This is a genomic window from Spirosoma harenae (assembly GCF_054776975.1).
Genome location: NZ_BAAHBD010000024.1, coordinates 337,492 through 392,065, shown reverse-complemented (window position 1 = coordinate 392,065; position 54,574 = coordinate 337,492). Strand labels below are relative to the sequence as shown.

Annotated in this window: 69 protein-coding genes (2 of these 69 running past the window's edge); 26 read left to right on the top strand and 43 right to left on the bottom strand. The window is 46.8% G+C overall.

All coding sequences use genetic code 11. From position 1 onward, the window contains the following. From ACYVE4_RS24280 to ACYVE4_RS24185, 20 genes are all read right to left on the bottom strand, one after another. A protein-coding gene (locus ACYVE4_RS24280; RefSeq protein ID WP_461042853.1) for a hypothetical protein crosses the window boundary here: on the bottom strand, positions 1-1,273 show its 5' portion. Its footprint begins 161 nt before the window's first position; the window shows 1,273 of its 1,434 coding nt (coding positions 1-1,273); the start codon lies at positions 1,271-1,273; its stop codon lies beyond the left edge, outside the window. Next, positions 1,273-1,533 (bottom strand): hypothetical protein, encoded by a 261-nt coding sequence (locus ACYVE4_RS24275; protein WP_461042852.1) that lies wholly within the window; start codon positions 1,531-1,533, stop codon positions 1,273-1,275. The genes ACYVE4_RS24280 and ACYVE4_RS24275 overlap by 1 nt, the downstream gene beginning before the upstream one ends. Before the next feature lie 68 nt (positions 1,534-1,601). Continuing rightward, positions 1,602-1,811 carry a hypothetical protein gene (locus ACYVE4_RS24270; protein ID WP_461042851.1) on the bottom strand — a complete coding sequence of 70 codons (210 nt, stop codon included), beginning with the start codon at positions 1,809-1,811 and terminating at the stop codon, positions 1,602-1,604. 488 nt (positions 1,812-2,299) lie between these two features. Then, a complete protein-coding gene (locus ACYVE4_RS24265; protein WP_461042850.1) occupies positions 2,300-4,078 on the bottom strand; it encodes a hypothetical protein in 1,779 nt (592 codons plus the stop codon). After that, a complete protein-coding gene (locus tag ACYVE4_RS24260; RefSeq protein WP_461042848.1) occupies positions 4,062-4,691 on the bottom strand; it encodes a hypothetical protein in 630 nt (209 codons plus the stop codon). Before ACYVE4_RS24260 ends, ACYVE4_RS24265 begins: the two co-directional genes overlap by 17 nt. Continuing rightward, a complete protein-coding gene (locus ACYVE4_RS24255; RefSeq protein WP_461042847.1) occupies positions 4,688-5,314 on the bottom strand; it encodes a hypothetical protein in 627 nt (208 codons plus the stop codon). Before ACYVE4_RS24255 ends, ACYVE4_RS24260 begins: the two co-directional genes overlap by 4 nt. Positions 5,315-5,405: 91 nt before the next feature. Beyond that, positions 5,406-5,636 carry a hypothetical protein gene (locus ACYVE4_RS24250; protein WP_461042846.1) on the bottom strand — a complete coding sequence of 77 codons (231 nt, stop codon included), beginning with the start codon at positions 5,634-5,636 and terminating at the stop codon, positions 5,406-5,408. A 1-nt stretch (position 5,637) separates the two neighbouring features. Next, positions 5,638-6,174, bottom strand: coding sequence for a hypothetical protein (locus ACYVE4_RS24245; protein WP_461042845.1), 537 nt, complete (start codon positions 6,172-6,174; stop codon positions 5,638-5,640). Between the two features lie 110 nt (positions 6,175-6,284). Continuing rightward, positions 6,285-6,746, bottom strand: a complete 462-nt coding sequence (locus ACYVE4_RS24240; RefSeq protein ID WP_461042844.1) for a hypothetical protein — start codon at positions 6,744-6,746, stop codon at positions 6,285-6,287. A gap of 106 nt (positions 6,747-6,852) precedes the next feature. Further along, positions 6,853-7,941, bottom strand: a complete 1,089-nt coding sequence (locus ACYVE4_RS24235; protein ID WP_461042843.1) for a hypothetical protein — start codon at positions 7,939-7,941, stop codon at positions 6,853-6,855. A gap of 79 nt (positions 7,942-8,020) precedes the next feature. Beyond that, a complete protein-coding gene (locus ACYVE4_RS24230) occupies positions 8,021-9,643 on the bottom strand; it encodes a S49 family peptidase (protein ID WP_461042842.1) in 1,623 nt (540 codons plus the stop codon). Between the two features lie 115 nt (positions 9,644-9,758). Next, positions 9,759-10,052, bottom strand: coding sequence for a hypothetical protein (locus tag ACYVE4_RS24225; protein ID WP_461042841.1), 294 nt, complete (start codon positions 10,050-10,052; stop codon positions 9,759-9,761). 151 nt (positions 10,053-10,203) lie between these two features. Next, positions 10,204-10,383: a hypothetical protein gene (locus ACYVE4_RS24220; protein WP_461042840.1), complete on the bottom strand. Its 180-nt coding sequence runs from the start codon at positions 10,381-10,383 to the stop codon at positions 10,204-10,206. 46 nt (positions 10,384-10,429) lie between these two features. Then, complete coding sequence (locus tag ACYVE4_RS24215) at positions 10,430-10,909, bottom strand: hypothetical protein (protein WP_461042839.1); 480 nt, start codon at positions 10,907-10,909, stop codon at positions 10,430-10,432. An 84-nt stretch (positions 10,910-10,993) separates the two neighbouring features. Further along, positions 10,994-11,422: a hypothetical protein gene (locus tag ACYVE4_RS24210; protein WP_461042838.1), complete on the bottom strand. Its 429-nt coding sequence runs from the start codon at positions 11,420-11,422 to the stop codon at positions 10,994-10,996. Between the two features lie 5 nt (positions 11,423-11,427). Further along, positions 11,428-12,012 carry a hypothetical protein gene (locus ACYVE4_RS24205; RefSeq protein WP_461042837.1) on the bottom strand — a complete coding sequence of 195 codons (585 nt, stop codon included), beginning with the start codon at positions 12,010-12,012 and terminating at the stop codon, positions 11,428-11,430. 308 nt (positions 12,013-12,320) lie between these two features. Then, positions 12,321-12,509: a hypothetical protein gene (locus ACYVE4_RS24200; protein ID WP_461042836.1), complete on the bottom strand. Its 189-nt coding sequence runs from the start codon at positions 12,507-12,509 to the stop codon at positions 12,321-12,323. Beyond that, positions 12,499-12,831, bottom strand: a complete 333-nt coding sequence (locus ACYVE4_RS24195; protein WP_461042835.1) for a hypothetical protein — start codon at positions 12,829-12,831, stop codon at positions 12,499-12,501. Before ACYVE4_RS24195 ends, ACYVE4_RS24200 begins: the two co-directional genes overlap by 11 nt. A gap of 15 nt (positions 12,832-12,846) precedes the next feature. Next, positions 12,847-13,038 (bottom strand): hypothetical protein, encoded by a 192-nt coding sequence (locus ACYVE4_RS24190; protein ID WP_461042834.1) that lies wholly within the window; start codon positions 13,036-13,038, stop codon positions 12,847-12,849. Between the two features lie 2 nt (positions 13,039-13,040). After that, positions 13,041-13,391: a LytR/AlgR family response regulator transcription factor gene (locus ACYVE4_RS24185; protein ID WP_461042833.1), complete on the bottom strand. Its 351-nt coding sequence runs from the start codon at positions 13,389-13,391 to the stop codon at positions 13,041-13,043. 73 nt (positions 13,392-13,464) lie between these two features. On the opposite strand from ACYVE4_RS24185, the gene ACYVE4_RS24180 reads away from it, so the two are divergent. Then, positions 13,465-14,406 carry a hypothetical protein gene (locus ACYVE4_RS24180; protein ID WP_461042832.1) on the top strand — a complete coding sequence of 314 codons (942 nt, stop codon included), beginning with the start codon at positions 13,465-13,467 and terminating at the stop codon, positions 14,404-14,406. A 20-nt stretch (positions 14,407-14,426) separates the two neighbouring features. On the opposite strand, the gene ACYVE4_RS24175 is transcribed toward ACYVE4_RS24180, so the two are convergent. The 12 genes from ACYVE4_RS24175 to ACYVE4_RS24120 form a co-directional block, all read right to left on the bottom strand. After that, positions 14,427-14,756, bottom strand: a complete 330-nt coding sequence (locus ACYVE4_RS24175) for a hypothetical protein (protein WP_461042831.1) — start codon at positions 14,754-14,756, stop codon at positions 14,427-14,429. Positions 14,757-14,824: 68 nt separating this feature from the next. Further along, positions 14,825-15,268 (bottom strand): hypothetical protein, encoded by a 444-nt coding sequence (locus ACYVE4_RS24170; RefSeq protein ID WP_461042829.1) that lies wholly within the window; start codon positions 15,266-15,268, stop codon positions 14,825-14,827. Between the two features lie 8 nt (positions 15,269-15,276). After that, complete coding sequence (locus ACYVE4_RS24165) at positions 15,277-15,747, bottom strand: pyrophosphohydrolase domain-containing protein (RefSeq protein WP_461042828.1); 471 nt, start codon at positions 15,745-15,747, stop codon at positions 15,277-15,279. 134 nt (positions 15,748-15,881) lie between these two features. Further along, the gene (locus tag ACYVE4_RS24160; RefSeq protein ID WP_461042827.1) at positions 15,882-16,250 is read right to left on the bottom strand and encodes a hypothetical protein; all 369 of its coding nucleotides are present in this window, start codon (positions 16,248-16,250) and stop codon (positions 15,882-15,884) included. A gap of 203 nt (positions 16,251-16,453) precedes the next feature. After that, the gene (locus ACYVE4_RS24155; RefSeq protein WP_461042826.1) at positions 16,454-17,200 is read right to left on the bottom strand and encodes a hypothetical protein; all 747 of its coding nucleotides are present in this window, start codon (positions 17,198-17,200) and stop codon (positions 16,454-16,456) included. Between the two features lie 91 nt (positions 17,201-17,291). Further along, a complete protein-coding gene (locus ACYVE4_RS24150) occupies positions 17,292-17,735 on the bottom strand; it encodes a DUF3127 domain-containing protein (RefSeq protein ID WP_461042825.1) in 444 nt (147 codons plus the stop codon). 15 nt (positions 17,736-17,750) lie between these two features. Then, positions 17,751-17,918 carry a hypothetical protein gene (locus tag ACYVE4_RS24145; protein WP_461042824.1) on the bottom strand — a complete coding sequence of 56 codons (168 nt, stop codon included), beginning with the start codon at positions 17,916-17,918 and terminating at the stop codon, positions 17,751-17,753. A gap of 29 nt (positions 17,919-17,947) precedes the next feature. Further along, positions 17,948-18,220 carry a hypothetical protein gene (locus ACYVE4_RS24140; RefSeq protein WP_461042823.1) on the bottom strand — a complete coding sequence of 91 codons (273 nt, stop codon included), beginning with the start codon at positions 18,218-18,220 and terminating at the stop codon, positions 17,948-17,950. A gap of 279 nt (positions 18,221-18,499) precedes the next feature. Beyond that, positions 18,500-21,355: a toprim domain-containing protein gene (locus ACYVE4_RS24135; protein ID WP_461042822.1), complete on the bottom strand. Its 2,856-nt coding sequence runs from the start codon at positions 21,353-21,355 to the stop codon at positions 18,500-18,502. Further along, positions 21,303-21,641: a CHC2 zinc finger domain-containing protein gene (locus ACYVE4_RS24130; RefSeq protein ID WP_461042821.1), complete on the bottom strand. Its 339-nt coding sequence runs from the start codon at positions 21,639-21,641 to the stop codon at positions 21,303-21,305. The genes ACYVE4_RS24135 and ACYVE4_RS24130 overlap by 53 nt, the downstream gene beginning before the upstream one ends. 124 nt (positions 21,642-21,765) lie before the next feature. Further along, the gene (locus tag ACYVE4_RS24125; protein ID WP_461042820.1) at positions 21,766-22,008 is read right to left on the bottom strand and encodes a hypothetical protein; all 243 of its coding nucleotides are present in this window, start codon (positions 22,006-22,008) and stop codon (positions 21,766-21,768) included. Beyond that, positions 21,953-22,162 carry a hypothetical protein gene (locus ACYVE4_RS24120; protein ID WP_461042819.1) on the bottom strand — a complete coding sequence of 70 codons (210 nt, stop codon included), beginning with the start codon at positions 22,160-22,162 and terminating at the stop codon, positions 21,953-21,955. Before ACYVE4_RS24120 ends, ACYVE4_RS24125 begins: the two co-directional genes overlap by 56 nt. Positions 22,163-22,192: 30 nt before the next feature. On the opposite strand from ACYVE4_RS24120, the gene ACYVE4_RS24115 reads away from it, so the two are divergent. Further along, on the top strand, positions 22,193-22,624 hold the full coding sequence (locus ACYVE4_RS24115; RefSeq protein ID WP_461042818.1) for a hypothetical protein: 432 nt from the start codon (positions 22,193-22,195) through the stop codon (positions 22,622-22,624). On the opposite strand, the gene ACYVE4_RS24110 is transcribed toward ACYVE4_RS24115, so the two are convergent. Then, a complete protein-coding gene (locus tag ACYVE4_RS24110; RefSeq protein ID WP_461042817.1) occupies positions 22,583-22,930 on the bottom strand; it encodes a hypothetical protein in 348 nt (115 codons plus the stop codon). The genes ACYVE4_RS24115 and ACYVE4_RS24110 overlap by 42 nt on opposite strands. A gap of 70 nt (positions 22,931-23,000) precedes the next feature. Continuing rightward, on the bottom strand, positions 23,001-23,303 hold the full coding sequence (locus ACYVE4_RS24105) for a hypothetical protein (protein ID WP_461042816.1): 303 nt from the start codon (positions 23,301-23,303) through the stop codon (positions 23,001-23,003). 167 nt (positions 23,304-23,470) lie between these two features. Between ACYVE4_RS24105 and ACYVE4_RS24100 the strand changes: the two genes are divergently transcribed. Both ACYVE4_RS24100 and ACYVE4_RS24095 read left to right on the top strand, forming a co-directional pair. After that, positions 23,471-24,190, top strand: a complete 720-nt coding sequence (locus tag ACYVE4_RS24100) for an XRE family transcriptional regulator (protein WP_461042815.1) — start codon at positions 23,471-23,473, stop codon at positions 24,188-24,190. A 60-nt stretch (positions 24,191-24,250) separates the two neighbouring features. After that, positions 24,251-26,344, top strand: a complete 2,094-nt coding sequence (locus ACYVE4_RS24095; protein WP_461042814.1) for a leucine-rich repeat domain-containing protein — start codon at positions 24,251-24,253, stop codon at positions 26,342-26,344. Positions 26,345-26,689: 345 nt separating this feature from the next. Here the strand turns inward: ACYVE4_RS24095 and ACYVE4_RS24090 are convergent, their stop codons facing one another. The 4 genes from ACYVE4_RS24090 to ACYVE4_RS24075 form a co-directional block, all read right to left on the bottom strand. Further along, the gene (locus tag ACYVE4_RS24090; RefSeq protein ID WP_461042813.1) at positions 26,690-28,264 is read right to left on the bottom strand and encodes a sensor histidine kinase; all 1,575 of its coding nucleotides are present in this window, start codon (positions 28,262-28,264) and stop codon (positions 26,690-26,692) included. A 22-nt stretch (positions 28,265-28,286) separates the two neighbouring features. Then, the gene (locus ACYVE4_RS24085) at positions 28,287-29,084 is read right to left on the bottom strand and encodes an alpha/beta fold hydrolase (protein ID WP_461042812.1); all 798 of its coding nucleotides are present in this window, start codon (positions 29,082-29,084) and stop codon (positions 28,287-28,289) included. 597 nt (positions 29,085-29,681) lie between these two features. After that, positions 29,682-29,864: a hypothetical protein gene (locus ACYVE4_RS24080; RefSeq protein ID WP_461042811.1), complete on the bottom strand. Its 183-nt coding sequence runs from the start codon at positions 29,862-29,864 to the stop codon at positions 29,682-29,684. 155 nt (positions 29,865-30,019) lie between these two features. Beyond that, on the bottom strand, positions 30,020-30,925 hold the full coding sequence (locus ACYVE4_RS24075) for a LysR family transcriptional regulator (protein ID WP_461042810.1): 906 nt from the start codon (positions 30,923-30,925) through the stop codon (positions 30,020-30,022). Between the two features lie 104 nt (positions 30,926-31,029). Between ACYVE4_RS24075 and ACYVE4_RS24070 the strand changes: the two genes are divergently transcribed. The 9 genes from ACYVE4_RS24070 to ACYVE4_RS24030 all read left to right on the top strand — a co-directional run bounded on the left by ACYVE4_RS24070 (position 31,030) and on the right by ACYVE4_RS24030 (position 38,454). Further along, positions 31,030-31,452, top strand: a complete 423-nt coding sequence (locus ACYVE4_RS24070) for a hypothetical protein (RefSeq protein WP_461042809.1) — start codon at positions 31,030-31,032, stop codon at positions 31,450-31,452. A 22-nt stretch (positions 31,453-31,474) separates the two neighbouring features. Further along, positions 31,475-32,494, top strand: coding sequence for an EamA family transporter (locus ACYVE4_RS24065; RefSeq protein ID WP_461042807.1), 1,020 nt, complete (start codon positions 31,475-31,477; stop codon positions 32,492-32,494). 142 nt (positions 32,495-32,636) lie between these two features. Further along, positions 32,637-34,211 (top strand): FG-GAP repeat domain-containing protein, encoded by a 1,575-nt coding sequence (locus ACYVE4_RS24060; RefSeq protein WP_461042806.1) that lies wholly within the window; start codon positions 32,637-32,639, stop codon positions 34,209-34,211. A 167-nt stretch (positions 34,212-34,378) separates the two neighbouring features. Then, positions 34,379-34,627, top strand: a complete 249-nt coding sequence (locus tag ACYVE4_RS24055) for a hypothetical protein (RefSeq protein ID WP_461042805.1) — start codon at positions 34,379-34,381, stop codon at positions 34,625-34,627. Positions 34,628-35,147: 520 nt separating this feature from the next. After that, complete coding sequence (locus ACYVE4_RS24050) at positions 35,148-35,630, top strand: hypothetical protein (protein WP_461042804.1); 483 nt, start codon at positions 35,148-35,150, stop codon at positions 35,628-35,630. A 116-nt stretch (positions 35,631-35,746) separates the two neighbouring features. Beyond that, complete coding sequence (locus ACYVE4_RS24045; RefSeq protein WP_461042803.1) at positions 35,747-36,373, top strand: AlbA family DNA-binding domain-containing protein; 627 nt, start codon at positions 35,747-35,749, stop codon at positions 36,371-36,373. Positions 36,374-36,421: 48 nt separating this feature from the next. Further along, positions 36,422-37,333, top strand: a complete 912-nt coding sequence (gene hemF / locus ACYVE4_RS24040) for an oxygen-dependent coproporphyrinogen oxidase (RefSeq protein WP_461042802.1) — start codon at positions 36,422-36,424, stop codon at positions 37,331-37,333. A gap of 260 nt (positions 37,334-37,593) precedes the next feature. After that, complete coding sequence (locus tag ACYVE4_RS24035) at positions 37,594-37,878, top strand: osmoprotectant transporter permease (RefSeq protein WP_461042801.1); 285 nt, start codon at positions 37,594-37,596, stop codon at positions 37,876-37,878. Between the two features lie 150 nt (positions 37,879-38,028). Further along, the gene (locus ACYVE4_RS24030) at positions 38,029-38,454 is read left to right on the top strand and encodes a hypothetical protein (RefSeq protein ID WP_461042800.1); all 426 of its coding nucleotides are present in this window, start codon (positions 38,029-38,031) and stop codon (positions 38,452-38,454) included. Positions 38,455-38,480: 26 nt separating this feature from the next. On the opposite strand, the gene pucL is transcribed toward ACYVE4_RS24030, so the two are convergent. Further along, a complete protein-coding gene (pucL, locus tag ACYVE4_RS24025) occupies positions 38,481-39,326 on the bottom strand; it encodes a factor-independent urate hydroxylase (protein ID WP_461042799.1) in 846 nt (281 codons plus the stop codon). Between the two features lie 65 nt (positions 39,327-39,391). Here pucL and allB point away from each other — a divergent pair, with 65 nt between their 5' ends. The 6 genes from allB to ACYVE4_RS23995 all read left to right on the top strand — a co-directional run bounded on the left by allB (position 39,392) and on the right by ACYVE4_RS23995 (position 44,871). After that, positions 39,392-40,777, top strand: a complete 1,386-nt coding sequence (gene allB, locus ACYVE4_RS24020) for an allantoinase AllB (protein ID WP_461042798.1) — start codon at positions 39,392-39,394, stop codon at positions 40,775-40,777. After that, entirely contained in the window at positions 40,728-41,969 is a 1,242-nt protein-coding gene (locus ACYVE4_RS24015) for an allantoate amidohydrolase (RefSeq protein ID WP_461042797.1), read from the top strand. The genes allB and ACYVE4_RS24015 overlap by 50 nt, the downstream gene beginning before the upstream one ends. A 3-nt stretch (positions 41,970-41,972) precedes the next feature. Further along, positions 41,973-42,719 carry a (S)-ureidoglycine aminohydrolase gene (gene allE, locus ACYVE4_RS24010; protein ID WP_461042796.1) on the top strand — a complete coding sequence of 249 codons (747 nt, stop codon included), beginning with the start codon at positions 41,973-41,975 and terminating at the stop codon, positions 42,717-42,719. Then, the gene (gene uraD, locus ACYVE4_RS24005) at positions 42,716-43,222 is read left to right on the top strand and encodes a 2-oxo-4-hydroxy-4-carboxy-5-ureidoimidazoline decarboxylase (RefSeq protein WP_461042795.1); all 507 of its coding nucleotides are present in this window, start codon (positions 42,716-42,718) and stop codon (positions 43,220-43,222) included. The genes allE and uraD overlap by 4 nt, the downstream gene beginning before the upstream one ends. Continuing rightward, the gene (uraH, locus tag ACYVE4_RS24000) at positions 43,219-43,554 is read left to right on the top strand and encodes a hydroxyisourate hydrolase (RefSeq protein WP_461042794.1); all 336 of its coding nucleotides are present in this window, start codon (positions 43,219-43,221) and stop codon (positions 43,552-43,554) included. Before uraD ends, uraH begins: the two co-directional genes overlap by 4 nt. Before the next feature lie 84 nt (positions 43,555-43,638). After that, positions 43,639-44,871 (top strand): M20 family metallo-hydrolase, encoded by a 1,233-nt coding sequence (locus tag ACYVE4_RS23995; RefSeq protein ID WP_461042793.1) that lies wholly within the window; start codon positions 43,639-43,641, stop codon positions 44,869-44,871. Positions 44,872-44,887: 16 nt separating this feature from the next. Here ACYVE4_RS23995 and ACYVE4_RS23990 read toward each other — a convergent pair whose 3' ends face one another. Beyond that, positions 44,888-45,181 carry a hypothetical protein gene (locus tag ACYVE4_RS23990; protein ID WP_461042792.1) on the bottom strand — a complete coding sequence of 98 codons (294 nt, stop codon included), beginning with the start codon at positions 45,179-45,181 and terminating at the stop codon, positions 44,888-44,890. Between the two features lie 546 nt (positions 45,182-45,727). Between ACYVE4_RS23990 and ACYVE4_RS23985 the strand changes: the two genes are divergently transcribed. Together ACYVE4_RS23985 and ACYVE4_RS23980 are read left to right on the top strand one after the other, a co-directional pair. Next, positions 45,728-45,991 (top strand): hypothetical protein, encoded by a 264-nt coding sequence (locus tag ACYVE4_RS23985; RefSeq protein WP_461042791.1) that lies wholly within the window; start codon positions 45,728-45,730, stop codon positions 45,989-45,991. A 50-nt stretch (positions 45,992-46,041) separates the two neighbouring features. After that, positions 46,042-46,518 carry an Hsp20/alpha crystallin family protein gene (locus ACYVE4_RS23980; protein ID WP_461042790.1) on the top strand — a complete coding sequence of 159 codons (477 nt, stop codon included), beginning with the start codon at positions 46,042-46,044 and terminating at the stop codon, positions 46,516-46,518. Positions 46,519-46,599: 81 nt separating this feature from the next. Here the strand turns inward: ACYVE4_RS23980 and ACYVE4_RS23975 are convergent, their stop codons facing one another. Further along, the gene (locus ACYVE4_RS23975; protein ID WP_461042789.1) at positions 46,600-47,067 is read right to left on the bottom strand and encodes a CHRD domain-containing protein; all 468 of its coding nucleotides are present in this window, start codon (positions 47,065-47,067) and stop codon (positions 46,600-46,602) included. A gap of 317 nt (positions 47,068-47,384) precedes the next feature. Between ACYVE4_RS23975 and ACYVE4_RS23970 the strand changes: the two genes are divergently transcribed. Further along, on the top strand, positions 47,385-49,667 hold the full coding sequence (locus ACYVE4_RS23970; RefSeq protein ID WP_461042788.1) for an aconitate hydratase: 2,283 nt from the start codon (positions 47,385-47,387) through the stop codon (positions 49,665-49,667). A 180-nt stretch (positions 49,668-49,847) separates the two neighbouring features. On the opposite strand, the gene ACYVE4_RS23965 is transcribed toward ACYVE4_RS23970, so the two are convergent. Then, positions 49,848-50,687 (bottom strand): FkbM family methyltransferase, encoded by an 840-nt coding sequence (locus ACYVE4_RS23965; protein ID WP_461042787.1) that lies wholly within the window; start codon positions 50,685-50,687, stop codon positions 49,848-49,850. A 157-nt stretch (positions 50,688-50,844) separates the two neighbouring features. Between ACYVE4_RS23965 and ACYVE4_RS23960 the strand changes: the two genes are divergently transcribed. Further along, on the top strand, positions 50,845-51,972 hold the full coding sequence (locus ACYVE4_RS23960) for an alpha-hydroxy acid oxidase (protein ID WP_461042786.1): 1,128 nt from the start codon (positions 50,845-50,847) through the stop codon (positions 51,970-51,972). Here ACYVE4_RS23960 and ACYVE4_RS23955 read toward each other — a convergent pair. Continuing rightward, on the bottom strand, positions 51,957-52,493 hold the full coding sequence (locus ACYVE4_RS23955; RefSeq protein WP_461042785.1) for a GNAT family N-acetyltransferase: 537 nt from the start codon (positions 52,491-52,493) through the stop codon (positions 51,957-51,959). The two genes, ACYVE4_RS23960 and ACYVE4_RS23955, sit on opposite strands and share 16 nt — an antisense overlap. Positions 52,494-52,626: 133 nt before the next feature. Here ACYVE4_RS23955 and ACYVE4_RS23950 point away from each other — a divergent pair, with 133 nt between their 5' ends. From ACYVE4_RS23950 to ACYVE4_RS23940, 3 genes are all read left to right on the top strand, one after another. Further along, positions 52,627-53,028, top strand: coding sequence for a hypothetical protein (locus ACYVE4_RS23950; RefSeq protein ID WP_461042784.1), 402 nt, complete (start codon positions 52,627-52,629; stop codon positions 53,026-53,028). A gap of 165 nt (positions 53,029-53,193) precedes the next feature. Next, entirely contained in the window at positions 53,194-54,333 is a 1,140-nt protein-coding gene (locus ACYVE4_RS23945) for an efflux RND transporter periplasmic adaptor subunit (RefSeq protein WP_461042783.1), read from the top strand. A 72-nt stretch (positions 54,334-54,405) separates the two neighbouring features. After that, positions 54,406-54,574, top strand: partial view of an efflux RND transporter permease subunit gene (locus ACYVE4_RS23940; protein WP_461042782.1) — the beginning only. The gene runs 3,026 nt beyond the window's last position; 169 of the gene's 3,195 nt are visible here — the first part of the coding sequence; its start codon is at positions 54,406-54,408; its stop codon lies beyond the right edge, outside the window.

Genomic DNA, 54,574 nt, shown 5'->3' with positions numbered 1-54,574 from the left:
GCTGCTTGATCAGGTGGGCTTCGCGTTTATCCGAGCCGCCCGATTTCGCCCCCATTTTATCGCCACCGGCAAAACCCGAGGAGGTCGGGTCGACGTTGAAGGCGTACAGAATATTGACGGCCGCTTCCATGTTGTCCTGGATGTACTTGCCATCGGTAATCGCATCGGTAATGGGGGTGACGGTAATGTGATCTTTCCAGACCCTATTGACCTGGTCCCAGCTAACATCGGTGACAATGGAATTGCCGGTTTTGGTGACGTCGGTCAGACTCTTGTTCATCTGCTCGAGCCACTTTCGCTTGATGTCCCGTTTCTGGGCCGGCGAGCCTTTGCTATAGGCATCCCCATACATATCTTTCCAGTACTCCTTATCGACCTTCCAGTGATACTTCAGCGTCATCTGATTTTGCATCAGAAACTTTTTGAATTTTGGGATCGCGCGGTGGACGTCCAGCCAGCCACTTTCCACAATTGAGTAATGGTGGGGCAGAGAGTAGTACCGTTTGCCTGGCGTTGGGTAGCTGATTGGATAGACGACTTTATAAAAATCACCCTCCCGCATCCATTCAATCAGGTCGGGCCGGTAGGGATCAAGCGTGGTGAGCGTCTCGGTGAGCGTGGGTTGGTAGCGCGGCCAGTTGGCATTGAGGTGAATGAACGGCTTATCACCATTGGCCCGCATTCGGCACCAGCGACACTCTTCGGCATTGAGCGGCTCCAGGCTGGTAATGATACTGCGATCCTTACTGATGATCAGCTCGACCCAGCCGTTGAAGAATTCGGTCACATCGGCTGCCATTTCCCGCAGATAGAGGCTAAACTTTGGGTGGGAAAGAAAATCCCGGATCTCGGCAATGATGGCGGGATCGCCCGTTAAGGGCTTATAGATCTTCTGGCCTTTTTCGTTGACGTCGACCAGCACAGCCATGACACCACCGCCCACTACGGTATTGGCCAGATCACCCAATGTGGCTGGAATTAAGGAATCCTGGTTGTAGAGTTCAGCCAGGCGCTGCGGAAAATCGTTGCCTTCGCCCCAGGGCATGATGTCCTCCAGGGCAGGACCGTACTGAGTTGTATCCGGAACGGCTACACTGGGCGTGGCACCAGGCTCTTTTCCCGATCGGGGCGCTGCTTTGGGATTGGCCTGACCCGCTCGCCGTTGCGAAGGCCGATCGGCTTCCATCGTCACGCTGACACCGGCCTGGGCCAGAATGGCCAGGGTGCTGTGATCGCCCTCAAAGACGGCTATATCCGAATTGCGTTTCGCCATTAGACCACTTCCAGATTGTTGAAAAACAGGATGAGGTCAAGGTGCAGGCGGATGGCGTCTTTACTGCCCAGGTGCTGAACCAGCAGGTAACGCTCGGATTGGCGTTTTTTGGTGAGCAGAATGACTTTTCGCAGGTCGAGCAGCTTGCCGCCGGTGTTGCGCTGACGGTCGGCCGTACAGACCACCAGGTCAAACGCGATGGGCTTGCCCCTAGCGTCGAGCAGCCGCATCTGCTGAAGCATCTCCTGCACCTTGATCATAGGCGCGAAGGTGCAGGCTCCTATTGCCTAGGGCCGCGACACCGGGTGAGACACGGAATACTCGATAACTACTTGTTGAACCGGCGAACGGGACCTAGTTTGGATCTGTAGGGGGTGCCGACGATATCATCCGGAATCGCTTTCCAGTAATCATCAGCGGGGCAGTACACCGCATCTTTGGCCTGCAGAAGATCTCCTTTCTGGAGCAGCCGGTAAATGGCTTTTTTAGTCGACACAATGGGTACCATGGGCCGATTTTGGGCAAAAACGGTGGTCATTTTAGGTTTGTTGTTTATGGGTTACGGTGATCTGAATTGCAAAATTTACACTTAAAACGCTGAGGCCCAAAACACCTTGAGAAAACGGTACCATTACTACTTTTTCGTTTTTAGGGTGATTTTGACATTCAGTTTTGAGTCATTTGGCTTAGAATCAGAAGTTTAAACCAAAAAAAACGTCAAAATCATCGACACGGGTCTAAATCGCCCCCCATGCCACGCACTGAGCCGAAATGCAATTGCAAATCGTGGGTCAGCACCATATATGAAACGGCCTGCCCAGAGCGCTCTGGGCAGGCCGTTTAGACAAAGGAAGCAGCAGATGACCGTAGGCTAACACGGCCGTGGTGAAGAGCATTCAAGTCAGTACCTTAGTAGCATGAAGCTCAGAAACCTGGTTAGTAAACTCAATCCTGTTCGCGTGTTCATGTGGGTTGTCGTTGAGCTACACTGCCTATTGTACACCAAGAAACCGTAAGCGGTATAGCTTAGCTTCCTGAGAACACGGCATCGAAGGCCTCGCGGCTCTCGAACTGATAGAACTGGTGAGCGCCCACAATCAGCGTGTCGACGCCATCGCTGAGGTGAGGAGTCGTGCGCTGATCGATCTCCCCAATCTTTTTCTCATCAGCCTTATCTTTCTCAAAGCCACGCCCCCGCTTTCGGATATCAACGCCCTGCATCGACTGGCGGGTGTAGTCGCAGTTCTGGCGGTTGAAGCTGACGTCGAAGAACTTCTCATCGCCACCGGTGAGACAATAACCCCATAGCTCATAGCGCATCATGGGGGAGAGCGTCGGCCCTAAGTAGATCATGTCGACCTCCCAGCCGTTCTTTCTGAGCACATCAGCAAACTCATCGGCATAGCTCATCTCCATCGATGCGTTGGTCCAGATGGTGGTGTGATCATAGAAGTAACGCACCGTCTTGGTGGGGTGATGCTTGTAGTAATCACAAAACGCTTGTGCGGCATGGCGTACCTTCTTGGGATACATCGTACAAAACTCCTTCAGGACCCGGTACTGGCGGCCCTTGGGCTGCCCGACCAGAATGCTGGTGATGCTGGAGTTGTAGTCACCCCCAACGTCCAGAGGGCTCCAGGGATCGACGTCGGCGTCCTTTCGAGAGTCTTCAAGCTGCCCTTTCCCAAGCTCAAATGGCCCTTTTCCAAAGTCAAATTTGTCGACATGCCCATACTCGATGGCATCGGTAAAATGACGATCATCCAGGTCCGAATAAAACGCTTTTTCGGAGAGGTAGGGCTTTTCATTCAGGATGGCCGTGCGGAAGATGAACGGCGGCAGCTGCTGGCGCATCTTGGCGATCATCTTGATCCCATAGCCGTGGACATTTTCCAGCGTCGATGCGGACGAAAAATAGATGGTATTGGCCCGAATGGCATCCCATTGCTTCTGCTTTTTGGCGATTTCAGCCAGAATGGCTACGCGTTTGGCGGGCTTTTTAATCAGCAGGTCGTACAGTTCATAAATCTGAGCCCGTATGCTCATCAGCAGTTGAATCCGGTCGATTCCCAGGGCTTTGGTCTGCTCCATCATTCGCTTCTCCTGATCCAGAATCCACATGCCCGATTTGGTGGTCGGCATGTCCGTACAGAACAGTAGCGAGTGAAACTCGGGAATACCGCCGAAATAGCGCTCGTCGCCCCGGTTGGTCATCAGTAGCTCATTGTCGAGCTTTTGCTTGTCAAGGAATTTGGCCTCGTCGCCTATAATCCAGTGCACGGTTTTCCCGTTGGCAGAACCCGGCCGATCCTGAGAGACCATGCTGGCCACCGTGCCGTTTTTAAAGAAAATGCAGTGTTCCGCCGTGGTAGGTCCGACGATGGGTTGGGGGATGTGTTTGGGCGGCTTTTCCCTGATCCAGAAATCCCGGCGTTCCACCCAGCCCAAATTTTCTTTCCACCCCTTAATCACCGGTGGCAAGGTGCGCTCCAATAGCTGCAGATAGGTTGCACCCACAAAACAGCCATGAGAACGGGGCATCACGTCGACATTGCGGGCCGATCGGGGCGAAATGCGACCTTCTGATTTTCCGGTGCCACGTCCCCACACGTCGTATTCTTCGTTAGCTTCGACGAGCATCGAGCGGATTTGGGGCTTATTGTAATGGCGGTGAACGATTTTTACGTCATCCGACAGCCGGGTGGCGTCCAGATCCACCTGGGCCAGTTTGACGGCCATGGACAGGTCTTCGCTGACTAGTCCAGCCAGATCGAGATGAGCGGGGAGCTTACTTGCCTGTGACATCGATAAAATCAGCAAAAGGGTTTTCGGCGGCTTTCCGGTCAGCGTTTAGTACGTCATTGATCAATGCTTCAATCTGCTCTTCCGGCAAAATCTGCACACCCAGTTGCTCGGGGTGGTAGCCAACGATGTTGATGATGGTCGTATTCTCGACAGCCTGCTGCTGCTTATCGGCACCCATGACGGCAATCAGGTTTTTGTCGGCCGCATTTTTGGCCTTCAAATCACCCTTCTCGACGGCTTCGCGCTGGGTCTGTTTGATGCTGGCAATGAGCATGACCTTTTCGAAGGCTAGTTCCGGCTGGGAGACCACGCCAAAAAACCGGCGCATGTCCTGGAGCGTGCGCCGGGCTGTTCGTTCGGAGAGGTCTGGATACTGCTTTTTGACCAGCTTGATCAGCTGAATGTCCGTTTTGTAGCGGTTTTTAGGCAGACAGATCTTGTTATAGAGCCAATCCCAGCGCTTCAGCTGTTCTTCGAGGTCTTTATGCAGTTTGATCTTTTTAGGATCATCATCTTCGCGTTCATCGTTGTACCATTTGATGATGCGGTCGAACTTATCGTCCCATTTAGACGGATCGTTCTCCGAGGTCGTGGTGGCAAGGGCTTTGCTCATAAGGAGAGGTGCTGGAGCTGGTTGTCCAGGTCGTGGAGTTCACTTTTGAATTGGGTCAGTTTGCGCCCAAGCTTTCTGCGACGACCCGGATCGAGCGGCCCTTCGAGTTCAGCCGAATACTTGGTAACGTAGGTGCGCAGGTTGTTGCGCCGGCGTAGGAGCAGCGTCGGACTGTCGGCCTCGGGAACACTGGCCGCTTCAGGCAGGAAGTGATGCGTATCGAAAAAGGTACGACGGCCGTAAATCTGGTCCAGCAGATCCTTGATGGTTAATACCCGAAAAGCCATCACCTTCAGCTCAGCACTTTCCCGAATACCTGACAGATACAAATCGCGCATCTTCTGCTTGAGAATGATGCGTTCATCCATGAGCTTACCGGCCTGAGCCAGTTCCCCTACTAATGAGTCTGGATACGAAGCCTTCCGCTCCAGTTCGGCCTGCTGCAGTTCAGCGAGTTTTTTCTCCAGGGCAGACCTAAGCCATTCCCGGTTGTGATCATCGATGCCGGTTTTAAACAGCGTCAGGTAGAAGTCAGCGCCGATCAGCTGCTCATAGAGCCGCACCCCATCCGTATAAATTGGGCGGTCTAACCAGGCAGTAAGGGCTTCAATGGGAGTTTTCATGGGTGGTGGGTAAAAACAATAAGAGCCCGGCAAAACCAGGCTCCTTTGCCAGCAATCATTCACATACAGGCCAGAACGCCTGGGTTAAAAATTATTCAGTTACAATAGCGGGGGCCGAGGTCGAATCTGTGGCTTTCAGGAACGGAATCTTATCCGGATACTGCAGCAGGAATGCGGCTTGCTCGTCGCTTAAATTGGCCAGATCATACTGATTACCTTCAAATTCAATCGGCATGTGATCCTGACGCTGAAGCCCAATAATTTCGTAGGCTGGTTTCTTGACCGCTTCGGCCGGGGAAACCTTCGTGTCTTGCTTGGCCATTTTAAGCAGCAGGCGTTAAAGGCACAGCGGCCGTGTAGTAGAGCAAATCTGGCTGATACGACATCACTTCAAACTCCCAGCCTTTACCCCGGCCGGTGGTTTTACCCGATTTGAAGTTGCCGGTGATATAGGCACAGAAGTACTGGCCACCTAGTTGCACCAGCGTGCCATCGGCTAAAACCGGAATGACCACGAACTTGTCGTTTTTGCACTGGTTGGAAAAGCGGAGTGCGTCTTTCTTCGAACCGGGGTAGAAGAAGGTAAACTTCGGATTGTAGCTCTTGCCGTCAATTTCCCCGATGCTGCCCGATTCCAGTTCACTGGTATCGATCGTGCAATACATCGTAAAAAACTGCTTGCCCGACTTCATGGTATGCGCGGTGGTGATGTTATACAGATCATCCGCATCCGATGGGTTGGCCGCTGGCGCACCAAACGTTAAAATATCGCCCCAGGGCGCGAAATGGAAAAACTGGCGGGTACCGCCCATGTTGTTTTCCGTTCCATCGGGGCCTAGTAAGCTTTTGTAGGTTGGCATTGTCCTAGAGAGGAGTTAACTGCGTGGGTTTAGAAAGGGCCAATCAGCTACCGACATGGATGTCGGTGGCTGATTGGCTTTTGAGTGCGTGCTTGGGAAGCCTGGGATAGTTAGGCTTTTTTCGAGTCGACCAGGCGCAGATCGGCCATGCCTTCTTTCACCAGTTCAGCGGCCAGGGCGGCATCTTCCTGCAGGAGTTCCAGCGTCACCAGCTTTTCTTTGTAGAAGAATTCGCTGAGGAATTCGTAGGTCTTGCTGCCGACTTTAATGACGGGGATCTTCTTGCTGCCAGCCGCCTGGTCAGACAATTGATTTTTCAAGTCACCAACGACCGATAATGCCTGCTCGGCCTGTTTTTCAGCCGCTTCCTTAGCTTGTTTCAGCGTGCTATTTTCCGTAAGCAATTCTTTGTTTTTATCCAGAGCCGTAGCCAGTTGCTGCTTAAATCCAGTACTGTCGGTTTTAACTTTCTCAAGGAGTTCCTTGAGTGTATCCCGCTCTTTAGTGAGCGTTGCCACTTGGGTCTCTAGCCCAGTGATTTTCTGTTCGTCGGTTTGTGCTTGGTCCGCCATGGTGGTCGGGATGGGGTTTGGCCTACTGGAAGAGATGCTAACGGTATGGTCAGAATCTCTTCCAGTCAGCGGGTTGGTTGAGAATTGTCAGGGGATGCCTTTTTGCTTACGCCTGGTCGTTGACGAACAGCACGTCCAGATCCTTGATCTGATAGCAGAGGATCATTTGCAGTTTGGCGTAGTAGCCGTGCACGTGCTCGACGACTTTGGTCACGCTGGTGAAGTCGGCCGTCACGTCGGTACCCATTTTCAGGTTCTTGTCGATATCGGCGATCAGCCGGCGCGAGCCGCTCATCCAGGAGGCTGGCTGCAGGGTGAACTTACCGTCCGAATTGAGGATATCCTTACCGATGATCTTGCCACCCGCATTGCGCACGTCCAGGAACGACGTGCCGGCCGTGAATTTGCTCAGCGCGTGCTGGTTGTAATCATCGTACAGCCCCTGCGAGCAGCGAATGATACCGCCTTTCTTGCGAATCGCTTCGGGTAGACCCAAATAGAAGCTGCCCACTTTATCAAACGCATTCGACGAAGTGATCGACCCCGTAGCAATTTTGTTGCGCGATGGCAAGGCTGAGTATTCTTCGGCAATGATCACCCCCGGCCCTTTGCAGATGCTGGAGTTGTTCACCTTCAGCCATTTGGCGGCATGCGTCAGGGGCGTTTGACCCGCCGACGTCGCTACGATACAGCTGTAGTACGAATTGTCAGTGAAGACCATCCGGTCACCCACGTTGTAGGCGGTACCGGCATTGTAAGCCAGAATATCTTCTGAATCCACGCCCAGGTAGGCGTTGTCGTTGATTTCGGCTTTGATTTTTTTGATCTGCTCTTCCCAGAAATACTGCGCAAATCCACCCGGATAGTCCCGGGCACCCGCTTTCAGCTGCTCCGAGATAAACGTCTTACGGAGTTCTTCCGGAATGACGTTGAGGATCTTCATCGCCGTTTTGGGCGTGATCGTCCGCTGGGTGAGTTTACCAGCCTGACCGTCGGGCGTGGTCACGTCGACGTTGAAGGGACGCAGGCCATCGTTGGCTGCGTATTTGCCCAGCTTGCGCGGGGCGGTAAGGTTAGTGATCAGATCCAGATCATTGGCGATATCCAGGTCGTTGAAAACCGACGTGATGATATCGTTGGCATACTGACCCGCGTAATTATTGATCGCGGTGATGTCGTTTTGAGGAGTAGCCACGGTAGGAAATTGTTAAGGGTTTAGTTACAGGAGTGGCCCCAAAACCGGAGGCTTTGGGGCTGGGTAGGCGTCAGTAGGCTTAGCCTCGTTTCATTTTGGCTTTTGTCTCAGCCAGGATCTGATCGGTTTCGCTCAGGGTTTCAGCGCCCGCACCGGTTTCGGGAGCGACGGCTTCTTCCTCTTTTGGCACTTTGGTGCCCATCGCACCCGGCTGTTTGCCCAGGCGAGCGATTTCCTTGTCTTTGGCCGCGATATCGTTCTGCGCAGTCGTCAGCTGACCCTGCAGCGTTTGGATCTGGACGAACTGAGCCGCACTAATGGCATGCACGTTGAAGTTCCCAGCCTGGAAGGCCGCATTGATGGCATCGATCTGCTCTTCCGTTACGTCAGCAGCTGCCACACCAGCAATGGCCGCTAATGCGGGCAAATGGGTGTAACCGAAAATGTTCATGGGTACAATTGGATTTGGGGTTGAAGAATTGGAATTGGAATCGCCTTCGACCACCACAGGGGTTTCGGTAGGCTCGCTATCGCTCAGTTCGGGAGCAGCCGTTGATGCTTCTGGAGCATCGGTTATCGTAGAGGGCTCCTCGGAAGTGAGGGGAGCCGCTTGTTCTCCAGTAGATTTAATGGAGGCAATCAGGTTCTCAGATTTGCCGGAGGTTGATGGAAAATTGACCGTTTCAACAGTCGTTACCTGCTCGACGGCATAACTTCCACCCGATGATCGGGGCGCAGCGGATTGTTTACTGGATTTTCGAGCGTTGTGGAGTTCAACCACCCGGGCCACAGCGGTATTCAGGTTGCCGAATCCATCGATGAGGCCCAGGTCAATGGCCTGACTGGCGTAGAATAGGCCACCTTTGAAGACATCCGCGCCACCTTTTTTAACTGGTTTCAGCCGGTCACCACGACCTTGTTCAACAGCTTCCCGGAATAGGTCTGCAGCCTTGTTCAAATCTTCCCGAAGCAGGGCTGGATTGCCGGCCAGGGCTTCCCGGAAGGGCAAATTCTTTTCGGAGCTTCGATCGGAGTAAATCGAATGGGTCGTAATGCCCATTTGCTTTTTCCGTTCGGTGTAATCGTCGAATTGGACATACACACCAATGGAGCCGACCTGGTCGGATTTCTGGGTCGCGTAGATATCATCCGAGCCACACGCTAACCAGTAGGCCGCACTGGCCATCATGCCTTCGTTAATCACCGAAACCGTGGGTTTGGCTGGATTGCGAAGGGCATCGTAAAGGGATGGTGTACCGGAAAGTTGACCACCCGGCGAGTCGACCAGGCAAACAATCCCAATGATTTTCTCATGGGCATAAGCCTGATCTAACAGTTTGCAGTAATCCTCGGTACCAATCGAGCAGCAGTCACTTTCTTTGAAAATGGCTCCACGGATATCGAGTACGAAAATGGAATCGTCGGGAAGTTCCGGATCGTCTAAAGCGTAGCGCCGGTCCGCCGTTGCGGTTTGGTTGGCACTCCCGTTGTCGCTGGTAGCGGCAGTAACTGCGTAGCTAATGCGGCTAAGCCGATCAGGGCCGTCTTCTTCTTGGTCGTCTTCATCGTCTTGCAGAAGTTTAGGATTGAATTCACCGGCCAGGAAGGATTGAATGAGAGGGAGGTGCGCTTCCGCGAACGTTGGCTCGATGAGCCAGACGCCCCGTCTAAAGGCCGAGATTTTCCGAAATTGCCGATTCATGGGGCGAATCAGCCCCCATTTTTTCTCGTCAGCCGCGACACCGGGTGAGACACGGAAATAAAAAAACGGCCTGAAAGCAGGCCGTTTTGATGATCATCCGAAGCACTAGAAAACACTAGCTGTGCAGTAGGCCACGCCCGAAGTGCATCGTGGAAAGCGCCTGGCGGATATGGAGTAAACAGATCTGTGACCGCACCTGGATATCACTCGTCAACCGGCCAAAGAGAAGGAGCAGTGAACGGACAAAGGCAGACAGAAAGCGTTTGGTCAGACCGACAATTCCATAGGCGTAGGTTGCGGGATAGTCAAAAGGTCGGGCTTCGTAGTTAAAATCAGGGCTGGGTTCAGCGGGCAATTGAAACGCTAATAGCGTAATCAGCCCGATTAGTAAGATGGCAAGTGTTAACATGGTTGTAAAGCGGGGGTTCAAAATTTGCTGATCAAATCAGGATAAAATCGAGGCAGATAACCGCGACACCGGGTGAGACATAAAAAAACAGCCCCGTATGACAGAGCTGGTTTCCAAACCGTAAAAAGTAAAGTATTCTAACCCAAAGTCATCACTTCGGCCGGTGATGAAACCGCTGGCCATACAAGTTTATGCCGTACTGCCGGTTCATGATGTGCAGATGTTTATAATATAGTTTTTGGGAAATCCGCCAGCCCAGATCGCAGAGGATTTTATGGTACCACCAGCCGATCGGACGACGGTAGCCTTTGACAACAGTATTCCAGGCCATACAAAAGACTAGTTAAAATCTACTAATCACTAACTGAATTAGTAGGTTAGACAACAAAAGGAGAAGGACTGGTCAGCTGCCCTGAAAACGTGAGTACAGTACCCCGACGTCCCCCAGCTGCGGCCGAAATGCCAAACTGATAGGTGAGTTCCAGATTCTGCTCGGGCGTGCCGATCCGTCGCCAGAGGCCCAGGTTATCCTGTACTTCGATGATGAACCGGTGGCGAACCATTTCATCCAACGAGGATCGGTTGAGGGGAGAATCACCAGGTAAATACAAACTCAGTTTAACGGCCCAGACGGGACCGTTTTCGGTCATTTGCTGCTCTTCCTGATAGTCTTTCGTGCCTTCGGTACCGTAAATGGAAAACCAGGCAAAGCCTTCAGAAAAGGTAGGCTGTTCACTTGTTTGAATCGGACCGGAGGGGGCCGGTAGGGGAAAGGTGAGGATGCCCACTACCGGCGCGCAGCGGACTTGGAACAGTCCGGCGATGTTGTTGCCCCCTTGGAAGTTTAGGTCCGTCATGAGGCAAACTAAAAGCCGATGGCGTTTTTTAGCCGCGACACCGGGTGAGACACGGAATAAAGAAAGAGAGAGTTTCTTGGTTGATCAATAGGTTGAGGAAGCAACTTGACGGGACTTACTGGATAGCCATTTTACCCAGGGGTAGCTCGTCCAACGGCCGCACCGTTCACTCACTAGGATCGCAGCGCCATCTCGGTACCGTAAATAATTCAGCGCGGATACGTCCAGGTTGACAGCATGCTCAGGTGAAGGCACATATACCAGCAGATGGTATTCCGGTTGATGATACGTGTGATCTTTGCCACTGCCACTCCAGTAGCCAGGTTGATACTCATGCTGGCGAACAACACCCTGGCACTGCCGGGTCTTACCCATCGAGCAGTCGGTGACAATGAGCGCAACGATGATCAGTACAATTGCGCCGATCCAGGCATTTTTATCCATTTTGGGAAATGATTGATAAGGGGGAACAATTCGACCTTTTGGTGGCGATGGAGGTGGGGGAATGGGCATAGTCTTTAGGCAGCAACAGGAATAAACTGGTATTGGGCGTGGACGATAGCGGAAAACGAGGAGGCTGCTTTGCCTTTTCGATAGCGGAGATACATCTGCTTAATGGCGTCTTCGCTGATATCGGTAGGACTAAAATCGTACTGATCGCAGAAGGCTTTGATGCGGGTCATGGGGGGCATGTCGGTACGCGCCTGACAAAACTGAACAGCCTCGTTGTAGATGAGGTAGTCCATCACGTTGGAGAAGATTTCCAATTCGATGTAATTCAGCAGGTACTGATGCCGCCGGTAGTGATATTCCCGAATGCCAACACCAATTTCAGCCGTCAGTTTTTTTTCGAAGTGAAGTCGTTTGCAGGGTCCCCGATCGCCAGCGGCCCCCGTATCGCTGGCTTTGCGTTCGTAGCCAGTGATGAGCTGCTTTTTATCGGCCTGAGCCATTGCCCAAATGAGCTGGCCAGGGCCAATGGCTTCGGGACTGGCTAGGAGGGGATGCGCCTGACCAGATGCATCGGTTAATTTATGCCGGATGAACTTCTGTACCCGGGGGAGTACAGGGAGCTCAAAGAGCACGGGGTCCAGGAAGATCATACAAATTACGGTAGAGAGCTTTGAGCAAAAGCCGAAACGAAAATACGACCGAGTCTTGCGTATTTTTACCTACCAATCCTCACTTTGCGCAAATACTTTACCGTAAAAAAAGGATACGAAAACAAAAACGGTAGGCCGTTTAGGTGACCTACCGTTTACGAAAGAAAATTTGCGGTAACAACGAAGAATCGAATACGTCGATTTTAGTTAAGCCTGGGTTTCAGACTGGTTTGAATCAGCGCCCGCCTGAAATGATCCGTCGTTTCATCGTCCATCTCAAACTCATACAGCGTTCGGCCGTCCTGGGTCTACTCAATCCGGCCAGAGAGGTAATCCACCTGGTTAATCGGGAAAACGTAGGTTTGAAAGTAATACGCCATCCAGTCGGTGAGCGTGATCGTCCACCGATTTCCCACTTTTTGGCCGGACTCGTCGAATAATTCCTCCAGATGGAAATGGCTGGTTTCAGCCGAAAATGTAGGCTGATTAGGCTTCATTTTCCAGTTTCTCCAGTTCCGTTTTCACGTACGTGGGCTCCGCCGATGTGCTGGTCTGTTTCCAGTACTTATAGGCCTGATTGCCTGCAATCGCTGTATCGATGTAAAAACCGGTTTCGTCGGGCATCACAAACAGCAGACTGCCCGAGCGTTTATGGGCCAAACATTTGACGGTGCCTTCGTCGTAGTTGAGCGAACCCAGTTCGACATAGTCGGTTCGGCGGCTTTTGCGGTTGGGCATTTGGCTCTTATCCTGGCGAACCGAGGCAACGGGACAGATTTCAGGCGCATGCGCCTGAGTTGGGGCTTGGTCTTGTGACATATACAGAAACGGGGGTTAATTAGTTAATAAAGTAACTTCATTCATCCATTTTTTTGGCACGTAGCAACCCGCATCTTCATACCGCTGGATAGCTTCCTGAACCAGTTTTTTGCGCTCCAGCATTTCCTCGGGCGACGGATCGTCCGGCACTTCTAACAATTCCAGCCATAAAAAGCGAGGCAATACGCCTAGTGGGGGACGATTCATACTCAATTGGTAAGTGAGGTGGAGCGGTAGGTGAGATACCGCCGGTGCACGTCCAGCCAGCGACGCCGGGCCACGGGTAACAGCTCACCCGTCGTGAGTACGAGCGCATTGGGTAGCCGGTTGAGCGATCGTACGTGCGCCAGGTTGATCAGATGCCACCGGTGGGCACGGATCAGCTCCGGCAACCGGCTGGCCATAGAACTGATGGGAATGGCCACTTTTAAAAAGGTGCCGTTTTGAAAGTGGATCAGACTGTACGGCCCCTGGCCTTCTACCCAGACGATATCGGCCAGTGGGACTAGTTTAAGGGGCCGGTGGCAAACCGTCCGTGACAACGGGGACACTATAGACATAAACCTAGGATGGGAAAGGTGTGTATGAATAAATAAAAGTTAGATTTGAGTTTCACACGTAAACCTTTTCTCGATGGAAACTAACAACAAGGATTGGAAATCCTTAATCGAAAAATCTATCTACCAAGATAACGTCATATTGGCGCAAGTATCATCGAAAATTCGCATTAAAGGATATGAAGTTAAAGAGTCGGCACAAGAGAAATCGACTCTAGAAATAACTACAGAGGAAGTTCCTCATCACAGGCTCAAATACGCACTTATCTATTATCTGTTAGGTGATGAGTCCTTTGGCTCAAGATCTGGTTATCCTAACCGACCTTTTCGTGAGGATCAGATTAATAGGTTTCCATCATTTATAATTGAGCAATTTGTTAAAGACTTTATCAGAACTCAATTCAGTATATACTCTCCAAATGCCCTTGAATATATTGTTGATTACTCGGAAAGCCGGGGTTCTTTGGACATTAATGTCGTCGTTCAGGTAATGACTGTGTGTGCCAAATACAAGGAAGTAGCCGAAAGCATTGGTAGGATTTTTGAAGATTTACGGACTATCTTCGAGCAGTTAACGGAACGCTCTAGATCTAAGCCCGAATCAGGTAATGTGAGGTTAGAAGTTAATGAAAACCCGCGGATTGAAGAGAAAATTCTCTTGGCTAATCCCCCTAACACCGTACCCAATGAACCGCTGGCAGTGCCAGGTGACAGCGGTTCACAACCCACAAAGCCTTTACTTCCTGCCTGGATTTCCAGTTTATTCTCCTTTGCTAGTTTTTTGGCGGTAACCTGGTTTTTGGTACTACATGAAACGGATAAAAAAGAAGAAACAATGTCTCCGCAAATGGAGCAAGTCATCCAGAAAAAAATTGAAGACGCCATCTTTAAAGAACGGATGAACCTGTTATACCAAAAATCAATAATTGGTACTGAAATCTCGACACGTCAAGCTTCACCAGCGACAGTAGCAATACCTTCTACCTCTAAACAAACTGAAATTGTTCCTCGTAAGTAAGTGGATAGGTATAATATGAATTAGCTGTCTAAAGCTTCCACTTGTACACCCCACTTGGCGGCCGTGGCCAGCATATCCTCGTTCATCAGCTGCATGGCTTCAGGCGTTAAAATCCGGCCAGCCTGTAACATCAAACTCATTAACGTATCAACGACCTCATACGAATCGGCCATTTGCTGCATCATCACCTCATTGGTTTTGATATCGCCATGCGTGAAAATGCGCTCGGCTTTCTCCAGCTCCGCCATGAATTTCTTGGCGGAATACTTCAAGGCCATTGAAAACACCTGCTGCGAATTGCCTGGAGACAGGAACTCCAGTTGATTGAAGGAGTTCAGGAGGAAACCCACGGCCCCCAGGATTTTATAGACCTCATCGGCACGCTGATCGAAGAGGGGTTAACTAGGTTGAGTAACGTTCATAATTCAATGATTTGTTGGTTGTGAAAGCGCCCTGTGGGGCCATAGCGCCGACGTTTGGCGTTGTCTCGTCTATCGTGATTCAAATGATCGCGTTGACAAAGCGCAGCCAGGTTATCAAGCTCGTTATTATTGATATCATGATCCAGATGGGCAACTGTCAGGACAATTACAACGAGTCGAGGAATGGAGCTATCCTGACTGGCTATGTGCTCATTGTACTCATCCGCATACTTTCTGGCTTCTTTATAGGTACCATACCCAGCGCCCAGGTTGTCAGCCTCCGCATTGCCACACAAGGGTTGCCAAATGCCCTTTTCCCAGTACCCCACCGCATAGTTTTTTACACCGCAATGTTCACAGCGATTCCTGGCTTTCAGCCGCCGAACAAAGCGGCTGATTTTCTTCCAGGCAGGATGATATTTCGAGTAGTCAATCGGCATGGTCCTGGTCAGAAATTATCGACAGGAAAAACGATAGGTGTTAATTCGGCTTTTGAATAGCCTATGGGTTTGAGGATTTTACCATCAGAATTGCGAACAATGACAAAGCAGCTACCCCGATCCTCAATTTTACAATCCGTACCACTTTCCCGGTGATGTTCTGCGCTTTCGTAAGCCTGAACCATTGACACACAGGACTTACTCATATTAGACCGATGAACCTCATCAAATAAGGTTTCTTTGATCTCGGTCATTCCAAATTCCAAGTAGGAACCATCCAATACATATTGCAGGTCTGTCAGTGCATCAGCAACACCGACTAAATCACCTTCTTGTGCAGCCTGTTGGAGTTCATTTAATTCTTCCTGGAGGAGGTTAATTCGCAACGCGATTCGGTCTTCTGGAAGGGCAGGAACCAGCAAGACTGGGCAATTGGTCATTTCATGAAATTCGGCTACTCGTTCTAATGTAGTTTTCATAATTCAATTGATTTCGATATGTCTAGGGTTAACTTATAAGTGAAAACAGGCTTTGAGAAACAGGATAAACAGCGTTCCGGAGATCAGCAGCACCATTGTCCAGGGACCAGGGATCAATCGTTTCAGGAGCCTTTTCATGTGCGAACTGGAATTAGCAAGGTGTCCTGAATCTGCTTCTGATCAACGCCTTCCGCCGTCAAGGATATCGTAGCCGTAGGCACGCCCTGATTACTAGCTGGACAGATCCAAACCTCACTAGCAGAGCCATCTTCCAAATAGCGAATGGCCACGCTACTGACCCGGATACTGCGATTCTGCGAGCAGTAGATATCCCGCTCCAGCTGAAGGGCATTCTGAAAATGCTCCAGATTTTTAATGGGAACCGCGCCCTTTCCATTGAGCACTCCCCATTTGCCTTTGGACATGGCCTGCGCCACCTGGATCAGGTGGGCTTCGAGGTTATTGACGGGCTTGCGCGAACTTACGGTGACTTGAAACTGCATAGTATTTGAGGCTTAACGGGAACAAACAAATGGATTTAAGAACGTTCAGGAAGGCGACCGGCCAGGAGGGTTTGCGGAGCCGCTCGGGTTGGTTTTGGTATTCTGATACCATCAGTAGAAAGATGATCAGACCGAGCAGTAAGACCAGGTACATCGGGCCACCCATCCAGCTGGCAAAGGCGGCAAACGCTGTGCATTTGGGGTTACACACCAGGCACCTCCTTTTTGGCTATTGGCTTGTATTCAATGACCCAGAGATAGGGGTTGATTGCCGAAGCCCCTGTGCCATGTAATTTATCCCACAGCGAAAGGTAGGAGGACTTAGCTGAGCGGCACCATTTATGATTGGGATGATCGAAATCGTTTCGGTCCAAATAATTCTGGTAACGAACGACAACATTATCATCTAGCGTTCTTGCCAGGCAAGATCTAAGCCCTTCAGCACTGGCATCGTCTTCTGTAATATCCTGCAACCGCTCCAGGCGAACATTGGTGATTTGGTGCCAGATCCGGGCGGAAAAGCGAGGCATGTGAATCGACGTGCAATAATCAGTTTCCTTATGGTGTGCCCAGGATACTGCGTCTAACTCATTCGCTGGATCAACCAGAACGGGAGTTTTGTCTGCGAAATAATGCCACTCATTGGTCTGCTCATTGAGGTACAACCGCTCCCGTCCATACAAGATATCACCAGGCTGGCCATAGGGACAGGTGAGCACGATATCATAGATACCAGGGCATTGGAATCGCCAGGCGGGTGTATCAACCAGGTCGAACAGCTTAGGCTGACGAGACTGAACGACATCCTTCGTAATAGTCCAGTTATAGCTCAAATTCTCATTAATCCGTTTGAGCTTTTCGCCGGCAATTCGGCGCGTTTGGCTTTTGATACCAGCCAAATTGGCCAGCACCATTGGCGTCGAATAAATGATGCCTCGTGGTTTTTTCATGACTTTTCTGTTTATGATTTGATTGATGGTGGAGGCACTGGGTAATTCCCCTGGTCACTAGTCCCTCCAGATAGTGACCAGGGGAGAAATTTTAAAACGGCAAGTCATTACTTTCGTCATCCATATGCTCAAAGCCACTGGCGACAGGCTGACTAGCGGGAGCCGGACGACTAGGAGCCTGAACAGCGGGTACTGGGGGAGCCTGGCGCGGGGGGGCTGGTGTCGCAGCTGCGGAGGCCGTCGTGACTACATCGATTTTCCAGGCGATCAGTTCCGTGATCACACCTTCCCGGTTATCCTGCTTCGAGCGGAATTTGCGCCCATCGATGTTGAATTTGACTTTCAGCTCTTGCCCTTTCCGAAGGTTATCCACTAAGGTGACTTTATCACCTTTCAGTTTGAATTCGGGCGTATTGGGCCACTCCGAATTGGTGGTCAGATCCAGATAAAACTTGCGGATCAGGTAATTATTCTGACCTACGGTCTCGGTAGGCATGGCCCCTAAAAACTTGCCGGTGACGACTAACTCGTTCATTGCTATATGTTTGGTTTAAAATGGTAATACAGTTTGAGATGCCTGGTAGGCGGGGGATTGACGGTAGGCGATCTCCTGATTGAGCAGATCCAGCGTCGCTTGCCAGATGGGAATCATGTCGGGCATTCGGGCCTTAGCGATGGCCTGCTCATAGGCGGCTCGATCCCTCTCCAGGGAGGTCATTGATGACCGCTGAATTTGCTGGTAGAGCGTCATGGGATAATCGGAAGGGTTAAGCGTTGCAGAGTTCCCGCCCGAATCCAGGCCTCGACGGTTGTGCGCTCCTCGTCGATGGTCGCTTCAGCATCGACATCCAGGAGTTCGACCATTGGAACAGAGGTAACACCCTTCCGAAATAGACAGGTAATAATCCAGAGCTTATTATCGCCGTCGGTGTATCGTTCCCACCGATAGAGATCGATTCGGGCTTCAGAAGCCGCTTTTTTTAATCGGTCAAGGTTGGCGGAGGTTGCTGTGGTGTTCATCGATTTTCGCGGTTTTACGGTGTTTTTATCCTTGAAAATGAGGGTCTGTAGTGCACTACATTACTACAGTTTTATAAATACCTGATAATTAAGTAGTTATGTTGTTTTTGGTGTAGTATTGATGTAGTCGGGAAAATACATTACTTCAGTACTACACGATTACTACACAAATACTACAGCATTACTACATTTATATATATTGATTATCAGATAGTTATAGTGAAATGTAGTATTGTAGTTGCTTTTTTGACATTTCGCTTTTCAAATCGGGAAAACAGGCTAATTTTTCTGTTTTCGCTGCTCCAAATTGAGTCCGTAGCGCTCCATGAGCTTTCCATAGTCCATTACGCAGCATCCAGGCCGGGGGAGAGTGGGAGCATCGGAGCGGGATTCGCCATCGTTGCGCATCCGGATTTGCTGTTTCATTGATTCCCAGTCAGGCATCCCTTCAAAGGCCGCAATCTCACTTTGAATCGTATCCTTATCAGCCGGTGCCTTCATGTATATACGTCGGTACTGCTGGGCGTACAGCTGATAGAGCTGCGGGAACCAGAGTCGCACACTGCACCGCTCGCCCAGCATCTTAAAATCGAAGTGTATTTCTTCGTGGATCTGGTACTGATCGTAGAGTTGCTGCACGATATCGAAGAATTCCGACAGCGCCGTTTTTTCGGACATGATCCGGTGTTGCCGTCGGATGTTTGCCGCACCCACCCGAACAAACTCAGCCAGAATATCGAGCGTGCTGGTAAACTCCGTGAGTTGCAATTTGCCGGTGGTGCAGAGAACGAAGGCCACCGCCAGCGTTTGCGCCATATTGCCGAAAAACCGCTCGGGTATCTTTTCCCCCTTAAACTCAGTCATCAAATGCTTATGGAGTAGATCAAACGCGGCTGGATACTGCTGCTCCACAATAGATCGGTGCTGGAGCAGCTCCACCGTCAAACAGCCCAGTCCCTGCTCCTGAAGTTCCTCGAGTCGGTAAAACGCCAGTCGTTGATCGTCGCTTTTCTCCTGGCTGGTAATGGGCACAAACACGCAACGGGAAAAGAAAATGGGATTTTCGGGCAGGTAGTTACTGGTTAGCGCCAGGGCCGAATGAATCTCGATGGCATCCGTTTCTGAACTCGAGTTGTCTTTGGATCGGTGATAGCCGTCGTTATCGTAAGCCGCCTGAAACAGTCCTTCACAGGTGATTTCGTTGTGATACTCGTCGAACCAGATCGGACAGTTGGATGCCTGGCTCATCAGCTTCACCAGGGCGGCTTCCGTGTTTTTGGATTTGAGGTTAACCCCTTCCTGCTTTTTACCATAAGCGCTGGTCAGCACCCGGATCATGCTGGATTTTCCCGTTCCAGCGCCACCTTTTAAAAACAAGATGGGCGAAAAGTTCTTGGTTTTTAGGGCCACATCCCGAAACAGAGCCATCAGGTTCCAGGCGTAGGGAATCAGCGCATTTTCATAGCCATGCGCCTGAGCGTAAATCTGAAAAAATTCGTTGTTGGTCATTTGGGTATCGGTTAATGTGAAGCGGTGCGCTTTGTGCTTATTCTGAACGGGCATTGAAAGCACCATTGGTTTATCGTCTTTCTTGGTGCTGACCATGCCAAACTCGTCGGGCGTAAGGAGCTGGCCATTGACGGCCACATTGGCAAAAAAGAAAACGCCCGATGGAATGTGATAGCCGTAGCGAACGATCTTGATGGCGGGGGTGAATTTGGTTTTGCTGAACAGGTAGCTTTGCAGTTCGGAGAGTTCGCCATCGCTGATTTTCAGGGCGTATTGCTTGGCCGTAATCACCCGTTTGAGCCGGGACGCAGAGCAAAAATCATCGTGGGTAACTTCGATGTAAATCGGTTCGCCTTCCATTGGCCGGATCTCCAGCAGCCAGCTGATATTTTCCTCCTCGTCTTCGTTTTTGTATTTGATGTAGAGGTGAAAATTATCAGCGATGGTGTTCCAGCCACCCTTGCCGGATTTGACCATCATTTTGCCTTCCCGTTTGGAGTACCAGACCGAGCCTTCCATCAGCTCATCGTCCTCGTCCTGCTCCAGCAATTTGACGGTCAGCTTCCTAGCTTTTTCGACCTGTTGAGCGAGTCCCTTCGCTTCGCAGTCAAACAGGGTGGCTAATTTTTTGACGTATTTTTTGCGCCAATTCTCATCCTCGACGTGGGAAAGTAGCTGAATGGCTTTTGATTCAGCGGCTACCTGATCGGCCAAATCGTCGGTTTTGTGCCAGGTTTCCGTGAGCCAGAGATAGCCATCTACGGAACCCTTTTGAATATGTTTAGCCAGTTCAAACTTTGGGGGCAATTCACTAGCCATAAACAGCCTGGCCCAGCTGTCGGCATCCGGTTTTAAGCGCTCATTGTTAGCCAGAACAATCTCATCAGGTAGTAAAAACACCTGAACCCGAAGGCCGGAGGAGATTAGTCGTTCGCAGTCGGCCAGTAACGCTTTCTGACCAGCACCCGATTGATCCACATCGTAAATCAAAGTCACCTGATCGCAGATCCGTTTGAGTGTGGCCACCTGCGCATCCGTCAGGGCTGTTCCACCCTTGCCGATGGCCGTATCGACGCCGAAGCGGTGCAACGTAATCACATCGAAATTGCCTTCCGTTAAAACAGCGCTTCGATTTCGAGAGATGGCTCTTAACGCCTGGGGCAGTCCAAAGAGCAGCTCACTTTTTTTGAAAATTGGCGTCTCTTTGGTATTCAGGTACTTAGGTTCTTTGCCATCCAACGTTCGCCCGGTAAAACCAGCGATTTGCCGATTTTCACCAACGAGCGGAATCATCAGCCGGTTGTGAAAGAAATCGTACTTTTTGTCTCCATTTTCCACGCAGACACCTGCCTGCACACCGGGCACAAACGCGGCCCGTTCCAGTAGGGGAGCCGTGACAAATTTCCAGTCGTTTGGCGCGTAACCCAGCTGCCAGGCTTTCACCGTTTCCTCATCGACCTGGCGGCTGGTCAGGTATTTTGACACCGGATGATCCGGGTCAGAAATCGTTTTCAAAAGATGCTCATGATACTTTCGGGCAACGGCCTTATTGATATCGTAAAGTTCCTGATGCTCAGATGCGAAGGTCATGGAATCGGCTTTTAGGTCGGTCAGGACGGGATTCATACAGTACGGTTTCGTTACAGCGGCCAGCCACGTAGTGCACAGCCTCGGAAAAATTCATTCGTTTAAAAGCCATCACAAACTTGTACACGTCGCCAGCTTGACCGCATCCGTAGCATTTGTAAATCTGCTTTTTGGGGCTTACCGTGAAGGAGGGGGTATTTTCGTTGTGAAAGGGGCAGCAACCCTTGTAATTGCTACCCACCTTCTTAAGCGTCATCAGCTCACCGATGAGGGTGACGATATCGGCCTGTTGACGCAGTCTGTCCACAAAATGAGTGTCAATCATAGGGGTAATTGGGTAGGATTAGCAGCTTCTTTGTAGATTGCAGCCGTTCGATCCGTCGAACAATATGATTTGATTGATGACAGCCCGGCCATCGCTGATAGCCAGGCTGTTTTGTTTTACCGGGCTAGGTCTTGCAAACGTGTGTCATGCCATCCGATCCGCGACGGCGATTGGAAAGAATCAGCTCAGCTTCATCGAGTGCCACTTCCGTTTCCCGGATAATGCCAGCCACCAACACCGTGTCTTTCAGATTACTGGTTTTCAGCACTTGAATGCGCTGAGTGGCTTTCTGACAAAATTCTTCCAGTACCTCAGTGGCCTCCTGATCGGAGACGGCCAGGCTGTCGATAATAGTTTGGACGCTCATCGTCTTGGGGTTTTTTATTGAGAAACATATCGAAAAACAGGACGGTCAACAGACCGACAATCAGGGCGATCAGGATGAATTCGGCGCTTCCGGGATGAGCAACCATCCAGGCGATCAGGCGCTGCACGTAGGTTGGTTCGTGGTCAGGATTCATGACTTTGCAGGTTGAATGTTATCTTGCCGCATGGGAAAATATGATTGGGTACGCGAGGTGTCGGTCGATGACCGAATCATCATGCTGGTTGATGAACTGGCTGAAAATGAAAATGCGGGCGTAACGAAAGACCTTGAAAAAATCGAATACAACTGCTCATTGCTAGGGCCAGAAGTCGGCTTAGAGGCTAGTTTTCGGCTACTGCTCACCCAGGCAGAAGGAATCAGTACGGTTTTTGGCTTAGGGCGTTACATCGTTTGGCTTCAACTAGCCAAGGATGAGCGACGCGGCTCGATGCTGTTTACCGATCATTCGATTTCAGGTAGCGATGAGCAGCTTCGGGCGGGTGTGCTGCGTACCGTTTCCGATGAAGTAGCTGAACGATGGTTAACCATTCGGGGGCAAATGCGGATCAGTTATTCACCCATCGAGGACAATATTATTCGACTGGTAAAGGCGTGAACCGTTGGGGCCATAATCCAGCTTGTCGTAAGCGGCTTGGAGGAAATTCTTAACTGGAAAATCAGCGGTGAATTCATCCAGCCACTCGATTTGAATGAGCTTGCCACCAGGTAGTCTAAACGGTTTCGAAGGAATCCCTTCGAACAAGATACGTTTAAGGGTAGGGGGGGCTTGTCGTAGATCATAGTCTTCAATTTGACTTACTTTTTGCCAGTACTCCAGTAAATCAGCCGATTGAAGCGTTGCGTCGAGTTTAGCCTTTGTGGCTGTGTCTAGCTGACAATACACTGCCCAAAGGGTTTTCATTGGTGCCATAGTTGTAAGGGAAATGATAACGGTAGTTATCGTTCGATACTGGTAGTTATAGTTGAGAGGGTTAACGTGGCATTGCCATGTTCTGCCGTCTAATTCGATTTCGTTTTGCTTTCTCCTTGAAGAAGGACACAGCAGCTTCTACAGCCTGGGTAATTTCTGGATCAGAGTTATTGACAAACCAAGCCCTGCGCCATCGGTTAGCAAAAGCCAGACTATCCAGGGAAGGATTTAGCTCAATGACTTTAAGAATCACCTCCTGCTGACCGACCTTGATGGATAGGCCAGTTAATTCAGATTTAGCAGCGAGCATTCTGCCTTTCCAGTCATCGGATGCCGTTACCGCTTGTTTCCGCTTTTTCTCCATTTGTCACGGTTTTTAGAGGACTAAACCTAGGTGGCTTGTGGGCACATATTTTATGCGATACTTTAGCCTATATTAGTGGCACTATTTTTAGTGGCACAACTAATAGTGGCACTAAATAGCACAACTAAAAAGTGTAATGCAACTATTGGTTGCAAAATATTTTCTTCATGTACACCCTGGCAGAAATGATTCGAATCTTAAGAATGCGTAAAGGATTGACTCAGAAAGGTTTAGCAGAGATGGTAGGTCTAAAGTATCAATCTATTCAAAAGTGGGAGAAAGGATCAGGAAAGCCGACCACTACACAACTGTCAGCTGTGGCAGCTGCTTTGGATGTAAGCATTCAGGAGTTGATTGAAGGGAAAATACCCAATGAAGATGATGGACCTGGCATGTTCACGGAAGGGAATATTGCCTCCGTCCGCAAGCATATGTCAGAGTACCTAGTGCCAGTAAAACTTCTATCCGCAAAAGCCCAGGCCTCCATGCCATCAATGAGTTACGACACCTTCAATCTAAACTGGGTCGATGAGACCTATCCGGTATTTCTGCCGAAAGTGGCCATCACGGAGCGCCACTTAGTTATCGAAGTAGTGGGCAGTTCCATGGAGCCCGAAATAAAAGATGGCGCACTGCTGCTCGGAGAGCTGGTTTCCAGAAATGACATACGATATGAATCAGGCGCTGTGTATGCCGTCCTATATGGTGGAAATCATTTTGTGGTGAAGAATATTAGAACCAATGATTTAAATACCAATAGAACATTAAGACTCTGGTCGGAGGATCAGAAATACGGCAATATCGATGTGCATGGTGAGGATATCATTGCCATGTGGAAGATCCTGGGCCAAGTATGGGTGCCGATGGCCAGGCGTAGACTCATTTAATCAGTAATTATAATTTTAAAGAATTAACTAATTGCTTTTATATTATATATATTCAAAATAATGAATCCAGAGGCAAGAGGAATAATACGGGATGTTGTTGAAAATTCATACCCTGTATTAGACTTAAACAATTGTGGTTTACAAGACCTTGAATTACCAGAAGGTGATTTAAGTTTTATAAAAGTGCTAGTAGTTAATAATAATTTTTTGTCAAAATTACCAGATGATATAAGTAGATTAAGTAATCTAAATGTTTTAATTGCTTCTAATAATGAAATTGACATATTGCCTGATGGTATTTGCGAATTAAAATATTTGGAAACATTAGAATTAAATGAAAATGAGTTAGAAATGTTGCCAGAAAATATTGGCAAATTATCGAATCTCAATAAATTAAATATTTCACTTAATTCAATAAGTGCATTGCCTGAGAGTTTTTCAAATCTAACCAATTTAGCTTCAGTCGATATTTCCGAAAACGCTTTAACAAGCTTACCTTCTCGATTTGGTCAGCTTATAAAATTGGCCTTGTTGAATATATCTGAAAATGAAATTAATGCTCTTCCAAATGATTTAGAAAGTTTGAGTAAATTGAGGTTCTTTTATGCCCAAATTAATAATTTAACGGTTTTACCTGAATCGTTTTGTCAATTAGGTAGTTTGTCGGATTTAAATTTGGCAAGTAATCATTTGAAAGAACTGCCTGATAAGTTTTCGAATTTATTACAATTGGCAAAATTAGATTTGAGCTTTAATAAACTAGAATTTTTGCCACCTGATTTTTTTAAGTTAATTAATTTAAGAACTTTAAATCTACAGTCTAATAATCTTATTAAATTGCCAAGTGATATTAGTAAACTAAGATTCCTTAATACACTAGATTTAAGTCTTAATAACTTGATAAATTTGCCAGACGATTTTGATTCTATCAGACGATTAATGTACTTGAATCTTAGTTTTAATGAATTAACAGAATTGCCTAAGGGATTTTGTAACTTAAGAACATTAGGCGAATTAAACATAAGTAATAATAAATTAACGAAGTTGCCAGAAGGATTTGCTAATTTGCGTAGGTTAACTAGTTGTAATCTACGCAATAATTTAATTGATGAATTTCCTAGCGAACTTAGTGATTTGAAAAACGCAAGGCTTATGATCGATTATAGAGGGAATCCCTTTTTGGAACGAGCATTACAGCGCACTCAGCGATTTACTAAGATATGGAAAGATACACCCGTTCATTTTCGGGAATTGTTGAAAATTTATTTCAGTGGCTTTTCGATCTTCTATACAGAAAAGACAGATAAACCAATTGAATTCAATGTCATCAACGAAACTGATGGTCTTGCTTTTGATCTAAAACCTGATGATGAAACCGACCCAGAAGTTGTTGAGAAGCTTCTAAATGAATATTTTGATATACTGAAGACAAAATTGGCCGAAGGTGCTGTAACTGGGCAAGTGTTTCCTGATGGATTAGCAGGAAAAGCTGAATTTTACGCCCAAATGCAGGCGGCTTCATTTGCACAAAATGTCGTTCAAGTCCGAACTGCAATTGATGGTTATGTGACAAAGACCGATATGTATGAAAGTGTAGTTGGGAGTTTACGCGAGATGCAATCTGAGTACCATTCACTCTTAGTTAGATACACAAAACTAGAGCGCCAGTTACAAGGAAACCGCGAGCAATTTATTGCTATAGAAGCTAAATCTATGGTGCAGGATACTGTTATGGAGCAACAGTGGGAGGTAATGAAACTGCAAGCACAGCAGTCAATCAGTCTTCATCTTGAACAGAATCAGACGATACATATCCATAATCAAATTGGCAACGATTTCGAACAGCTTAGACGGCTCCTTGATCCAATTTTGAATTCGTTCGATAAACGGGCAGGGGAACAGTTACAGGATAAGCTAGATGAAGTTGCAAGTAATCCGGGCAAGTTAAAACCAGAAGAAAAAAAATCACTTGTGACCAAGCTTAAACGCTGGGTTGAAAACGCCAAGGAAGCCATGAAAGTTGGCAAGGAAGCAGGGGAGGTAGTAGGGGAGGCTAGCAAGTATTGGGACAAACTAAAAGACTTTGCGGAAAGTGTTTTAAATGATCCAGACTTAGCCGAAACCATCCGTCAGGCTGGGGATGCAATTTTTTGAAAATGGCAGTAATCTAGTGGGGAATGGCAGACAGTTTACCCACAAAAATAGCGTTTACAGTGGCTAGAGGGCCATTTTTGACTAAGTAAAGTTAATGTTCAAATCCCTCCGTCTCCACAAATAATGTTGTGAATCAAGAAGTTACATGATTTGCGCACATTATTACACACAAAGGCGGGATTTACTTATGTATCTCCCGCTTTTTGTTTTTTAAGCTGTTAGCGTACAAATAAGGCTATCAATGTAAAAGCCATCAGTTCCTGAGAACACCACACCTACTCGCCATACAATACTGGTATAGGATTGCATGATGGAGCTTGAACTTCGGCATTTTAGTCTCAAGAGTTACTTAAACAATTTCTGTCCGACTACATCCGACTTCGATAGTCGAATCATTTCTAGAGGGAACAGTAGCCGGAAAGTGGTACCGACATCTATCGTACTATCTACTTCGATAATGGCACCTAGTTTTTCAGTCAAGGCTTTCACGATCGAGAGTCCCAAACCCGAGGAGCCTTCGTTATTGGTTGGCTGGGCTGACAAACGCTGGAATCGCTTAAACAATTTAAGGCGATCTTCTGGAGAAATCCCTGGTCCTTCATCCTTGACGGCAATAATCAGGTGTTGATCTGTCAGGTCGGTTTGTACATATATACTTCGACCAAAGGGGGAAAACTTTAGAGCGTTGCTAATTAAGTTATCCAGAATACGAACCAGGGATTTAGGGTCTGAATGAAGAATTACCGGCGGATGCGTTGGTTCAACGTGGATGGTAATCTCTTTTTGATAGGCTAGTGCCGAAAAGCCATCTACAATTGTATCGATAAAGAGAGTCAGGTCGATATCTTCAGTTTCCAGCGGCTCGGTAGAGCTGGCAAGTTTATTGAAATAAACAATGCTATCGATCAGGCTGAGACCGCGTTTGATCGTTTTCTGACCGTGCTCGATGCTTTCCGTTTGCTCATCATTTAAGGGCCCAATCATCGGTAGGAAGCTGAAAACGAAGCTAATCGTAGATAAGGGAGACTTAAGGTCATGCGCAATAACACTCAGCAGATTTTCAATTTCCTGGTGGGCTTCGGTCAGTTGCTGATGTTTCGAATAGAGTTCAGTAACGTCCGTGAACAACCAAATCCGACCCTTAAAATAAGGGGATACAATAGGTTTTGTAAAAACCGATAACACCTTGTCCGCAAACGTCCAAATCCATTCCTTACTGACGAATGTTGGATTACGAATTAGTTCAGAAGCTGTTTGATTAATAGACTCCTTATTGAGCGCCTGATTGCGTAATTGAAGCATCGCAACAGATAAACTGGCTGATGATGGGCGAAATCCACCGGCTTCCAGCTCCAGTAGGTCAAGGGCGGATTGGTTAATCCAATTGATATCTTCGGTTTCATTAATTAGCACAACGGCTTGTGGAACCACTCCAAATAAGAACTGGTATTGTTGTTCCAGAGCAATTTGCTGATAGGAAAGTGTGCAAATCAATAGTTTATCCCCAAACCGATAAAGAACATTCTCGACATCCTCCATCGCGTGCTCGGGCTCGTGTACCCAACCCACTACAATCCATCCTTTAAACGTATAATTGTTTAATCGAAGACCCGCGATGTAACGATAATCGCCCAATATTCCTTTCAGCGACCGGCGAGGCAGGAAATTAGGCGCCCAGAAAAATGGTGAAGACTGTGTTAAGTTAGTAAGTTGATCAGGGTTAAAATAGGCGAAAGTCTGTTGGGTATTGGTCGAGAAAAGGATCGAGGCCGTCCATTCATCGCGTTCCTGGATCAGGTAGCACCGATCGGCGTTAAGAACAGGAAGTAGTTCAGTAGCATAAGCCTCCAATAACCTGGGGCCTATTTCGGTCTCGTGAATAGCCCGCAGTCGTTTCTCAAGAACAGTAAAATCGATCATGTTAGACGAGGACCAGGCCACGTTAATTAAGAAATGGCTTAATCGCCTTAATCACCTGATCGGCGTTACTGATATGGGGCAAATGTCCTTCTGTATCCAAAAAGGTTAAGCTTGATTGAGGAATCTGTTTTTCCATAAAATAACCCACTTCAAGAGGCACGGCAATATCTTCTTTTGCCTGAATCAGTAGGGTTGGATGAGGTAGTCGGCTAATATCTAGCCGGTGATCAGAATGAAAAATAACTTTTGCGATGGCCAGCGCTACATCAGGTCTCATGCCCGAGATCGTACTAAAAAAACCATTTGCCAGATGGGGACGATCCGAATTAGCCATAATCATGGGCGCAAAACCGCTCGCCCAGGCATGGAAATTTGTTTCCATCTGGGTAAAGAGATCACTTAATACAGCCGAGCTGAACCCCCCGCTATATTCGTTTTGGTTGAGGTAACAAGGAGAAGCATTTAGTAAAATGAGTCGAGAAAACCAGTCGGGTTCTTGGATAGCTGCCAAGGCTCCCGTCATGCCTCCTGCCGAATGGCCAATAAAAGTAATGTTTTGTAGACTAAGCGCTTCTATAATATCTAGGATATCGCTAGCATAGGCATATAGATCTTTGTATTTCCAGGTGGTAAAAAAGGGTGTTGTATGTTCATTGGCCCCTACATAATCAAATAAAACTATTCTGTAGTCCTCAACAAAGGCAGTGGCAACCTCCTGCCAAGCCCGCTGATCGGTACCGAATCCATGTGCCAATACGATTGTCTTATCCGCAAAAGAATTACCGATTATGTGCACATTATTCCGAGCGACAACCGACATACGTGTTATTTATTTTGTTACTACTTATTAAGAATAGGCAATATTAAGTAAAGATATTATATCCATATGTAAGTTTTTAACATGTTCTGCCTGATCACGATTGTAATTATTACCTATCTCTCTTTTAGACTATTTGACCTTGTTTTAATATCATTCGCTTGTGAGTAGCGGTTATTGGCCTGCCCCTACATCCACAAGTGTCTGATCAGTTGCTGCTACACACAGCAGAGCTTACGCTACCCGCATACTTATCGGATTTCCTCACTAAGAGAGAAAAGAAAGCATCTCAGCTTGTAAACTAGGAAGGACGAAAAAGAAGAGGAATCTAAATGCACTTTTTAGCTTGTGCGCAAAAAAATAAGGAATACCAGTAGCCATTATCTACTTGCCTGATCGGCACAAAATGGCTTGAATGTTTAGTAGTGGCAAAGTGGATGAACAGCTTTTTAATTGTAATGCGCTACTTGAAAAGCTGTTTGGTAAGTAAAATATGAAGGCTACTAATACTATTATAAATTATTTCAACTAGTATTATCCTAACCTTCTGAAGGGACTGGACTAAATTGCAAAAAAAGTTTAGTCCAGTCACTCAGGGAGTTAAGACACTTCTATAGGTCTGATACTATACGAGGTACGTTCAATATCTACACCGTCCTTAGCTAATTCCAGCGCTATCATTCGGATATATTGTTCGGATAGGCCATGCGTTAATTTATCAATCATCGCCTGATCAACTTCAATTCTAAATTTCAGCTTTAGTTCGACCTCGTTGGTGTCCATATCAAAACGACAGTTAAAGGGTTTCGGAAATAAATACATGAGATTACTCGTTGCATTCGACTTTTCAAAGCAACAACATCACGCCAACATACTCGTTGAAGTCACTTGAAATCTTTCTCTTTAGGATCTTCATTCCAGAAATCGGCCCAAAACGATCATACTGTACAAGCGTAACCGTCCAGTTCCTTCATGTAACAGGCGAGTTGTTTCACAAAAGCGTGGGTAAATGGAGGGTGTTGCCTGCTCTTTAAGGTGGCAACATACCAGGTTCGAAGAATACGCTCCTCAGTGATACGTACGGTATGCAATTGACCGGATTGTACATACGGCCGAACTACCCAGGTTGGCAAAACCGCAACGCCAAGTCCTGCTTTGACCATCTCGATAATTGCTTCGGTCAGGGTAATTTTATACACTTTGCTGGGTCGACAGTTTTTGAAAATCATCATGAAATTTTCACTCTCCGCGTCAGCAATATTGTACATGATATAATTCTGCCCGGCAAATTCGTCACATTCTACCCAACTGCGGCCAACCCATGGATGATCTGGAGCAACAATCGCCACAAACTCATCCTGAAATAGGGGCGTATAAACGAACTTTGGATTGCCGTTCCCTTCCGTGATGGCAACATCGATGGTATTGCTAAGCAGATGTTTATCTGCGTCCTTGGTTGCTGCCTCCAACTCAATCTTAATATCTACTTTAGGATAAATCGTCTGAAACTCACGCAAAAAGCCAGCCAGCCAGTGATACGATGTGTAACACTGCGTACAAAGCCGGATTTCACCGGCTTCATCGTCAATCAGGGTTCGGACTTTAGCCCGCGTATCAGCCACCTCCTGAAGAATCTTCTCGGCTGCTTGTAAGACAATCACCCCGGCCTGCGATAACCGCATTTGTTTTTTATCGCGGATAAAAAGCTGCGTGTTAAAGTAAGTTTCTACTTCGCGTAGCTGATGGCTCAGGGCAGATTGCGTTAGGAACAACTGATCGGCGGCTCGGGTCAGGTTACCACTGCTGGCTACCTCTTTTATCATTTGGAGGTGTCGGATTTCCATGATGAAAATTATTCATGATTTGGACGAAAATAATTCGCTTTACTAATATATCAAAAGATGCCAACTTTGCCGCTGTCAATCAACTAGTAATGAACAAACACAAGATGAAATCGCTAAAACAACAATTCACGCTACTGTTCAGCCTGTTCCTGCTGGTAATCGGTATAGCAGTCAACGCACAAACTACCGATCAGAAAATCACTCGGGAGGTGGCCAGCAAACCATTTGAAGTAGGCACCTATATGGGGGAGAATCGAACCGTTAACGTGATGGTCATGGTTCGTCAGGTAGCCGGTATTACCCTTAAGATCAAGTCAGCTGACGATGAGCTGCTGCAAGAACTTTATGTCAAAAAATCGCCCAGAGCGTATCATTATAAATTGAACTTTGACGGTACTCAATCTGGTCAATACAAATTGGAAATCAGCGATGGTCAAAAAATCGAGGTTCGTCGTATTGATGTAGTCGATGTGCCAGCCGTGAAAGCTCAACGTTATATCACGTTTACCACATCACCTATTCTGTAAAACCTGAAAATTGAAAAAAGCTATGAATCAGACTAATCTAAAAATGGCCAGTCCGCTGCTGGTAACAGGTGCATTCGCAATCGTTTATATTGTCTGGGGCTCTACGTATTTCTTTATACAAATGGCCGTTCAGGACCTTCCACCATTGCTTTTGGGGGCTATGCGGTTTCTGGCCGCCGGTGCTCTACTACTTTTCTGGTCGTTTCTCCAGGGAGAGCGCATCTTCATAAAAAGCAGCCTGATTACATCCGCCGTGGTAGGAATTTTGCTGCTGGTAGTAGGTAATGGTGTCGTTATTTGGGCCGAACAAACCCTGCCTAGTGCGTTGGTGGCCATACTAGTATCATCGGCACCCATCTGGTTCGTATTACTGGATAAGCCCAATTGGCGCGTTAATTTCAGTAGTAAATCGACATTGGCTGGCTTGGCTGTTGGCTTTATTGGTGTGATCCTGCTATTTGGCGAGCAGCTTAACGATATGCTGGCCGCGAACACAGATCAATCAAAAATCGTAGGGATGTTGTTACTGGTTGTTGGCGCAATTGCCTGGTCGTCGGGATCACTGTATTCAAAGCACAATCCTTCCGAAGGTTCACCAACCGTTAATGTGGCCTGGCAGATGATTATTGCGGGTCTTATATTTCTGCCCGCTAGTTTGGTGAATCACGAAGTGGAGCGGGTGGTTTGGTCGCAAATTTCGGTTGAAGCGTGGCTGGCGCTGGCTTATTTGATTCTGTTCGGCTCAATTATCGCCTATAGCGCTTACGTATGGCTATTACAGGTACGCCCGGCTACTCAAGTTAGTACCTATGCGTATGTGAATCCAGTGATTGCCGTTATTTTGGGAATCGTATTTGCCCACGAAACCATCTCGCTAATACAGATCATTGGCCTGATCATTATTTTAGGCAGTGTTTTACTGATCAACCTGTCTAAATACCGAAATCCGAACCCTGACACGCAAAAAGAAAAAAAGCGAGCAGTTGAAAAAACATCCCGGCTATTTCCGTTCAGCGCCGTCTCATCAGCGATTGAAAAGTAGACGTCGCTGCGAATACCTCATATAGTATTACCATAAACCGTCGGTTTATTGCTGGATAGCGATAAGCCGACGGTTTTTCGATGAATACCAATATTCTATCATTAGTTGTAATTTGCCAATCGCCCGAAGTCCGTTTTCCTGTATGAGACAATTAACCGCATTGTATATTGTATTATATCTACTGAGTTCATGTACAACAAAAAGGGAAACTGACACAACCGAATTTGACGATATACCTGTTTCCGGGCTATCCGGCAAACAACTGGCGATGGCCCACTGCGGTCGATGTCATGCCTTTGTAAGTCCCGATTTAGTAGCGAAATCGAATTGGCGAGATGTACTCCCGGCAATGGGACACCGGATGGGTATATATGGTAACGGGAGCAGGCCCGATAGTTTGTTTGATGCTGGTGAAAGTGGTTCCGTTTTGCGGGAGGCTGCTATCTTTCCCGAAAAACCAAGTCTGGCGAAAGCAGATTGGCAAAAAATAGAGAACTATTACCTTGGAAATGCGCCTGACACTATCTTGCCACCCCTTCGTAAACATCCCATTCAGGTAGGGTTAAAGCATTTCAAATACAAAGAAGCGTCGTTTGCTAATCGACCCGCATTGACCTCGATGGTTAAAATTATGCCTGATAATCAGGGTATTCTATTTGGTGATGGAAAAGCCAGACGTAAAAATCTAACGTTTCTTACTTCAGATCTTCAGGAGAAGTATAGTATACAGGTAGGAGCAACCCCAATTCAGTATGATGGGAATTCGGCTGAAGGATACCTGACAACAATTGGGAGAGGAGTTTTTCCAACGGATGCCTCGAATGGAGCCATGCAGCGCCTGGTAAAAAACAAGTCAGGGTCGGACTATACACTCGAACGTATTGATATTCCAGCCTTACGTCGGCCCGTTTGTATGGCGTATGGCGATTTAAATAAAGATGGGTTAGAAGATGTAGTCGCCTGTGAATTTGGTAACCAGACCGGGCAATTAGCGTGGTATGAAAACAACGGAAAAGGCGGATATACAAAACGAATTCTGCGCGAGAAACCGGGTGCCATTTCAGCCATAATTAAGGATACCAACAAGGATGGATTGCTGGATTTTTATGTATTGATGGCGCAGGGGGATGAGGGCATTTTTCTGTATGAAAATCAAGGCGGGGGTAAATTTCGAGAAAAACGATTGACCTCTTTTCTGCCACTCAATGGGTCTCAATACATCGAGCTGGCTGATTTCAACAAAGATGGTTTTGAGGATATCGTTTATGTATGTGGAGACAATGCGGACAAAACACCAATCTTAAAGAAATATCATGGTATTTATATTTTTCTAAACGACGGTAAATCCAACTTTAAGCAATCGTATTTCTACCAATTAAATGGTGCCTACAAAGCAATGGTACGCGATTATGATTTGGATGGCGACCTTGATATTGCCGCTATATCGTTTTTCCCCGATTATCAGCGTTATCCGGAGGAAAGCTTTATCTATTTGGAAAACAAAGGAAAATTAACATTTACCGATTATTCCTTTCCTGAAGCTACCAAAGGAAGATGGGTCGTGATGGATGCTGGTGATATGGATTCGGATGGCGATATTGATCTTGTTTTGGGTTCGTTTGTGTATTTCATCCCACAGGGCGATACAACCGGGCTCGGTAAAAAATGGCTATCGACCGGGCCGTCGGTTGTTGTATTGGAAAACACAATTCGATAGCGATCCGCTGTAAGCCATGTCTCGTTTATAATCCATTTCACAGCAGCGTTTTACCGACGATTTTCTTGAAATAACAGACAGAGTTCTTGCCTGAAAAGCACGGAAAACATTTTTGCGCCTTTTCTACTTTTATCATAAAGCCATTGGTACTCAAACTATTCGGTGATATGGTAACGATATTATTTGTAGCGAATAGCGCAAAGTATGGATACCAAAGTTTAAGTTTTGACGGGCCAACCATTGAATCTTGTTTTGAAACCCTGACATTTTTAGTCGCGCAGGGATGGGAATTGATTCATGTGGTGTTAGTGGACGATGAAAATTGTACCACCCTACCAGTTGAAGCCTTCGATGGTATTTCCATGACGATGCCTTTAAACGAGCTCAATCTGGAATTAAAAGAAATTTTAGTGTAGTTCACTTTCCTGGGTTGGTAGGGCGATAAAGCTTATAGACTCGCTTTACGTCTATTATCCTTGCTGTTGGCTGGCCATACTTTTTATGGTGTAAAATGTTTCAGAAATCGTTGCCGATAACTGAAAACCTATCAGCCGATAATTCTTTTTCTCTTTAGCTAATTCTGCAAGGAATTTCGGTAGTAAATAAATTAAGTTGGACACATATCTGCCTTCTATTGACGCCTTTATACAATAAATCGATGGGGATATGTCAGTAGAAAAATACAGGATGTTTCGTTGCTTTTAATATAAACTGTTAGTCTGATTTAACTATGAATATCAAGTATTACTACTTACTATCTATCTTAGGTGAATACAAATCGCCGATAAAAAATGCGCCATGTTTTAGCGTATGAATCAGAAAAAAAGGGTTAAAAAAATTAAATACTAATTCTTAAATAAAAAACTTGACTTTATCGTAGATAGTCTCACTATATTTGTGGCCGACGATTCATATAAACAATAAATAAGTCATCGAATGAAAGCTAAGCAAATTCGTTTCTTCTCGACTGCTGATAATAGTGAAGCTAAGAAAGCCAAGAAAAAAACAACGGCAAAAGCAGCACCTATTACGGGATATATATCTTCAGCAGGTAAGGTCGTATTTCCGAATAAATCGGCTGTTCAGCTCGGATTTGATACCGATGGTGGTCAGTTTAAAGTAGGTACCCAGGATGGAAAACGAAAAATTAAATCCCTTTATCTGATCCCTGGAGGAGATGAAAATGAAGAAGGATTTGTGTTGGAGAAAGCGGCTAAAAGTTATAGCATTTCGTTGCCCTATATTCTTCAAAAAGGTGGCATCGACTATGCTGGTACAAAGCATACGTTTACGGTGAAATCTTTTGATTACGATAACGGTGTAACTGGCTACGAGTTGAAATTGGCGAATGAAGAACCTAAGCCTGTATACACAGGAAAACCGCGTGGTCGTAAACGTCAGAATCCCGTAAGCGAATAGAGGATACTGAATGAAATTTATGATAAAGGCGAACGACTCGTTCGCCTTTTTTATGTGTAATTCAGGCGATTGTAAATGGAGAGAAAACAACCTAAACTCATCACGGTTTTTGATCTATGACTCGTGATCAACTCAACGACTTGATTGAACAGGGCGAACACGCTCGATTAGAATTTAAACGGCAAGTATCATCATCTGCCCGAATTGCCCGGACTTTGGCTGCCTTTGCTAATACATCAGGAGGAATTTTATTGGTTGGAATTGCTGATAATGGAAAAATTGCTGGCATTTCATCGGAATATAAGGAGATAGAAAAAATTGAGGAAGCAACCGACCGATTAATCGTACCGACACTTTCTGTTTGTTATGAAACAATTGCTCCAGATGGGCGGATCGTGTTGATTATTTCGGTCGCAGAAAGCGATGAAAAACCCCATTATGTATTGAGCGAAGGCAAAGAGCGAACTATTTACATTCGGGCAAAAGATAAATCGGTTCCGACAAATAAATTAATCATTACATCAGAAATTGCGGATAACGAATTAGTAAAATCACCCCCGATTCGTACACTGATTCAATACCTGCGAAAGAATGAATCCATTACGGCCGATCGATTCGCTAAACTCATAAATATTTCGGATTATCGAGCCGGGAAAATGCTTCGACAACTTGCTGAGCGGGGTTTATTATTGCTGATGGATAAATCTCGTCCGGTGCGTTATGCGTTGAAATTGTCGGAATAGTTAAGCCATTCAATTGGCTGTTCGCTCGTGTTTACGAACTTTGCCGCTATGATAACCTCAGAACAATCGATTACCAAAGACACGATTACAGCATTCTTTCTTGACTTACAGGATCGGATTTGCCAGGCACTGGAAGGGGCTGATGGAGCAGGTCGTTTTCGGGAAGATGCCTGGGAGCGGCCCGGTGGGGGTGGAGGACGTTCGCGTACATTGAGCAATGGACGAGTAATTGAAAAGGGTGGAGTGGGTTTTTCGGCGGTACATGGCGATGCAACCGAAGCTACTCTTCGTACACTAAATCTTACAGAGCCTGCCGAATTTTACGCAACGGGCGTATCGATCGTTTTGCATCCGCATAATCCGATGGTGCCGATCATACACATGAATGTGCGGTATTTTGAGATGAGTACGGGGCAAAACTGGTTTGGTGGGGGTATTGATCTGACTCCGCATTATGTGGTTGAAGAGGATGCCCGGTGGTTTCATCAATCGCTGAAAATAGTCTGTGATGCACACGACTCAGCCTATTACCCTCGCTTTAAGGTCTGGGCCGACGATTATTTCTACATTCCTCACCGACAGGAAACGCGGGGTATTGGCGGCATTTTCTTTGATTACCTGAAGCCATCGGATACGCTTTCGAAAGCCAATATATTTGCTTTTGTGCAGGATGTGGGTAATGCGTTTGCTCCCATTTATACCCATTTCATGCACCAAAACCGTGATTTGCCATTTAGTGAACGCGATAAGGCCTGGCAATTGCTCCGTCGGGGACGATACGTCGAATTTAATCTGGTGTGGGATCGGGGCACCAAATTCGGACTGGAAACGGCCGGTCGTACGGAGTCTATTCTGATGAGTATGCCACCGCAAGCCAATTGGACATACGATTTTCGACCTGAACCTAACAGTCGAGAGGAGCAAACATTGAAATTCCTTCGCAAAGGAATTGATTGGTAAGGGGCGATCCAGAATATTTTAATGACAATTGCAACACTGCTCTATGAACACACGTACTGAGTAGAAAAGCTTTATTACATAGTCCAAAAATGCCGATTCTACTGGGACCGGCATTTTTTGTGTCCGCTGATTATTCCTCAAATCCACCAGTTATTTAGCTACAACTGCCGGATAGTAATTCCCCATAGGATTCCGCCTATTGATTTGTCAATTTAGCTGCTGTAAATCAACAGATAATCGCTTTTTTAACAGGATCAATCATGAATCTCTTCTGGGTTTTGTGGAGCGTCGATGCACTCGCAACACTGGTCATTCTTTATTTCTTCTTTGTCGGTATGGCAGATGGCTCCGTCTCGTCGTTTAACGGGGGATTATGGCTGTTTATTCTGGTTGCTTTGGGCGTTATCATGATAGGTAGTTATTGGTTATACAACCACCAATATGCTCTTTGGGCGAAGGTGCTGGTGTCCATACTGGCGGTTCCTAGTTTATTGTATGGGCTTTTTATGGTGATCATTCTGATTACGAATCCCCGCTGGAATTAATTGTACTGAACACCAGCCCATCCGCAATCGGAATACAGATTAAAAACGAAGCGTGAGTACGGTAAGATCGAAGGAATGCTGTATTTTTAAAGGCATACATATCAAACCGGATTTGTTGTCGTTTGACATCTGATACTCTTGATTCGCACTATGAAAATCGGCTTGTTATTTGGGCTGCTAAGCTGCCTGATTCGCGTAGCATCTACTTATGCTCAGGGAAATACGTCTACTTTCAGTAAGCAGGATTCGCTATCTTCCGGACAAACGGCTTCTCTATCCATGCATCGCTATCGCCTTCCCTTCCTAACGAGCACTAATCTGGGCGATACAAAACAACGATATACGCTGGTTGCACAACCCGCGAAACTTCGATTAGGGAATGAAATCGTCTTACCCGTTGGTGTCGATGAGCGAACGGTTACCGTGCTATCGGGCGATCGGGTTTTGCAGCTTTGGGAGGATTATGTCTTTATTCCCGACGCCAATCGCATTCGCATTCTGGACGAAAACGCTCTAAAATCAGAACGCCCGCTGAAAGTGTCGTACGAGAAGTTGCGGTTGTCTTTAGCGAAGTAGAATGGTAAGGACAAAATTATCTCTAATTACGATCTCGAAATAGTAGCCTTGATATAGCCATACGGCTCGTCGGTCGCGATGAAAATCTCGTTTTTATTTTCCATACCAAACTGTTCCAGATTAAACAGAATGTGGTGTTTATTAGGCAATTTCAGACTAATATCAGCCACTTCGGAAAACTCATTTAACACGGCTTCACCCATTGCCATCAGCGTTTGCTGAACTGACAGGCTTTTGTGGTGTGCGAAAGCTTTTAATAACGTTTCACGGATACTGGTAAAAAGAGTCGAAAAATCGAGATCGGTGGAAGTGTATGTCCAGGTGGCTTCGCATTGGGTAGCGAAGATGCGGTCGGCAGTTTCTTTCAGGGTGGTAAATTGGTCTTTAATGTAGCCCTCGAACCCCGAATCTGTTGTTTTTAAAATCAATAAGTCTTTAATACCGGATGTGATTGCCAGATCGTCGGCCGTTTGTACAATCGTCGTGCTGTGTTTTTCAGAAGCTCCGCCAATGTAGGCATGCGGATGCGACACTTCATTAAACGACATTCTTGTCCAGGGATATTCTATAATGTCGATCGTTGCTTTTGATACCTGTGGATTCTGGCTGATAAAATAATTGGCCAGGTACATTCCAAAGTTTTCGATGGAATCAACAAAGTGCTCTTTGGCAAGGGCATAGACGGTATTTTTCTGCGTATCGGTTGGGAGAATTTTGCTGTTGTCGCCTAGTGTGTGTGCCGTTTCGAAGTCGCCTTCTAGCGAAACGTTGACCGAAATCTGCCTGAATTCGTGGTAATTCGGATGACGGAAAATTTTTGACAGATTCACAGCATTCTTGCCGTATGCATTTTTTTTCAGAGTAATCTTCATGGCGATCTCCGTCGTTTTAGGTAGTATTGACCTCTAGTATAGCCATTAATTTTCTATTTAGGCGCATGCTTTTTGCAATTAAAGGAAACAAGGTACTCACTTCCGAAGGTATTCGAAAAGCCGTTGTCACGATCAGCAATGGCCTGATCGAAGCTGTCTTGTCGGAGCTACCAGAAGGATTTCCGGGCGACGTAATCGACATTCAGGATCGCGTTTTGATGGCGGGCGTGATTGATCCACACGTACACATCAACGAACCGGGACGAACCGATTGGGAAGGCTTCGATACTGCGACTCGGTCGGCCATGGCCGGAGGCCTCACAACGCTGGTTGATATGCCCCTTAATTCGTCACCTGTAACGACAACAGCCGAAGCATTCGATCAGAAAATAGCTGCACTTGATGGCAAGTTGCATACGAACTGTGGTTTCTGGGGAGGCCTTGTGCCGGGTAATACTGTCGATATTGAGAGGCTAATTGAGAAGGGAGTATTAGGTTTTAAAGCCTTTCTGACGCATTCCGGGATTGATGAGTTTCCAAACGTGAGCGAAGCGGATCTTCGGCTAGCGATGCCAATTCTGGCTAGTCGGGGATTGCCGTTGCTGGTGCATTGTGAATTATCAACAGATGAAGTATTAGCGACGGGGGATGTTCGATCGTACCAGAATTACCTTTCTTCACGACCCAAAGAATGGGAAGATAGAGCAATTGCGCTTATGATTCGGCTGTGCGAAGAATTTAATTGCCGAACGCATATCGTCCATTTATCGTCAGCCAATTCCATCGAAACCATTGCTAAGGCCAAACAAAAAGGATTACCCTTAACCGTTGAGACGGGACAGCATTATTTGTATTTCAACGCCGAAGCGATTCCAGATGGTCAGACACAGTATAAATGTGCACCACCCATTCGCGAGAAAGAAAATAAAGACCAACTATGGGCGGCTTTACAATCAGGGATTATTGATTTTGTTGCGACCGATCATTCCCCCGCACCTCCTGAGTTAAAACAACTGCAAAGCGGTAATTTTATGAAAGCCTGGGGTGGAATCGCGTCACTACAATTGGCGCTCCCCGTACTGTGGACTGCGGCACGGCAACGGGGTTGTACCTTGACCGATATTACCCGATGGCTCTGCGAAAAACCGGCTGAATTGGCGGGTTTATCTGGTCGAAAAGGGCAAATTGCGGCTGGCTATGATGCTGATCTAATCGTCTGGAATCCTGAACAAACATTCACCGTTTCGGAGACTGGTTTATATCATCGACATAAAATGACACCGTATCTGGCTCAGGAATTATACGGCGTTGTCGAACAGACATACCTTGGAGGAGTACAGGTTTTCGATCAGCGGACGTTTACCAAACTCAATGCCGGCAAATGCATCATGCGCGAAAAACATGACGAACTACGAACAACGGGCAACGCGCATTCTGACAAAAATCAATGAACTGGCTTCCATTAGCGAAGATTCATCAGGCATTACCCGAACCTTCGGAACCGAAACATTCCGGCGCGGTAGTCGTCTGATACAGCAATGGATGCAGGAAATTGGACTCCAAACGCGAGTGGATGCTATTGGTAATGTACGCGGACGATGGGAGAGTACGACTATTGGGGCCAACACCTTCGTCATTGCTTCGCACATGGATACGGTCGTTAATGCTGGTAAGTTCGACGGACCGCTGGGCATCATTATGGGCCTCGATCTAATCGAAACCCTGAAAAAAACAATGCAATCACTTCCTTTTAACCTGGAACTGATTGCGTTTAGTGATGAAGAAGGAGTTCGTTTTCATACGACCTATCTCGGCAGTAAAGTCGTCGCCGGTTCGTTTGATGAAACATTGCTGGCTAAGAAAGATACTAACGGTATATCTCTACATGAAGTCATTCAGGAAATGAGTGGATCGATAGCTGGTTTAACCACGGATGCGATCGCAAAAGACGATTGGCTGGGCTATTTTGAAATACACATTGAACAAGGGCCTGTTTTATACGAGCGCAAAATACCAATAGGGGTGGTGACGGATATTGCTGGGCAGAAACGAATCGAAATTGCGTTTCGAGGAGTGGCTGGTCATGCGGGAACGGTACCGATGGACATGCGCCAGGATGCCTTGTGCGCGGCTGCCGAGTTTATTCTGGAAGTGGAGCAAGTGGCGCGTAATCAGTCTAATCTGGTTGCAACAGTCGGGAAATTGGCCGTGACGAATTCTGCCAGTAACGTCATACCGGGTGAAGTTACGTGTAGCTTAGATGTTCGGAGTAATGATGAAGCCGTATTGGCTGGGGCTTGTCAATCGCTGCAAAATGCCTGCCTAAAGTTAGGAGAGAAGCGGCTGGTTAAAATTGAATGGAAGCTGATTCAGGAAACGGCTCCTGTCGCCTGCGATTCGGCTTTAACGAATCAGTTAGTGAAAGCGATTGATGCAAGTGGCTTTGAGGTAATTCGGCTGGTCAGTGGAGCTGGACATGATGCTGTTCCAATTTCGCAGATTGCGCCTGTAGCCATGTTATTTGTGCGTTGTTTTAAAGGTATTAGCCATAATCCACTGGAAGATGTCGAAGTGGATGATCTGGCGGCTGCACTACAGGTTGCCGATACATTTGTTGATTATTTGATTGACCAAAAGAATTAACCCATGGAAATTTCAGCGCTTACCCGATCGGTTGTCAAACGCAATCATGCCGTTATTAGCCCCGATGGATATATTAACAGTCGCGTACCCGGCTGGGAAAATTGTACTGTCAACGTAATTATCAACGAGCAAATGGGTGCTCGGCTTTGTCAGACGCTCATCACACTCAGGGAAGATGGACATCTGGTTGGTAAAACGCAGGCATCCCAACTGTTTTTCTACGTAATCAGTGGCCGATGCCGGGCGACGGTCGGGGGGCAATCCGATTTGTTGACTACAGGCAAATTTGTTTATATACCGGTTGAGAAAGAGTATGCATTTGATAAGCCAGAGCCTGGAACACAGCTCCTTACGTTTCATAAAGTCTACGAAAAGCTGGATGGTTATGAAGTACCATCTGTGATCTTTGGTGATGCTGCGACCGTAGAAGGGCCAACCTATTTAGGCGATCCGGCTTTGCGTTTACAGGTGCTATTGCCAGATACATTGTCGTTTGATATGGCGGTCAATATTTTTACGTATGATCCGGGCGGGCATTTGCCGTTTGTCGAAACGCACATTATGGAACACGGGCTGATTTATTTGCAGGGCCAAGGCGTTTATATGCTTGATCAGGACTGGTATCCAATTAAAAAAGGCGATTCAATCTGGATGGCGCCGTATTGTCAGCAATGGTTTACGGCTATGGGCAAAGAGCCCGCCGTCTATATTTATTACAAGAACATCAATCGTTTTCCGACCGTCGTATGACCTTACCCGAACTAAATCAACTGCCTGTTTCTGAATTAAAAGAAGCGCTCAAAACCTGTTGTGGTTCGTCGGCATGGGTAGCAGAGATGGCTAAACTATTTCCGGTCGAGAGTCGGGAAACGTTGTTTGAACAGGCTGAAATTATCTGGTTTGCCTGCTCCGAAAGCGATTGGCGGGAAGCGTTTGAACATCATCCGAAAATTGGCGATATCAATTCGCTTCGTGAAAAATTCGCGAATACAAGTGATTGGGCATCCGGTGAACAAGCCGGAGTTTCGTCGGCCTCTCGAAGCGTATTGGAGATGCTGGCAGAAGGAAATGAGCTGTACGAGGAAAAATTTGGTTATATTTTCATTGTCTGCGCTACGGGGAAATCAGCCGAGGAAATGCTGAATCTTCTGGAAGATCGGTTGCTCAATTCACCCGAAGCCGAAATTCAGATTGCTATGCAGGAGCAGAATAAAATCACGAAAATCCGGCTGGAAAAATTAATAGCGGTATGAGTATCATCACCACCCATATTCTGGATACATCGCGTGGGAAACCGGCTGAGGGCGTGAGCGTTGTACTATTTCAGCAACAGCGCGAATGGTTGGAAATCGGCCGTGGGCTTACCAATTCAGACGGACGTATCACCGATTTACTCACGAAAGAAATTGTTCTGCCAACTGGAACGTATAAATTACGATTTGAAACCGGAGCCTATTTCGACCGACTAAGCGTTTCGACATTTTATCCGTTTGTCGAAATAACGTTCTCAATCACCACAGGCGAACATTATCACGTTCCCTTACTCCTCAACCCATTTGGCTATTCAACCTATCGAGGTTCGTGAGTGATAAGTGATGAACGATGAGTAAACTAACGCTAGATATACTCATCGTTTATCACTCATCACGTATCGTTCATCACTCATCTTATGAACATCAACCCAGCACGTCTTCAGCATTTTTTTGAGGTATCGAGTGAAATTGGCAAAATTGGTGAAACAGGTATGTGCCGACCGGCTCATTCGGCGCTCGAAAAAGAGATGTTCGAGCATGCTAAAGGCTGGATGGAAGCCGCTGGTCTGACCGTACGCATCGATAGTTTCGGAAACCTGATCGGGCGATTCAAAGGTAAAAATCCCGACGCGCCTATTCTCATGACGGGTTCGCATCTGGATACCCAGCCATACGGCGGACGATTCGACGGCATTTCAGGTGTTTTGTGCGCCATCGAAGCCGTTTGCACAATTGCAGAACAAGGCATTATACCGGAAAGTAGTATCGACGTCATTGCTTTTGCTGATGAAGAAAGCTGGCGATTTAACAAAGGGCTATTTGGATCGCGAGGAATTCTGGGCAAATTGGAGGAGGGTGAACTCCAACGAAAAGATAAAGACGGAATCACCCGCGAACAGGCACTAATTGATTTCGGATGCGACATTACCAAATTTAAAGACGATCAATACACCCCCGGCAGCATCCGATGCTTCCTGGAGTTACACATCGAACAAGGTCCGGTTCTGGATAAGTCGAATAAACCCATTGGCATTGTCAGCGGAATAGCCGGACCGTTGCTGCTGAGCTTGAAACTGAAAGGAATGGCGGGCCATGCGGGTTCGGTGCCGATGCCGTTACGAAAAGATGCGCTTGTTGGGGCATCCAAAGTAGTTATTGCTGTTAACGAAATTGCGTCGCAGTTTGCACCGGCGCCAACGGTAGGAACTGTCGGTACATTAAACGTATTTCCATCATCCCGGAATATTATCCCCGAAGTCGTTACGATGACAATGGAGTTTCGGGACATTGATATGGAGCGCCGAAACACCTGCGAGCGTCAGTTGAAAGAGGCTATTACCGAAATTACTGAGCAGCACGGCTTAACCTACGAACTGACGGTCGATACCGATATCAAATCAAGCTATTGTGCAGACTGGATCAAAAACACCATTCGGGAAAGTTGCGTTGAATTGGGACTGGATGCTCCCGAATTGGTGAGCGGCCCATTTCACGATGCGCTGGTTATGTCGGAAGTGTGTGATTACGGGATGATTTTCGTTCGCTGCAAAGACGGCATCAGCCACAATCCGCTGGAATATGCTTCTTACGAAGATTTGGCTTTAGGAAGCGAAGTATTGTATCAGACAATTTTGAAAATTGTGGGCTGAGTTGGCGCTGGCCTATTTATTTCTGAATTGGGAAAGTATAAACGGGTTCTTCTGGCAAAGGAACCAGCTCTCCATTTTTTCGTTGCGCTATCAGTGTGAACTTAAAAACTATATGATCAGCCGGTTCCGCTCCCTCGCCTAAATTTGGAACCAAGAATCCATTTGGCATATTGGCCTGAGCAATTCGCCTACCGTTTCGGGCAAAAATAACTTCGGCGTTCTTAATCAACAGTTCCGGTTGAAAGTCATTGAAAAAATCATCTGACTTTGTGTCTAGTGCAGCTTTAAAGCGGATTTCTTTCGTGGCCATTTTCATCCCGGTTTGTTTGTCCGTGGGCTTCCCATCTGAAAGAATTGTGACGCCAATGCGCGGCTTTAGAGTTGATGGTAAAGCCTGAGCCTGTACGCTGGTTTGGTGTATAACACAATACAGGAAAGCAAAGAAAAATATAGATCGCATGGTGACACATGGCTAGTAATACAGCCAGAACGTCTATAGCGCATAATTAGCGTGTTCGTTCCGTAAGGCGTAAGTGAGATTTATACAAAAACATCGGATAAAAGATATAGTGTACGTGGCAGCTATTATCTAGTTGAACAGAACTGTCTGAAAAATAAAAATTTCTTAAATTTGTAATTGTCTTATAATCAATATATTACCTCAGTTTAGAGGTACGTCGCTCGCCATCTTTCAAAAAAAATTTGTGTTTGCTTAAAGTAAAAGCAGATCAATAAGCGTCATCCCTATCAAAGCTCCTGAATTGGACGTAAAGGATGAGAAAGCTGCAGATTTTGATCCTTTTTCGCTAAACGCTTCGGCTGACAGAGTAGCTTTCACAATTAAATGATAAACAACATGAACATTATATGGCGAGTCGCTGGCGTCGTGCTGGCAGTTGGGTTAGCCCTGTTTTTGTTAACCCTTATTTTGAAAGTCCTGCTGGTTGGGGCGGGTTTATTCCTGGTTGCCAGGGTAGTAGGCCCACGCTTGATGGCCCGAAGATTTGGTCCATTAGGCCAGGGAAATTGGCAATCGGCAAACATTATTTCCATCGATAATCCCACCTATCGTTCTGGCATGACCAGACCTACTTTTGAACGGGTTATCCCAATCGGTTAATCCAAACAAGTAAAGAAAAACAAATCAGTAAACACAAGACAACGACAATCATGTATAATAAACAAGCATTCGAATCAGGTAAAGGTAATTGCGGTCATTGGGGCGGCCAATCGTTTGGGCGCGGAAAATTTGGCGGTCCCTGGGGGCGCGGTAAATTCGGTGGTTTTTGGGCCGGCCGGCACGGTGGCTGGTTTCAACAGGTACCCGTCAATATCGAAGAGACTGATAGTGAGTATGTAATTTCTTTGTTTGCCGCAGCTTTGGTGAAAGAAAACATCAAGCTGAGTGTGAAAGATGATCTACTGACGGTCTCCTATCAAGGTACCGACCCAGAAAACGCAGATAACACATCTGGCAACTATACCTATCAGGAATATAGCAACCGATCGTTCGAGCGATCCTTTCAGCTCAATAATAAAGTGCTGACGGATGGCATTTCGGCAAGTTATGCCGATGGTATTCTGAAAGTCACGCTGCCGAAGAATCCAGAAACGACTAAACCAGCCCAGACGATCACCGTTGCCTGATTAATTGAGCAATAATTAACAATAAAAAATGCCTAACTGAGTTCAGTTGGGCATTTTTTATTGTTAAAACAGATGGTTTACCTACTGCTTTTTAATATCCCCACGGATCTCGCCCGCTGGATATTGAGTGGTATGCAGATTCGCGTAGTAAAAACCATTTTTCAGGCTATCGACTCGATTCTGATTCGCTAGCTGAAATGTGCCAATAATAGGACTGGTCAAACTAGTAAATGGTATTTCAACCCCACCCGTTAGTGCAGTAGTGTTTGTAATGCGATGCAAGTGTCCGGCTGTTAACGACGACGTAAATGGACCAGTGTAGGTTACTGTGTAACTCAGTGTACGCGTTGATTCGTCGATAACACCCGCAAATGTTCCGGTAGCTGTTGACGTCGTCGAGCTTGGTTTTTCGCTGGCTCCGTTCAGGGTCGCGGTTAATTTGGTTGTCGTTGATGTAACAATTGGATTGTCTTCATCTTTGCAGGAAGTGAACGGAAGGCCTACCGCCAGAAGAGCCCAAGCGGCTAGAGCAATCTTTTGAAATTTCATACGAGTTAGTGTTTTTTCGTTTCTAAGATTAGTATGACTTCGCAGTATTAACGACGAATGTGTTAATGCTGTTTTAATTGGCAAGATATTGTAACTAAACTTTGTTTACCAATAATTGTAATGTATTCAGAGTAAATGGACCAGTTTTCGGCTTTTTTTAAGCCTGGTTTGGCCGTTAAAAACCCTAATCCAGCCTACTATTTATAAAAACGCAGCAGAATCTTATATTTTTGGCTCACTAATTTGAATCCATTTTATGTATTCGTTGGTTGTCCTTATAAAAGGTTTTTTTCAATAACCTGTTATCCTAATTTGCTATGGCTTTTGATTTAGACATGATTCAGCGCGTGTACGCCAACCTCGGTGAGCGCGTCGAAGCAGCCCGGCAGACAGTGGGCAAACCGCTGACTCTGTCGGAGAAAATTTTATATAGTCACCTCTTTTCTGGTGCCGGTTCGGCGTCCCGACCTACCCAGGCGTTTGAGCGGGGAAAAGCCTATGTGGATTTTGCACCCGACCGCGTAGCCATGCAGGATGCAACGGCGCAAATGGCTCTGTTACAGTTTATGCAGGCGGGTCGGCCAAAGGTAGCCGTTCCATCGACCGTTCACTGCGATCACCTGATTCAGGCAGAAGTAGGAGCGGAAAAAGATCTGGACGTTGCGAAAAGTAAAAACAAAGAAGTTTACGACTTCCTATCCTCGATTTCTAATAAATACGGAATAGGTTTCTGGAAACCAGGCGCCGGAATTATTCACCAGGTTGTAATCGAAAACTATGCGTTTCCGGGTGGTATGATGATCGGTACCGACTCGCATACACCGAACGCGGGTGGTCTGGGTATGATTGCGATTGGTGTCGGTGGGGCCGATGCCTGCGACGTGATGGCCGGATTAGCCTGGGAATTGAAAATGCCGAAACTGATTGGTGTTAAATTGACTGGTAAACTTAGTGGTTGGGCATCAGCGAAAGACGTTATTCTGCGTGTAGCGGGTATTCTGACTGTGAAAGGTGGTACGGGCTGCATCGTTGAATATTTTGGAGAAGGTGCTGAAAGTCTGTCCGCTACGGGGAAAGGAACCATTTGTAACATGGGTGCCGAGATCGGGGCAACAACCTCTATTTTCGCTTATGACGAAAAAATGGCGAATTACCTGAAAGCGACCAGTCGTGCTGATATTGCCGAAGCCGCCGACGCCGTAAAGGAGCATCTTCGTTCCGATGATGAAGTATATGCTGATCCTGCTTCATACTATGACCAGCTTATCGAAATTAATCTGACCGAACTGGAGCCTCACATCAATGGGCCGTTCACGCCAGATCTGGCGTGGCCGTTGTCGAACTTCGCCAAAGCGGTAAAAGAAAATAAGTGGCCTGAGAAACTGGAAGTTGGTTTGATTGGTTCGTGTACGAACTCTAGCTATGAGGACATGACTCGTTCGGCCTCGGTGGCGGCTCAGGCTACGGCAAAACACCTGAAAGCCAAAGCCGAATTCACCGTAACGCCGGGTTCGGAACTGGTCCGTTATACGGCTGAACGCGATGGTTTACTCGATACATTCGAAGAAATTGGTGGCGTCGTACTGGCTAATGCCTGCGGACCTTGTATTGGACAATGGGCTCGGCACATGGATGATCCGAACCGCAAAAATTCGATTATCACCTCATTCAACCGGAATTTCGCGAAACGGAATGACGGAAACGCGAGCACACACGCGTTTGTCGCTTCGCCTGAAATTGTTACGGCTTTCGCTATCGCCGGTGATCTGACCTTCAACCCAATGACCGATACACTGACCAATGAAGATGGCGAGCAGGTAAAACTGGATGAGCCAGCGGGTATCGAGCAGCCGGTAAAAGGCTATGCCGTAGATGACGCAGGTTATCAGGCTCCTGCTGAAGATGGTTCGAACGTTCAGGTAATTGTTAGCCCGACGTCGGACCGCTTGCAATTGCTGGCTCCGTTCCCTGCCTGGGAAGGTACTGATCTGAAAGGATTGAAACTGCTGATCAAAGCTAAAGGCAAGTGTACAACCGACCATATTTCGATGGCGGGGCCGTGGTTGAAATACCGTGGTCACCTCGATAACATCTCGAACAACATGCTGATTGGTGCCGTGAACTACTTCAATGAGAAGACCAACACGGTGAAAAATCAACTGACGGGAGAATACGGTGAGGTACCTGCCGTACAACGTGCTTATAAAGCCGCTGGTATCGGTTCAATTGTGGTGGGCGACGAAAACTATGGTGAAGGATCTTCTCGTGAACACGCAGCCATGGAGCCACGCTTCCTCGGTGTTCGGGCAATTCTGGTGCGTTCATTCGCCCGGATTCACGAAACGAACCTGAAAAAACAGGGGATGCTCGCGCTGACGTTCGCCAATCCGGCTGATTACGACAAAATTCAGGAAGATGATGTAATCGACATCGACGGATTGACCGAATTCGCTCCGGGGCGCCCACTTGAAATTGTCTTACATCATGCCGATGGTACCGAAGACGAATTCCTGGTCAATCATACCTACAACGAAGGGCAGATTGAGTGGTTCAAAGCAGGAGCTGCGTTGAACATCATCCGCATGAAGCAAGACGTGTAAGCGATTGAGACTAAGCGATCGTTATTAATTAGGGCCTGCCAAACTAAGTTTGACAGGCCCTGATTGTTGTTTATACTTCCCAGGTCTGTGTCCCCACAGACCCCATGCGTCAGCAAACCTCAACCTGCCGGATAGGTATCTGTGAGGACACAGATACGGGAATATATCGGTGAAGTCGCTCTAGTAAAGCTTCTCGTTTGGCGTAGCGTAAAAATTGAAATTGCTCCAACGATTCATATCATTAACCGATAGCTTAATGACTTCAGCGTGTTCATCAAAATCGGCGAAATAGTATAAGGTGTAGTTGTGGTCAGCGACCATCTGATAGAGGTCCTGACGTTCGTCGATCGTTGCTTCCGTGAAGCACTCGGCTACCAGAACAGGTCGATATTGCTCAATTAATGAAGAGATCGATCGGATTACATCGATATCATGGCCTTCTACATCAATTTTGATAAAGGATAATTTAGGCAAATACTGCTTATAATCACTATCCAGGAACTTGAGCAAATTGACGCCTACAACCTTCTCTTCCAGGTTAAACTTACCATGTTTTTTTGCTTCCTCAGTCGTGGTCGATACACCCCCATTACCGAAAGATGCCTCAGAAGACGAATAAAAAAACTCTCCTTCCTCTTCGGTAACCGCATACTTCAGCGGAATAATGTTCGACTTACCAGCATTCAATTTTGCGTTTGCTTCCAGGATTTCGTAGGTCATCGGATTCGGTTCAAATCCTAAGGTCAGGCCATCTTTGCCTACCGCTAACGCCATTGGAACCGTTGTGTCGCCAATGTTAGCCCCTATATCAATACAGAAGCTACCCAACGGAGCAAACTGGCGAAAGAAATTGATCTCGCTCTGCGTAATCGTTTTGGCTGGAACGAGCGGATTTTTCCAGTTAGCAAACTCGACCGTTCCTTCTTTAGCTAGTTGAAACGAAACAACTTCGTATGGATATTTACTGGTGACCCGTCTGGCTTTCTTTCGAGCGAAGGACTCTTTGAGGTAGTTGAACATAAGGTTGACTATTGAATAGATTACAAAGAACCGAATTTTAAGCCACCCACCAATCGTTTTCTTGCGTAAACTTCTCTAATGCATAATTGTCTGGAGCAGACGATATATTCTTTCCTGATTCGCCTTTTAGGCTAAAACCGTACAATCTATTACAGGCATGAGCGCGTTAGCAAATAGTTCACCAATCGGACATACACCAGATGAAATTACACCAGCCAGGCTGGCCATGGCTGAAGTTATAGATTTGTCGGATATCGTTAACGTGTTCGATGTTGAGCCAAAAGCCGCCTGTACGATGTCGAAACTGGCTTACGAATATGTCGCGAGTGGGGCGGCTGATGAGTGTACGCTCCGCTGGAATCGGCAGGCTTTTGACGCCATAAAACTCAACCCAACGGTATTGCCGAACTTTACAAAACCAGATCTTGGTATTTCGCTGTTCGGTTCAGAGCTGCCCTATCCGATCTTGATTGCTCCGACGGCGTACCATCGGATTATGCATCCGGAAGGTGAGTTGGCCACGGCGCGTGGAGCTAGTGCTGCTTCGGCTACCTATGTCGTAAGTTCGTTTATGACTACACCACTGGAAGAAATTGCTCAGGTAGCTACTCAGCCTTTATGGCTTCAACTGTACGTTCGGGACGATCGGGAATTTACCAGGGATTTAGTTCAAAAAGCAGAGGCACTTGGCTGTCGGGCTATTTGTGTTACAGTCGATACGCCCGTCGGTGGTGTCCGTAATCGTGAACAACGGATAAATTTTGGGCTGCCTGAAGGCATACATGCCCCTTATATGATTGCCCCCGGTCCGCAACAAAAACCATTGACCTGGGCAGATATTGCCTGGTTACAATCGCTGGTTAAGATCCCGGTCTTGGTAAAAGGTATTTTAAATCCCGACGATGCGGAACAGGCAATTCAAACGGGTGTATCAGGTATTATTGTCTCGAATCACGGTGGTCGGAATTTAGATACGGTGCCTGCTACCATTGAGGTGTTGCCGTATATAGCTGAACGTGTGAATAAGCGGGTACCTCTGTTATTGGATGGTGGTATTCGAAGAGGCACAGATGTGCTAAAAGCCATTGCGTTGGGAGCCGAAGCTGTTCTGATTGGTAAACCTATCTGTTTTGGTTTGGCCTGCGGTGGTGCTGATGGTGTTGCGAAAGTGCTGACCATTCTCAGAGATGAATTGGAACAAGCAATGATCCTGACAGGACGCGGTACTATAGCCAGTATAAACCAGTCGGTACTCTGGAATCCGACTCGTCATGATTTTCGATAAAATCGACGATAGACCCGCTCTTCAATCAGTTTACTCAATCGTGTATAGGCCAATTCGTCAGGTAGCTTTGGGATTGACATTAACCACATCGGTACAGCTGCTTTTTCGGGTTGATAAGGCGGCTGCCTATAATTGTAAGGATTCAGTGCAAACCCTGCTCGCTCATAAAAACGAATCCGTCGCTGACTAATTTCGTCTACTGGGCGCTCTACTTCCAGAATAAAATAGGGCGTACTGATCTGTGATAACCGGGCCAACGCCTGTTGCCCAAACTGCTTTCCACGCTGTTCTTGCGCTACGGCCAGATGCTCCAGAAACAAGAATTCATCCCACTGCCAGTAGATTAAAAAACCCACCAACTGGTCGTTTTCTACTAACGCACACAGATGCATATCCGGAGAGGAGAGAAGGGTTACCAGGTCTTCGAAACTACGTCGTTCATCGATGGGAAAAGTTTCTTCATACCAATGTTGAATCGTTGTCAGATACGGATGTTGCTGATTGATTCTTAGAAAGTTCATAGAGAGATTAGAGTTTTTAATCTAAATTTAATCTATCTTAGAGAGAATTATCTTTATCCAAGTTTTATAACTAACTGGTATAAAATTAGTTGAGTTTATAGATCGGGCGAATTATATTTGGTTGCTGGTCGCTATGAATCAACGATACGATATATTTTTGGGATTCCGCATCTTCTGCCTATTCATGGCGTTGAACGTCATCAATCTGAGTATTGACGTTTGTGATACAGCTATGACAGCAGTAAAAACAATCGGAATTCAGACAGGATTATCGATCAATAAAATAGAAAGTATTGGGGAGTTTCTTTTAGAGGAATGTTTCAACATTCATAAGGCTATTCCCGAACAGAATAATCCCGAAGAAGAATCCGAACTAACCGAACTCGAGCAGGATTACGACTTTACCCCCTTATTTGCCTTTGCCCCTTTGTCATCGCCCGTTCAGTATCTACTATCGGGTAATGTGCCTTTTCGGTCTGAGTTTGTTTCCGCCCATGTTCCGGAAATTCATGCTCCGCCACCTCAAGTTGTTTAAACTGACGAGTTGCAAATAACTCGTTCTCTGGCGAATTGACTGGCAGTGAGTCGGCGGTTCGTTACAATATATCGATTCTTAACCTACTATTCTGGGAATTAGTTTGCCAGCAACAATGACCTACCGTGTTGGCTGGAGCACTCATATTATCTGCTTTTTAAAGTCATGAAAAACCTACTCAAGTTACCCGCCATTTTTCTTGGTTTACTGGTCGCTGGCTGTTCGGGCGGTGAAACCAAAACTGAGGAGCCTGAAAAGCTTAAGTTACCGGTTGTTAAACTGGCAAGGCAGTCAACGACCCTGCAACGCGATTATGTAACGACCCTTGAAGCAGTTCGGAACGTCGAAATCCGCGCTCGGGTATCAGGATTTCTGGAAAAAATTTATGTTGATGAGGGTCAATCGGTTCGTCAGGGACAATTGCTTTTTAGCCTGAATGCCGCTGAATATAAGGTTGGACTGGATAAAGCAAAAGCTTCACTCAAAAGTGCAGAAGCTACCGCTAAAACCGCCGAAGTCGAGGTTGGACGGGTGAAGTTATTGGTAGAGAAAAAAGTCATTTCTGCTTCTGAACTGGAACTCGCTAAAGCAAAATTAGACGTGGCTCGCGCGCAGATCGAAGAAGCCCAATCGGCTCAATCGACGGCCGCTCTTCGGCTGGCTCACGCCAATATTCGGGCTCCCTTCGATGGTGTGATCAACCGCATCCCATTCAAAATTGGCAGCCTGATCGAAGAGGGAGCATTGCTTACCGAAGTGTCTGATATTCATGAGGTATTTGCCTATTTCGATGTATCGGAAAAAGAGTACCTCGGGTTTTTGAAACGGCGTCGGGATCTGGTCGATAAAGCAGGTCAGGAGGTTGAAATGATGCTGGCTGATGAAACGGCCTATCCTTACAAGGGACATATCGAAACGATGGAAAGTGTTTTTGAAGAAGAATCGGGTACGATTGCGTTCCGAGCGCGATTTCCGAATCCACAGAAAATGCTGAAACACGGTTCGTCAGGTAAAATTCGGTTACCGAATCTGGTGAGCGATGCGTTACTAGTACCGCAGAAGGCCGTCTTTGAAGTGCAGGATAAAAACTACGTCTACGTAGTGGATAAAACGAACAAAGTAAAAACCCGGAGTTTTGTACCTCAGGCTCGGGTCGGCTTAAACTACATTGTCCGCTCAGGTCTGGAACCTGGTGAACGAGTTGTGTACGAAGGCATCCAGAATATTCGCGACGGTGACCAGATCGTTCCCGAAGCCGTTTCCGCTGATAGCTCATCCGCTCAAAATACGCTGGCTCAACAGTAATTTATGAACTGTTTCAGGTCTCAGCTGCTCCGGCGATCCGGCTGAAACCTGGAACATGAAACCGTATTTTTCATGTTCGATTTATTTATAAAACGTCCCTTACTGTCAGCAGTTATTTCAGTGTTGATTACCCTGTTAGGGGGATTGGCATTGCTGGAATTGCCGGTTACACAGTTTCCGGATATTGTACCGCCTTCGGTGACTGTAACGGCAAAATATACAGGAGCCAACGCGGAAGTGG

Coding starts and splice junctions, on each gene's coding strand:
- ACYVE4_RS23960 (WP_461042786.1), top strand. CDS start 50,845: ATGAGCGCGTTAGCAAATAGTTCACCAATCGGACATACACCAGATGAA.
- ACYVE4_RS24215 (WP_461042839.1), bottom strand. CDS start 10,909: ATGACGGACCTAAACTTCCAAGGGGGCAACAACATCGCCGGACTGTTC.
- ACYVE4_RS24075 (WP_461042810.1), bottom strand. CDS start 30,925: ATGGAAATCCGACACCTCCAAATGATAAAAGAGGTAGCCAGCAGTGGT.
- ACYVE4_RS24180 (WP_461042832.1), top strand. CDS start 13,465: ATGGAAACTAACAACAAGGATTGGAAATCCTTAATCGAAAAATCTATC.
- ACYVE4_RS23965 (WP_461042787.1), bottom strand. CDS start 50,687: ATGTTCAACTACCTCAAAGAGTCCTTCGCTCGAAAGAAAGCCAGACGG.
- allB (WP_461042798.1), top strand. CDS start 39,392: ATGCTTTTTGCAATTAAAGGAAACAAGGTACTCACTTCCGAAGGTATT.
- ACYVE4_RS24085 (WP_461042812.1), bottom strand. CDS start 29,084: ATGTCGGTTGTCGCTCGGAATAATGTGCACATAATCGGTAATTCTTTT.
- ACYVE4_RS24270 (WP_461042851.1), bottom strand. CDS start 1,811: ATGACCACCGTTTTTGCCCAAAATCGGCCCATGGTACCCATTGTGTCG.
- ACYVE4_RS24065 (WP_461042807.1), top strand. CDS start 31,475: ATGAATCAGACTAATCTAAAAATGGCCAGTCCGCTGCTGGTAACAGGT.
- ACYVE4_RS24090 (WP_461042813.1), bottom strand. CDS start 28,264: ATGATCGATTTTACTGTTCTTGAGAAACGACTGCGGGCTATTCACGAG.
- ACYVE4_RS23970 (WP_461042788.1), top strand. CDS start 47,385: ATGGCTTTTGATTTAGACATGATTCAGCGCGTGTACGCCAACCTCGGT.
- hemF (WP_461042802.1), top strand. CDS start 36,422: ATGATAACCTCAGAACAATCGATTACCAAAGACACGATTACAGCATTC.
- ACYVE4_RS23990 (WP_461042792.1), bottom strand. CDS start 45,181: ATGGCCACGAAAGAAATCCGCTTTAAAGCTGCACTAGACACAAAGTCA.
- ACYVE4_RS24220 (WP_461042840.1), bottom strand. CDS start 10,383: ATGGCCTGGAATACTGTTGTCAAAGGCTACCGTCGTCCGATCGGCTGG.
- ACYVE4_RS24110 (WP_461042817.1), bottom strand. CDS start 22,930: ATGAAAACCCTTTGGGCAGTGTATTGTCAGCTAGACACAGCCACAAAG.
- ACYVE4_RS24195 (WP_461042835.1), bottom strand. CDS start 12,831: ATGTCACAAGACCAAGCCCCAACTCAGGCGCATGCGCCTGAAATCTGT.
- ACYVE4_RS24030 (WP_461042800.1), top strand. CDS start 38,029: ATGAAAATCGGCTTGTTATTTGGGCTGCTAAGCTGCCTGATTCGCGTA.
- ACYVE4_RS24055 (WP_461042805.1), top strand. CDS start 34,379: ATGGTAACGATATTATTTGTAGCGAATAGCGCAAAGTATGGATACCAA.
- ACYVE4_RS24185 (WP_461042833.1), bottom strand. CDS start 13,391: ATGTCTATAGTGTCCCCGTTGTCACGGACGGTTTGCCACCGGCCCCTT.
- ACYVE4_RS24045 (WP_461042803.1), top strand. CDS start 35,747: ATGACTCGTGATCAACTCAACGACTTGATTGAACAGGGCGAACACGCT.
- ACYVE4_RS24230 (WP_461042842.1), bottom strand. CDS start 9,643: ATGAATCGGCAATTTCGGAAAATCTCGGCCTTTAGACGGGGCGTCTGG.
- ACYVE4_RS24265 (WP_461042850.1), bottom strand. CDS start 4,078: ATGTCACAGGCAAGTAAGCTCCCCGCTCATCTCGATCTGGCTGGACTA.
- ACYVE4_RS24130 (WP_461042821.1), bottom strand. CDS start 21,641: ATGATTGACACTCATTTTGTGGACAGACTGCGTCAACAGGCCGATATC.
- ACYVE4_RS23945 (WP_461042783.1), top strand. CDS start 53,194: ATGAAAAACCTACTCAAGTTACCCGCCATTTTTCTTGGTTTACTGGTC.
- ACYVE4_RS23950 (WP_461042784.1), top strand. CDS start 52,627: ATGAATCAACGATACGATATATTTTTGGGATTCCGCATCTTCTGCCTA.
- ACYVE4_RS24035 (WP_461042801.1), top strand. CDS start 37,594: ATGAATCTCTTCTGGGTTTTGTGGAGCGTCGATGCACTCGCAACACTG.
- ACYVE4_RS24165 (WP_461042828.1), bottom strand. CDS start 15,747: ATGAAAACTACATTAGAACGAGTAGCCGAATTTCATGAAATGACCAAT.
- ACYVE4_RS24205 (WP_461042837.1), bottom strand. CDS start 12,012: ATGATCTTCCTGGACCCCGTGCTCTTTGAGCTCCCTGTACTCCCCCGG.
- ACYVE4_RS24255 (WP_461042847.1), bottom strand. CDS start 5,314: ATGAAAACTCCCATTGAAGCCCTTACTGCCTGGTTAGACCGCCCAATT.
- ACYVE4_RS23980 (WP_461042790.1), top strand. CDS start 46,042: ATGTATAATAAACAAGCATTCGAATCAGGTAAAGGTAATTGCGGTCAT.
- ACYVE4_RS23985 (WP_461042791.1), top strand. CDS start 45,728: ATGAACATTATATGGCGAGTCGCTGGCGTCGTGCTGGCAGTTGGGTTA.
- ACYVE4_RS24160 (WP_461042827.1), bottom strand. CDS start 16,250: ATGCAGTTTCAAGTCACCGTAAGTTCGCGCAAGCCCGTCAATAACCTC.
- ACYVE4_RS24140 (WP_461042823.1), bottom strand. CDS start 18,220: ATGAACACCACAGCAACCTCCGCCAACCTTGACCGATTAAAAAAAGCG.
- ACYVE4_RS24120 (WP_461042819.1), bottom strand. CDS start 22,162: ATGAATCCTGACCACGAACCAACCTACGTGCAGCGCCTGATCGCCTGG.
- ACYVE4_RS24115 (WP_461042818.1), top strand. CDS start 22,193: ATGGGAAAATATGATTGGGTACGCGAGGTGTCGGTCGATGACCGAATC.
- allE (WP_461042796.1), top strand. CDS start 41,973: ATGGAAATTTCAGCGCTTACCCGATCGGTTGTCAAACGCAATCATGCC.
- ACYVE4_RS24145 (WP_461042824.1), bottom strand. CDS start 17,918: ATGACCTCCCTGGAGAGGGATCGAGCCGCCTATGAGCAGGCCATCGCT.
- ACYVE4_RS24015 (WP_461042797.1), top strand. CDS start 40,728: ATGACGAACTACGAACAACGGGCAACGCGCATTCTGACAAAAATCAAT.
- ACYVE4_RS24050 (WP_461042804.1), top strand. CDS start 35,148: ATGAAAGCTAAGCAAATTCGTTTCTTCTCGACTGCTGATAATAGTGAA.
- ACYVE4_RS23955 (WP_461042785.1), bottom strand. CDS start 52,493: ATGAACTTTCTAAGAATCAATCAGCAACATCCGTATCTGACAACGATT.
- ACYVE4_RS24245 (WP_461042845.1), bottom strand. CDS start 6,174: ATGCCAACCTACAAAAGCTTACTAGGCCCCGATGGAACGGAAAACAAC.
- ACYVE4_RS24250 (WP_461042846.1), bottom strand. CDS start 5,636: ATGGCCAAGCAAGACACGAAGGTTTCCCCGGCCGAAGCGGTCAAGAAA.
- ACYVE4_RS24080 (WP_461042811.1), bottom strand. CDS start 29,864: ATGGACACCAACGAGGTCGAACTAAAGCTGAAATTTAGAATTGAAGTT.
- ACYVE4_RS24150 (WP_461042825.1), bottom strand. CDS start 17,735: ATGAACGAGTTAGTCGTCACCGGCAAGTTTTTAGGGGCCATGCCTACC.
- ACYVE4_RS24070 (WP_461042809.1), top strand. CDS start 31,030: ATGAAATCGCTAAAACAACAATTCACGCTACTGTTCAGCCTGTTCCTG.
- ACYVE4_RS24095 (WP_461042814.1), top strand. CDS start 24,251: ATGAATCCAGAGGCAAGAGGAATAATACGGGATGTTGTTGAAAATTCA.
- ACYVE4_RS24135 (WP_461042822.1), bottom strand. CDS start 21,355: ATGAATCCCGTCCTGACCGACCTAAAAGCCGATTCCATGACCTTCGCA.
- ACYVE4_RS24125 (WP_461042820.1), bottom strand. CDS start 22,008: ATGAGCGTCCAAACTATTATCGACAGCCTGGCCGTCTCCGATCAGGAG.
- pucL (WP_461042799.1), bottom strand. CDS start 39,326: ATGAAGATTACTCTGAAAAAAAATGCATACGGCAAGAATGCTGTGAAT.
- ACYVE4_RS24060 (WP_461042806.1), top strand. CDS start 32,637: ATGAGACAATTAACCGCATTGTATATTGTATTATATCTACTGAGTTCA.
- uraD (WP_461042795.1), top strand. CDS start 42,716: ATGACCTTACCCGAACTAAATCAACTGCCTGTTTCTGAATTAAAAGAA.
- ACYVE4_RS23995 (WP_461042793.1), top strand. CDS start 43,639: ATGAACATCAACCCAGCACGTCTTCAGCATTTTTTTGAGGTATCGAGT.
- ACYVE4_RS24260 (WP_461042848.1), bottom strand. CDS start 4,691: ATGAGCAAAGCCCTTGCCACCACGACCTCGGAGAACGATCCGTCTAAA.
- ACYVE4_RS24155 (WP_461042826.1), bottom strand. CDS start 17,200: ATGAAAAAACCACGAGGCATCATTTATTCGACGCCAATGGTGCTGGCC.
- ACYVE4_RS24210 (WP_461042838.1), bottom strand. CDS start 11,422: ATGCCCATTCCCCCACCTCCATCGCCACCAAAAGGTCGAATTGTTCCC.
- ACYVE4_RS24190 (WP_461042834.1), bottom strand. CDS start 13,038: ATGAATCGTCCCCCACTAGGCGTATTGCCTCGCTTTTTATGGCTGGAA.
- ACYVE4_RS24105 (WP_461042816.1), bottom strand. CDS start 23,303: ATGGAGAAAAAGCGGAAACAAGCGGTAACGGCATCCGATGACTGGAAA.
- ACYVE4_RS24100 (WP_461042815.1), top strand. CDS start 23,471: ATGTACACCCTGGCAGAAATGATTCGAATCTTAAGAATGCGTAAAGGA.
- ACYVE4_RS24200 (WP_461042836.1), bottom strand. CDS start 12,509: ATGAAGCCTAATCAGCCTACATTTTCGGCTGAAACCAGCCATTTCCAT.
- uraH (WP_461042794.1), top strand. CDS start 43,219: ATGAGTATCATCACCACCCATATTCTGGATACATCGCGTGGGAAACCG.
- ACYVE4_RS24240 (WP_461042844.1), bottom strand. CDS start 6,746: ATGGCGGACCAAGCACAAACCGACGAACAGAAAATCACTGGGCTAGAG.
- ACYVE4_RS23975 (WP_461042789.1), bottom strand. CDS start 47,067: ATGAAATTTCAAAAGATTGCTCTAGCCGCTTGGGCTCTTCTGGCGGTA.
- ACYVE4_RS24170 (WP_461042829.1), bottom strand. CDS start 15,268: ATGCCGATTGACTACTCGAAATATCATCCTGCCTGGAAGAAAATCAGC.
- ACYVE4_RS24225 (WP_461042841.1), bottom strand. CDS start 10,052: ATGTTAACACTTGCCATCTTACTAATCGGGCTGATTACGCTATTAGCG.
- ACYVE4_RS24275 (WP_461042852.1), bottom strand. CDS start 1,533: ATGATCAAGGTGCAGGAGATGCTTCAGCAGATGCGGCTGCTCGACGCT.